We start from the raw sequence: 56,157 nt of genomic DNA, 5'->3' as shown, positions 1-56,157 counted from the left end.
GCGGCATCGGCCTCACCATGTGCTGGAAGTGTTCGCTGAGGCGCACCGCGGCTTCGGTCGACACGATGGCGCGGCCGTGGCTGCCCAGTTCGGACAGGCGGGCGGCGATGTTCACCGATTCGCCGTAGATGTCGTCGCCGGTTTCGATGACCGGCCCGAAGTGGAAGCCGGTGCGCACGCCGAGCGAAAAGTGCGTGGCCAGCGGCAGGCCGCTGATGTCGCGGTGGATGGCCAGCGCGGTGTCGGCGGCGTGGTCGCAGGCGCGGAAGGTGGCGAGCAGGCCGTCGCCGGTCATCTTGATCACGCGGCCCGAACTGCCGATGACCGAGTCGCGCATCGTGCGCAGACAGCGGTCGATCAGCGCGAAGGCGGCGGTGTCGCCCATGCGCTCATAGAGCTGCGTGCTGCCCACCAGGTCGGCGAACAGCACGGCGCATTCCTTCGATACGGGTGGTACGCGGGACATGGTTCCTTCAAGCGAAGAATCGACTGCGCACGTCGTCGGGCAGACTGACGCCGGTGGTGTGCGCGCGGGCGAGCAACTCCCAATAGTAGCGATAGGAGGCGCGGTCGTGCAGCGTGTCGTGGTGCCGGGTCGGGCCCCAGCTCGCGTCCTGCGCACCGCAGAGGATGGCGATGGCGTCCTCGACCTCGCTGAAGTCGGGCCGCATTTCTTCGACGATGGGCAGGATCTGGTTCGGATGGATGCTCCACATGCGCATGAAGCCGAACTGGCGGCGCGCCAGGCGGGCGTCGTTGCGGATGAAGTCGATGTCGCGGATTTCGGTGGTGACGTTGTGCGTCGGCACCACGCCGCAGCCGTGCGCCGCGGCGGCGATCTCGCACTTGGTGCGCACGATGATGGGGTGTTCGAACTGGGTCGGGCTCTTCATCGCGTCGCCCGGCAGTGCCCCGTGGTGGGCGCTGACGAAGTCCATCAGGCCGAGATCTATCGACTCCACGCGCTCCATCGCGGCGATGTTCCACACCTCGCGCAGCGCGCCATGGCTTTCGATCAGCACGTGCACCGGAATGCTGCGCTTCAGGCCGGCCATCGTTTCGCAGGTGCGCAGCCAGTCGAGCTGCACGCGCACGTCGTCGGCCGAGCGCGCCTTGGGCAGCGTGATGAAGGCGAGCTTGTCGCCGGCTTCGCCGACGATCAAGTCCATGTCGGCCTTCCAGTGGGCGTGCGTCACGTCGTGGATGCGCACGCCGACACGGTTGTAGCGGTTGTCCTCACCGGCGATCACGGACGCGCACAGCTTGCGGTGCTCGACCTCGTTGCCGGCGGCCGCGCCGTCCTCGCAGTCGCAGGTGACGTCGAAGATCGGACCCAGTTCGGCCTGCAGCGCGAGCGCCTTGCGCATCAGCTTTTCCGAGCCGGCGTAGTGGTCGACGGCGGGCAGGATGGGGAAGGGCTTGTCGCCCTTGTACAGCACCTCGCGCGGATGGACGGCAGCATTCATGCGGACAACTCCGGCATAAAAAAAGCGGCCACGTTACCGGGCCGCTTCTTTCGATTCAAGCCTGTACGCCCCCGGATCGACCCGGCAGAGCGGGGTGATCCGGAACGGGCGCACATGACCGGCAGATCAGAGCAGGTCGGCGACGCCGGCGCGCTCCTCTTCCAGTTCGGCCAGCGTCTTGGCGACGTAAGGCTTGGAGAACTCGTCGATCTCCAGACCCTTGACGATGGTGTATTCGCCGTTGGCGCAGATGCAGGGGAAGCCGAACACCAGGCCTTCCGGGATGCCGTAGGAACCGTCGGACGGCACGCCCATGGTGACCCAGTCACCGTTCGAGCCGAGGTGCCAGTCGCGCATGTGGTCGATCGCGGCGTTGGCGGCCGAGGCGGCCGACGACAGGCCACGGGCCTCGATGATGGCGGCGCCACGCTTGCCGACGGTCGGCAGGAAGGTCTTTGCATTCCATTCCTGATCGTTCACCAGCTGGGCGACGCTGTCGCCGTTCGAGGTGGCGAAGCGGTAGTCGGCGTACATCGTCGGGCTGTGGTTGCCCCACACGGTCATCGTCTTGAACGACGACACCGGGCGGCCGATCTTGGCCGACAGCTGCGACAGCGCGCGGTTGTGGTCCAGACGCAGCATGGCGGTGAAGTTCTTCGCCGGCACGCGGCCACCGGCCTTGGCGGCCGTCTTCATCGCGATGTAGGCGTTGGTGTTGCAGGGGTTGCCGACCACAAGGATCTTGCAGTTCGGCGAGGCGTTCTGGCCGATGGCCGCGCCCTGCACGGTGAAGATCTTGGCGTTTTCGGTCAGCAGGTCCTTGCGCTCCATGCCGGGGCCGCGCGGGCGGGCGCCGACCAGCAGCGCGAAGTCGGCGTCCTTGAACGCGACGTTCGGGTCGTCGGTGGCGATCATGCCGGCGAGCAGCGGGAAGGCGCAGTCGTCCAGTTCCATCATCACACCGGTCAGCGCCTTCTGGGCCTGCGGCAGGTCGAGCAGTTGAAGAATGACCGGCTGGTCCTTGCCGAGCATTTCACCGCTGGCGATACGGAACAGCAGGGCGTAGCCGATTTGACCGGCAGCGCCGGTCACCGCGACGCGAAGAGGCGTCTTTGACATGGTGGTCTCCTGTCTGAGGATGGGACGGGGCGTTATCAGTGCGTTGTGCGCGGGCCGAATTATGGTCGACCCGCGGCGGTTTTGACACACAGCACAAAAATCGGCGTTCGCAACCGGGGCTGGCCGGCCGGAAAGTGCGTTTTTGCACGGCATCAATTTATATCATATATAAGACATCAGACACGATGTAGACGTGACAGGATTTCTGTGCTGAAATTGTTGCATGGCACAGGAATCCCCCACCTTCAGCCCGCTGTATCGGCAGATACGCGGCTTGCTCACGCAGGCATTGCAGAGTGGCGAATGGCGTCCGGGTGAGGCGATCCCGAGCGAAACCGAACTCGCCCAGCGCTTCAACGTGAGTCAGGGGACGGTGCGCAAGGCCATCGACGAGATGGCGGCGGACAACCTGCTGGTACGCAAACAGGGTAAGGGCACCTTTGTTGCGACGCATCACGATCCCCGCGCATTCTTCCGTTTTCTCCGTCTCGCGCCAATCAACGGCACGATAGAAACCTCGCAGAGCGTGCCGCTCGAATGCTGGCGCGCGCGCGCCGGCCAGGAAGTCGCCCGCACGCTGGACGTCGAGGTCGGCTCGCAGATCATCATCGTGCGCCGCCTTCTGAAGTTCGCCGGCAAGCCGGTGGTGATCGACGAAATCTACCTGCGCGGCGACCTCTTTCCCGGGCTCAATCTCGACGTGCTCAAGGAGCAGCAGGGTTCGCTCTATTCCTTCTTCGAAACCCGTTTCGGCGTGCGCATGGTGCGCGCCGAAGAGCGTCTGCGCGCGGTCGCGGCCGACCGCCAGAGCGCGGATTACCTCGAAGTGCAGGAAGGCAGCCCTTTGCTGTCGGTCGAGCGCGTTGCCTATACCTATGACGACAAGCCGGTCGAGTGGCGCCGCGGACTGTGTTCGACGGCGGACCACTATTACCTGAACAACCTGAATTGACGGAGCCGGCGACGACCGGCATGTGACACGACTTTTTCCAGGAGAGCGAGCCAGATGGCCAATACAGCCAGCAAGACCAGACCGAAGCACCTCCAGCTGACGGCGATACGCCTGCCGTTGCCGGGCATCGTGTCCATCCTTCACCGCATCAGCGGTGCCGGCCTTTTCCTCTGTCTGCCGCTGCTGCTGTGGCTGTTCGACGCCAGCCTGGGTTCGCCGGACACCTTCGAATCGTTCAGCGCGGTGGTCGGTCATCCGCTGGCCAAGCTGCTGCTGCTCGGCCTGATGTGGGCCTACCTGCATCACTTCTGTGCCGGCGTCCGCTTCCTGCTGCTCGACATGCACAAGGGCCTCGAACTCGCCACCGCGCGCAAGAGTTCGGTCGCCGTGCTGGTGGTCAGCCTGACGCTTACCGTGATCCTGGGGGTGAAACTGTGGTGAATCGTGTCGTTGTCGGTGCCCACTACGGGCTGAAGGACTGGCTGGGTCAGCGCATCACGGCCGTCGTGATGGCGGTCTACACGCTCATCTTCGCGGTCGGCGTGCTGTCGATGGGCGAACTGAACTATGAGAACTGGCACGGTCTGTTCGCTGGTGGGTTCATGCGCTTCGCGACCTTCCTGTTCTTCGCGTCGCTGATGTACCACGCCTGGGTTGGCGTGCGCGACATCTACATGGACTACATCAAGCCCACCGGCGTGCGCGTCGTGCTGCACGCGGTGACCTTGCTTGCCCTGATCGGTTATCTGGGCTGGGCAGCCCAAGTTCTCTGGAGACTGTAAGTGAGCGTACCTGTCCGCAAGTTTGATGCAGTCATCGTCGGCGCCGGTGGCGCCGGTCTGCGCGCCGCCATCCAGCTGTCAGAAGCCGGCCTGCGCACCGCCGTGATTTCCAAGGTGTTCCCGACCCGTTCGCACACCGTTGCGGCGCAGGGCGGCGTGGCCGCCTCGCTCGGCAACTCGGAAGAGGATCACTGGCACTGGCACATGTACGACACGGTCAAGGGTTCCGACTGGCTCGGCGACCAGGACGCGATCGAATTCATGTGCCGCAAGGCCAATGAGGTGGTGATCGAGCTCGAACACTACGGCATGCCCTTCGACCGCCTCGACAGCGGCAAGATCTATCAGCGCCCGTTCGGCGGCCACATGTCGAACTTCGGCGAGAAGCCGGTCCGTCGCTCCTGTGCTGCCGCCGACCGCACAGGTCACGCGATGCTGCACGCGATGTACCAGCGCAACGTCAAGGCCAACACCCAGTTCTTCATCGAATGGATGGCGCTGGACCTGATCCGCGACGAAGAGGGCGACGTGGTCGGCGTGACCGCGATGGAAATGGAAACGGGCGAAGTGTTCGTGTTCCACGCCAAGGCCGTGCTGTTCGCAACCGGCGGCGCCGGCCGCATCTATTACAGCTCGACCAACGCCTTCATCAACACCGGTGACGGTGTGGGCATGGCGGCGCGTGCCGGCATCCCGCTCGAGGACATGGAGTTCTGGCAGTTCCACCCGACCGGCGTGGCCGGTGCCGGCGTGCTGATCACCGAAGGCGTGCGCGGCGAAGGCGGCATCCTGCGCAACGCCTCGGGCGAGCGTTTCATGGAACGCTATGCGCCGAACGCCAAGGACCTGGCGTCGCGTGACGTGGTGTCGCGTGCCATGGTGACCGAAATCAACGAAGGTCGCGGCTGCGGTCCGAACAAGGACCACGTGATGCTGGACATCACCCACCTCGACCCGGCCACCATCATGAAGCGCCTGCCGGGCATCCGCGAGATCGGCATCCAGTTCGCCGGTGTCGACGCGATCAAGGAACCGCTGCCGGTGGTGCCGACCTGCCATTACCAGATGGGCGGCATCCCGACCAATTACAACGGTGAAGTCGTGGTGCCAAAGGACGGCAACCCGAGCGTGCCGGTGAAAGGCTTCTACGCCGCCGGCGAATGTGCCTGTGCTTCGGTGCACGGCGCCAACCGCCTGGGCACCAACTCGCTGCTCGACCTGCTGGTGTTCGGCAAGTCGGCCGGCGAGTCGATGGTCGAGTACATCAAGGCCCAGCCGGCCGCACACAAGCCGCTGCCGGCCAACGCTGCCGACTACTCGCTGTCGCGCATCAACCGTCTGGACAACCAGAAGGATGGTGCGGCGGTTGGTGCAACCCGTCTGGCCATGCAGCGCACGATGCAGGCGCACTGCGGCGTGTTCCGCTTCAAGGACATGCTGGCCGAAGGCGTGACCAAGATTCTCGACATCGAGAAGGTGGCTGCCACGACCGAAATCAAGGACAAGTCCAAGGTGTTCAACACCGCCCGCCTGGAGGCGCTGGAACTGGACAACCTGATCGAGGTGGCCAAGGCGACCATCGTGTCGGCCAACGCGCGCACCGAATCGCGTGGCGCCCACGTGCGCGACGACGCGACCGACACCCCGGAACGTCCGGACGGCCGCGACGACGTGAACTGGCTCAAGCACACGCTGTGGCACCGCGAGGGCAACAAGCTCGAGTACAAGCCGGTGAACATGAAGCCGCTCACGGTTGACACCATCGCGCTGAAGAAGCGCGCCTACTGAGGATCACAGCATGACTGCCCGTACTGTCGAATTCAGTATCTACCGCTTCGACCCGGACCGCGACGAAAAGCCCTACATGCAGTCGATTTCCATCGATCTCGACGGCACCGAACGCAAGCTGCTCGACGCGCTGGTCAAGCTGAAGGACAAGGACGACTCGCTGTCCTTCCGCCGCTCCTGCCGCGAAGGCGTGTGCGGTTCGGACGCGATGAACATCAATGGCAAGAACGGTCTGGCCTGTCTGACCGACATGAAGGACCTGCAGTCGCCGGTGGTGCTGCGTCCGCTGCCCGGCCTGCCGGTCGTGCGCGACCTCATCGTCGACATGACCCAGTTCTTCAAGCAGTACCACTCGATCAAGCCTTACCTGATCAACGAGGAACATCCGCCCGAGCGCGAGCGCCTGCAGTCGCCGGAAGACCGCGAGGAACTGAACGGCCTGTACGAGTGCATTCTCTGTGCCTGCTGCTCGACCTCCTGCCCGTCGTTCTGGTGGAACCCGGACAAGTTCGTCGGCCCGGCTGGTCTGCTGGCCGCCTACCGTTTCATCGCCGATACGCGCGACCAGGCCACCAGCGAACGTCTGGACAACCTGGAAGACCCGTATCGCCTGTTCCGCTGCCACACCATCATGAACTGCGTCGATGTGTGCCCGAAGGGTCTTAACCCGACGCGCGCCATCGGCAAGATCAAGGACATGATGGTCCGCAGGGCAGTCTGATCATGGACGACGCGGCCAACGACCAGCAGGTCAATATGGGACGTCTGCGCTGGCATTGCCGGCGCGGGCTGCTCGAGCTCGATCTGGTCCTGCAGCGCGTCGTCGAGGGAGGGTTGCTGGAGGAGTTGAGTGAACAACAGAGGGCAGAGCTGTTCGAACTGCTCCATTACGACGACATCACCTTGTTGGCGATTGTCAGCGGGCGCGAAGAATGTGAGGAGCCGCGCCTGAAGGGGATGGTCGATCTGCTGCGCGCAGTCTGACGCGCACTGGTTTCGGCCCGGGCATTTTTGAGGAAGTGAAGAGGTTAGACATGTCAAATCAACGCACCGCAACGCTGACCATTGATGGGCAGACCACCGAGTTCCCGATCATGGGTGGCACGGTCGGCCCCGAAGTGGTTGATATCCGTTCCATGTATGGCAAGACCGGCATGTTCACGTATGACACCGGTTACCTCTCCACCGCCAGCTGCAAGTCGTCGATCACCTACATCGATGGCGACAAGGGCGAGCTGTGGTATCGCGGTTACCCGATCGAGCAACTCGCCGAGCACTGCGACTTCCTCGATGTGTGCTACCTGCTGAAGAACAGCGAACTGCCGACCGCAGCCGAAAAGACCGAGTACGTCAGCCAGATCAAGCGCCACACGCTGGTGCACGAGCAGCTGGCCCGCTTCTACGCAGGTTTCCGTCGCGACGCTCACCCGATGGCCATCATGGCCGGCGTGGTTGGCGCGCTGTCCGCCTTCTATCATGACGGCATGGACATTTCGGACCAGGCTCATCGCGACATCTCGATCAATCGCCTGATCGCCAAGATGCCGACCATCACGGCCATGGCCTACAAGTACTCGGTCGGCCAGCCCTTCATGTACCCGCGCAACGACCTCAGCTATGCCGGCAACTTCATGTACATGATGTTCGGCACGCCGTGCGAGGAATACAAGCCGAATCCGGTGCTGGAAAAGGCGCTCGACCGCATCCTGACGCTGCACGCCGACCACGAGCAGAACGCCTCGACCTCGACCGTGCGTCTGGCCGGTTCGTCGGGCGCCAACCCGTACGCCGTCATCGCCGCCGGCATCGCCTGCCTGTGGGGCCCGGCGCACGGCGGCGCGAACGAAGCCTGCCTGCAGATGCTGGAAGAGATCGGTGACGTGTCGCGCGTGCCCGAGTACATCAAGCGCGCCAAGGACAAGAACGACAGCTTCAAGCTGATGGGCTTCGGTCACCGCGTCTACAAGAACTTCGATCCGCGCGCCAAGCTGATGCGTCAGACCTGCTACGAAGTGCTGACCGAACTGGGCCTGGAAAACGACCGCCTGTTCAAGCTGGCGATGGAACTGGAGCGCATCGCGCTGGAAGACGAGTACTTCATCGAGAAGAAGCTCTACCCCAACGTCGACTTCTACTCCGGCATCGTGCAGAAGGCGCTCGGCATCCCGACCTCGATGTTCACCTGCATTTTCGCACTGGCGCGTACCATCGGCTGGATCACGCAGTGGAACGAAATGATCACCGATTCCGAGTACAAGATCGGCCGTCCGCGCCAGCTCTACATCGGCCCGAACCGCCGTGACGTGAAGCCCGTCGAACAGCGCTGATTCACCGCAGCAGAGAGCCCCGCGGCCTGGCGGACGCCGCGGGGTAAATAATCAATACCGCATGCAGCAGGCCTTCTCGAATTTCCGCGAGACGGAAGGGGGCGCGGCACGACTGGCGCCACGTTCCCCGACCGCGCGGAAAGACGCGACAACAAACCCGGGCATCCCCGGGCGGAGGAGCGAGTCATGATGCACATGTTGAGCCATTCCTACCTCTTCGGGGGCAATGCGCCCTTCGTCGAGGAACTGTACGAGTCCTACCTCGCCAACCCCGGTTCAGTGCCGGACGCCTGGCGTACCTATTTCGAATCCCTCCAGCATCTGCCCGGCGCTGCCAGTGACGTGGCGCACGCCCCGGTCGTCGCTTCGTTCGCCGAACTGGCCAAGCGCGGCCCGGTCCGCATCGCGGCCGCCAGCGGCGACGACAAGCGTCAGGTCGGCGTGCTGCAGATGATCAATGCCTACCGCTTCCTCGGTAACCGCTGGGCCCAGCTCGATCCGCTCAAGCGCGCCGAGCGCCCGGATATTTCCGAACTCGAGCCCTCGCACTACGGCTTCACCGAAGCCGACCTGAACGACAGCTTCAGCACCGGTTCCTTCCGCTTCCCGCCCGAAGATCGCGCCAGCCTGCGCGAAATCCTCGAAGCGGTCCGCCAGGTGTATTGCGGCAGCATCGGCGCCGAATACATGTACATGGCCGACATCGCCCAGAAGCGCTGGATCCAGTCGCGTCTGGAGCCGATGCGCGGCAACTACGGCTACAGCGCCGACGACCGCAAGCGCTTCCTCGAGCGCACCACCGCGGCAGAAACGCTGGAGCGTTACCTGCATACCAAATACGTCGGCCAGAAGCGCTTCTCGCTCGAAGGCGGCGAATCGACCATCGTCGCGATGGACGAACTGGTGCGCGTGGCCGCCGGCCAGGGCGCACAGGAAATCGTCATCGGCATGGCCCACCGCGGCCGCCTCAACGTGCTCGTGAACACGCTGGGCAAGGCGCCGTCGATGCTGTTCTCCGAATTCGAAGGCAAGGCGGCGTCCGACCTGTCGGCCGGTGACGTGAAGTACCACATGGGCTTCTCGTCCGACGTCAGCACCTCGGCCGGCCCGGTGCACCTGACGCTGGCCTTCAATCCGTCGCACCTGGAAATCGTTAACCCGGTGGTGGTCGGTTCGGTGTACGCGCGCCAGCGCCGCCGCGGCGACAAGACCGGCACCCAGGTCATACCGGTCATCCTGCATGGCGACGCCGCCGTCGCCGGTCAGGGCGTGAACCAGGAAATGCTGAACTTCTCGCAGACGCGCGGTTACGGCGTCGGCGGCACCGTTCACATCATCGTGAACAACCAGATCGGTTTCACCACCTCCGATCCGCGCGACTACCGCTCTTCGCTTTATTGCACCGACATCTTCAAGATGGTCGAGGCGCCGATCTTCCACGTGAATGGCGACGACCCGGAGGCCGTGGCTTTCGTCACCAAGATGGCGATGGAATTCCGCGCCGAGTTCAAGAAGGACGTGGTGATCGACATCATCTGCTACCGCAAGCTCGGTCACAACGAGCAGGACGAGCCGATGGTGACGCAGCCGCTGATGTACAAGAAGATCGCCGCGCACCCGGGCACGCGCAAGCTGTACGCTGACCGCCTGATCTCGGCTGGCATCATCGACGAGGCCGCACCCGAGCGGATGATCGCCGACTACCGCGCCGCGCTGGACGAAGGTCGTCTGGCCAGCAACCCGGTGCTCACCAACCACCAGCGGCGCTTCGCGGTGGACTGGACGCCCTTCCTGAAGCAGCCCTATACCGATGAGTGCGACACCCGCGTGCCGCGCGAGGAACTGGCGCGTCTGGGCGAACGGCTCACGACGCTGCCGGAGGGTTTCTCGCTGCACTCGCGCGTGCAGAAGATCATCGACGACCGGCGCGGCATGGCTGCCGGCACGCAGCCGGTCGACTGGGGCATGGGTGAGAACCTGGCCTACGCGACGCTGCTGGTCGAAGGTTACGGTGTGCGCGTGTCCGGCGAAGACTGCGGCCGCGGCACCTTCTTCCACCGTCACGCGGTGCTGCACGACCAGAAGCGCGAGAAGTGGGACAGCGGCAATTACATGCCGCTTCAGCACCTGCAGGAAAACCAGGCGCCGTGCGTCGTGATCGACTCGGTGCTGTCGGAAGAAGCCGTGCTGGCCTTCGAATACGGCTACGCGACCACCGAACCGAACGAACTGGTGGTGTGGGAGGCGCAGTTCGGCGATTTCGCCAATGGCGCCCAGGTCGTGTTCGACCAGTTCATCGCCTCCGGTGAAGCCAAATGGGGTCGCCTGTGCGGCCTCACCATGATGCTGCCGCATGGCTACGAAGGGCAGGGCCCGGAGCACTCGTCGGCGCGCATCGAGCGCTACATGCAGCTGTCGGCCGAGAACAACTGGCAGGTCACCATTCCGACCACGCCGGCGCAGGTGTTCCACCTGCTGCGTCGTCAGATGCTGCGCAAGGTGCGCAAGCCGCTGGTCATCATCACGCCGAAGTCGCTGCTGCGTCACAAGGACGCCGTGTCTTCGCTGGATGAACTGGCCGACGGACGCTTCCAGCCCGTGATCCCGGAAGTCGACGCGCTGCAGGAGAAGGACGTCGAGCGCGTCATCCTGTGCAGCGGCAAGATCTATTACGAGCTGCTGGCTCATCGCCGCGCCCAGGAGATCAAGAACGTCGCCATCCTCCGTCTGGAGCAGGCCTATCCCTTCCCCGGTGCGGAGCTTTCGGCGCAGCTGGTGCGCTACCCGAATGCCAAGGGCGTGACCTGGGTACAGGAAGAGCCGCGCAACCAGGGCATGTGGTACTGGCTGATTTCCCGCGCCTTCCTCGGCAAGGCACTGGGCGATCTGAAACTGGAACTGGTGTCGCGTCCGGCATCGGCGTCGCCCGCGGTGGGCTACGCCGCCAAGCATCTGGCGCAACAGAAGGCGGTCATCGAAGCAGCGTTCGAAGGAGTGGGGCGCTGAGGCGCCTCCGACAGGGAGAAAGAATCAAATGCTTATCGAAGTGAAGGTTCCCCAGCTGTCCGAATCGGTGGCCGAAGCCACGCTCGTGCGCTGGCACAAGAAGGTCGGCGAGGCGGTGTCGCGCGATGAAAACCTGATCGACATCGAGACCGACAAGGTCGTGCTCGAAACCCCGGCGCCGGATGCCGGCGTACTGGTGGCGATCATCAAGCAGGACGGTGCTTCGGTCACCAGCGGCGAGCTGATCGCCCAGATCGACACCGACGCCAAGGCATCCGCAGCCGTTCCGGCGGCAGCGCCCGCTGCCGCACCGGCCGCCGCGCCGGCAGCCGTTGCCGCCGCCAGCACGTCGGCGGCCGCGTCCGGCCCGGCCAGCCCGGCGGCGCGCAAGATCATGGACGAACGCGGCCTGTCGGCCGGCGACGTGCAGGGCACCGGCCGTGGTGGCCGCATCACCAAGCCGGATGCCGCGGGCGCACCGCAACCCGCTGCACCGGCCCCGGCAGTGCCGTCTGCCGCTGTCGCGCGTCCGGCACCGACCGCCGCCCAGTCGGCAGCCGCAGCGCCTGCGCTGCCGCAGCCGCCGGTGCCGGTCCGTCTCGAAGAACTGCTGGCCGACCGTCCGCAGCAGCGCGTGCCGATGTCGCGTTTGCGTGCCCGCGTCGCCGAACGTCTGCTGCAGTCGCAGGCGCAGAACGCCATCCTGACCACGTTCAACGAAGTGAACATGGGTCCGCTGATGGAACTGCGCAAGAAGTACGCCGAGAAGTTCGAGAAGACGCACGGCGTCAAGCTCGGCTTCATGTCCTTCTTCGTCAAGGCGGCCCTGCAGGCGCTGCGCAAGTTCCCGGTGCTGAACGCCTCGGTCGATGGCAATGACATCGTCTATCACGGCTTCTTCGACATCGGCATCGCCGTGGGCAGCCCGCGCGGTCTGGTCGTGCCCATCCTGCGTGACGCCGACCAGATGAGCTTTGCCGACATCGAGCAGAAGATCGCCGAGTTCGGCCAGAAGGCCAAGGACGGCAAGCTGTCGATCGAGGAACTGACCGGCGGCACGTTCTCGATCTCCAACGGCGGCGTGTTCGGCTCGATGCTGTCGACGCCCATCATCAACCCGCCGCAGTCGGCGATTCTGGGCATCCACGCCACCAAGGACCGTCCGGTGGTCGAGAACGGCCAGATCGTGATCCGCCCGATCAACTACCTGGCGATGTCCTACGACCACCGCATCATCGATGGCCGCGAAGCGGTGCTCGGCCTGGTCACCATGAAGGAGGCGCTGGAAGACCCGGCCCGCCTGCTGTTCGACGTATAAACCCTCTCATTGCATGTTGACGTCTGCGCGCCGCCCGGAGAGAGGGCCGGGTGGCGCGCCGGACCAAGACTGCTTCTTTTTCCGGAGCAATTAAGATGTCCAAGGAATTTGATGTTGTTGTGATCGGTGCCGGCCCCGGCGGCTATGTCGCCGCCATCCGCGCCGCCCAGCTGGGCCTGAGCGCGGCCTGCATCGAGTACAACAGCTACGCCGACCCGAAGGGCGAAGTGCGCCTCGGCGGCACCTGCCTGAACGTGGGCTGCATCCCGTCGAAGGCGCTGCTGCAGTCGTCCGAACTGTTCGAGCAGGCCAACCACAGCTTCGTCATGCACGGCATTTCGGTCGAGTCGCCGAAGATGGACGTGTCGGTGATGATGAAGCGCAAGGACAACATCGTCGGCCAGCTCACCACCGGCATCCGCGGTCTGTTCAAGAAGAACAACGTGACGCTGCTGTCCGGCCTGGGCAGCTTCGCCGGCCGCGAGAACGAGAAGTGGAAGGTTGCGGTCACCCGCAACGGTGCCACCGAACACGTGCTGGCCAAGCACGTCATCGTCGCCACCGGTTCGCGTGCCCGTCACCTGCCGGGCATCGAGGTCGACAACAAGGTGATCTGCGACAACGAGGGCGCGCTCGCCTTCGACGGCGCGCCGAAGAAGCTCGGCGTGATCGGCGCCGGCGTGATCGGCCTGGAACTGGGCAGCGTGTGGAAGCGCCTCGGCGCCGACGTGACCATCCTCGAAGCGGCGCCGGAATTCCTGTCGGCCGCCGATGCGGCGATCACCAAGGAAGCCTGGAAAACCTTCACCGCCAAGCAGAAGCTGGGCATCAAGCTCGGTGCGAAGATCGGCAAGGTCGAACGTACCGATGCCGGTGTGCGCGTCGAGTACGAGCATAAGGACGAGCAGCACGTGCTCGAATGCGAGCGCCTCATCGTGTCGGTCGGTCGCATTCCGAACACCGACGGTCTGGGTGGCGAATCGGTCGGCCTGAAGATCAGCGAGCGCGGTTTCATCGAGGTGGACGCACAGGGCCGCACCAATCTGGCCAACGTATGGGCGGTCGGCGACGTCGTGCCGGGCCCGATGCTGGCGCACAAGGGCATGGAAGAGGGCGTCATGGTGGCCGAATGCATCGCCGGCCAGCACGGACACGTCAATCATGACACCGTGCCCTGGGTCATCTACACCCATCCGGAAATCGCCTGGGTCGGCAAGACCGAAGCCCAGCTCAAGGCCGAAGGCATCGAGTACAAGGCCGGCCAGATCCCGTTCGCAGCCAACGGCCGCGCGCTGGGCCAGGGCGACACCACCGGTTTCGTGCGCATGTATGCCTGCGCCAAGACCGACCGCATCCTGGGCGTGCACGTGATCGGCAACAACGCGTCGGAGCTGATCGCCGAGGCGGTGGTGGCGATGGAATTCGGTGCCTGCTCGGAAGACATCGCGCGCATCTGCCACGCACATCCGACGCTGTCGGAAGTGATGCACGAAGCCGCGCTGGCCTGCGACAAGCGTCCGCTGCACTTCTGATCCGGGACCCGCGCACCATGCCTCCGCACAAGATACTGAACGTTCCCGAGCGGGGCATGCTGGATACCTTCGAGGCCCAGCTGAAGGTGCGCGGTTATACCGCTGACGCGTCGCAGCGCGCTGCCGCCGAGCGGCTGCAGAAGCTGTACGGCGAGCTGCTCGATTTCAAGGCAGCCCGCCGCACCCAGCTGCGCAAGCTGCTGTCGCGCGCGCAGCCGCCGCGCGGCGTCTGGTTCTGGGGCGGCGTGGGGCGCGGCAAGAGCTTCCTGATGGACTGCTTCTACGACGCCGTGCCCTACCGTCGCAAGAAGCGCGTGCATTTCCACGCCTTCATGCAACAGATCCACGAAGCGCTGAAAAAGCACAAGAACGAAGCCGATCCACTGGCGCAGGTTGCCGACGAGATCGCGCGGGCGACCCGCCTGCTGTGCTTCGACGAATTCCATGTATCCGACATCGCCGACGCGATGATCCTCGGCCGTCTGGTCGATGCGCTGTTCGAGCGCGGCGTCGTGTTCGTCGCCACCTCCAACTATCCGCCGGACGGGCTCTACCCGAACGGCCTGCAACGGCAGAACTTCCTGCCCACCATCGAACTGCTGAAGAAGCGGCTCGAAGTGTTCGAACTCGACGCCGGCATTGACTACCGCCTGCGCTCGCTCGAACGGATGGACATTTTCATGGTGCCGGGCGGCCAGGACGCCGACGCCAAGCTGGCCGACGACTTCCGCCAGATCTGCGGCGAACCGTGCCCACCGGGCCCGCTGGAAATCCTCGGTCGCACGCTGAAGACGCGCGACCGCTCGCTCGGCGCGGCCTGGTTCGACTTCGACGAAATCTGCGGTGGTCCGCGCTCGCAGAACGACTATCTCGAACTGGCGCGCCGCTATCACTCCATCCTGATTTCCAACGTGCCGAAGATGGGGCGCGACCAGGCCAACGAAGCGCGCCGCTTCACCTGGCTGGTGGACGTGCTGTACGACTTCCGCGTCAAGCTCATCCTGTCGGCCGAAGTCGAGGCGCAAGATCTGTACACCGACGGCCCGCACGCCAACGAGTTCACCCGCACGGTGAGCCGTCTGATCGAAATGCGCACGCGCGAGTACCTGGCGTCGGCACACCGCGTCGATTTCGCCGGCAGCATGTCCCACGTCGCCGCCTGATCGGGCGCCGTCTCCCGCACACACGTTGCAGTCGGGGTCAGAAGACCCCTCCCACAGAGCCGCGGCCCAGGCTCAGGCTGCAGGTCTGGCCAGCCCTTGTGGGAGCGGTCTTCTGACCGCGACAGGGCCTGCGATCAAATACCGTCCCTCGCCAGAGCGCGGCGGTCGCGCTCGGGAGACTGCTCCCACCTCAGCGCGCCGCGACCCCCGTGTCCTCATGACCGGACCTTTCCCCGCCGTCGGACGTCTACACTCGCGTAAAGCTCACTTGCCGCAGGTGCCCGATGCCCATTTCCGCCATGTTCCGTCCGCTGTGCCGACGACTGCTTCTGCTTTGCCTGCTATGGCCGCTTGCTGCGGCAGCCCAGGTCAAGCTCGACATCATTCCGCTGAAGCACCGCACGCCTGACCAGGTGCTGCCCGCGCTGCGCCCGCTGGTCGGCGACGATGCCGCGCTGTCGGGTGCCAACAACCGCATCTTCATCCGCGCCGATGCGTCCACCCGCGCGGCGGTGAAGCAGGCTATCGACGCACTCGATACGCCGCTGCGCAGCCTGATGATTTCGGTGCGCCAGGACAACGATGACTCGATCGGACGCGACGGCGTGGCCGTGTCAGGCGACATCCGTGCCGGCAACGCGGGCGTCCGCGTACCGGATGGCGGCCGCGAAGGTGCGGTGATCGAGGGCCGGAGCGGTGACAGCCGTGTTCAGACGCGGGTGTGGTCTACCCGCGGCGACGCGGCTGACCGTCTGTCGCAGCGCGTGCAGGTGGTCGAGGGCGGTGCCGCCTTCATACAGGCGGGCAGTTCGACGCCCATTCCTTTCACGCAGATGGTGGTCGGGCCGCGCGGTGCGGTGGTGAGTCAGGGCACGCAGTACCGCGACATTTCGAGCGGCTTCTACGCGATGCCGCGCGTCAACGGCGACCAGGTGACACTGGACATTTCGCCGCAGAAGGAATCGCTGTCCGACACCCAGTACGGCGAGGTGCGCTCGGCGCGGCTGGTCAGCACGCTGCGCGGCCGGCTGGGCGAATGGATGGAACTGGGCAGTTCCGGCCACGACGAACAGGTAAGCGAGCGCGGCGTCACGCGCTACGGCACGCGCGACGCGCAGTCGCAGCGGCGAGTGTGGGTGAAGGTCGATGTCGTGCAGTGACCTTCATGAATTTCCCTAGCCGCGCTTCAATCCGGCGGCGACGCGGGCGACGGGGCGGGTGGTGATACTGGAAGTGCGTTGGATGACGACGCACATTCTTAAACCGACTGTCAGGAGAAAACCATGAGCTGGGAAACCCCGAAGGCAACCGACCTGCGTTTTGGCTTTGAAATCACGATGTACGTCGCCAACCGCTAAGGTTGCGATCGCCCGGCAGGTTCGCCCTGCCGGGCATCCCGTCTTTCCGGCCCCGCTGCGGCGCGGGCCCTGAATCATCCGGCGTCCAGCCAGGACGTCGGCACAAGAAATCAGGCCCTCGATGGCCAGTGGAGGAGAAGCATGCGACTGCACGTACTCGGTTCCGGCGCGGGCGGCGGTTTCCCGCAATGGAATTGCAACTGTCCCAATTGCGACGGTCTGCGCCGCGGCACCATCAAGGCGCGCGCACGCACGCAATCGTCGATCACGGTCAGTGGCGACAACGAGAACTGGGTGCTGTTCAACGCTTCGCCGGACATCCTGGCCCAGTTCCAGCAGTTCCCCGATCTGCAGCCGGCGCGCGCGCTGCGCGATACCGCAGTCAAGGCCATCGTGCTGATCGATGGCCAGATCGACCACACGACCGGCCTCTACATGCTGCGCGAGCATCGCCAGCCGCACCAGATCTGGTCCACCGCACCGGTGCGCCAGGACCTGACCGAAGGCAATCCGCTGTTCAGGCTGCTCGGCCATTACTGCGGTATCGAGTGGAACGAACTGCCGATCGATGGCGCCGAATTCACGATACCCGGCGCGCCCGGCCTGAAGTTCCACTCGCACGCGCTGCGCAGCAACGCACCCCCTTACTCGCCGCGCCGTGACAAGCCGGTGCCCGGCGACAACGTCGGCGTCACCATCGAGGACGTGAAGAGCGGCAAGAAGATCTATTACGCCCCCGGTCTGGTCGAGATCGAACCGCAGGTGTGGGCGGCCATGCAGGCGGCCGACGTGGTGCTGGTCGATGGCACCTGCTGGAGCGACGACGAAATGATCGCGCTCGGCGCGTCGAAGAAGCGCTCGCGCGACATGGGCCATCTGGCGCAGAGTGGCGAGGGCGGCATGATCGAGTGGCTGGACAAGCTGCCGACGACGACGCGCAAGATCCTCATCCACATCAACAACACCAACCCGATCCTGAACGAGGAAAGCCCGCAACGCCGCGAGCTGGACGCGCACGGCATCGAAGTTTCGTACGACGGAATGGACATCACGCTATGAGCACGCAACAGCCCTGGAACCACGAAGAATTCGAAGCCAAGCTGCGCGACAAGGGCGCCGCCTATCACATCTTCCATCCGTTCAACGTGATGCTCAATTCCGGCAAGGCGACGCCGGAACAGATCCGCGGATGGGTGGCGAACCGCTTCTACTACCAGATCGCGATTCCGGTGAAGGACGCGGCCATCCTGTCGAACACGCCGGACCGCGAAATCCGTCGCCAGTGGATACAGCGCATCCTCGATCACGACGGCTACGAAATCACCGGGCCGGACGGCTCGGTGGTGCGCGACGAGGGCGGCATCGAGGCGTGGATCAAGCTGGGCATCGCCACCGGCCTGACGCGTGAGGAAATCGTCGATCTGCGTCACGTCGTGCCCGGCGTCCGTTTCGCGGTCGATGCCTACATCAATTTCGCCCGTCAGCGCCCCTGGCAGGAAGCGGTGTGCTCGTCGCTGACCGAACTGTTCGCGCCGAAGATCCACAAGGAGCGCCTCGCCAACTGGCCGGAGCACTATCCGTGGATCGAGTCGACCGGCCTGCAGTACTTCCGCAACCGCGTGTCGCAGGCGCGCCGCGACGTGGAGCAGGGGCTGGCGGTGACGCTGAACTACTTCAATACGCGTGAAATGCAGGAACGCGCGCTGAACATCCTGCAGTTCAAGCTCGACGTGCTGTGGGCGATGAACGACGCGATGGCCAATGCCTACGGCGTGAACAAGTGAGTGCCGCGATGACCGTCACGACCGCATCGGTGCCGAAGATCGGCCGCCACTTCCGCATCCAGTGGGAAGAGGCGCAGAAGGCCTACGTGCTGCTGTACCCGGAAGGCATGGTGAAGCTGAACCAGAGCGCCGGCGAAATCCTGAAGCGCTGTTCCGGCGAGGCCAGCGTGGCCGACATCACCGCCGATCTGGAACAGACCTTCAATGCGCAGGGCCTGCAGCAGGACGTGATCAATTTCGTCGAACTGGCGCTGCAACAGAAGTGGGTGGAAACGACATGACCGATCTCGCCGAAGCGAAAGCCGCTCAGGACGCGAGCACGATAGGGCCGCCGCTGTGGCTGCTGGCCGAGGTGACCTATCGCTGCCCGCTGCACTGTGTGTACTGCTACAACCCGGTCGACTTCGCCAAACATGAAGACGAACTGACGACCGAGGAGTGGTTCAAGGTGCTGCGCGAAGCGCGCGCGCTCGGTTCGGTGCAGTGCGGTTTTTCCGGCGGCGAGCCCATGCTGCGTGACGACCTCGAACTGCTGGTCGCCGAGGCGCACCGGCTGGGCTACTACACCAACCTGCTCACCTCGGGCGTCGGCCTCAACGAGAAGCGCATCGACGCGCTGAAGGAAGCCGGGCTGGACCACATCCAGCTGTCCTTCCAGGACTCGACGCGCGAAATGAACGACTTCCTGTCGTCCACCCGCACCTTCGACCTGAAGCGCCGCGCCGCGGACCTGATCAAGTCGCGTGGCTACCCGATGGTGATGAACTGCACCATCCACCGCCACAATATCGACCACATCGAAGCCATCCTGCAGCTCGCGGACGACATCGACGCCGAGTACGTCGAACTGGCCAACACGCAGTACTACGGCTGGGCGCAAGTGAACCGCGACCAGCTGCTGCCGTCGCGCGAACAGCTGGAGCGCGCCGAGCGCATCACCAACGAATGGCGCGAAAAGCACGGCAACAAGATGAAGCTGTTCTTCGTCGTGCCCGACTACTACGAGAAGCGGCCGAAGAAGTGCATGAACGGCTGGGGCAACATCTTCCTGACCATCACGCCGGACGGCAAGGCGCTGCCCTGTCACACCGCGCGCATGCTGCCTGGGCTGGAATTTCCGGATGTGCGCACCAGCAGCGTGCGCGAGATCTGGTACGAATCGGAAGGCTTCAACCGCTACCGCGGCACCGGCTGGATGAAGGAGCCCTGTTCCAGCTGTCCGGAGAAGGAAAAGGACTACGGCGGTTGCCGCTGCCAGGCCTACATGATCGCCAACGACCCGGCTGCCGCCGACCCGGTGTGCGACAAGTCGCCCTTCCACCAGAAGATCGTCGCCGCGGTGGAGCAGGCGCAGATTCCGGGCAACCCGCAGCAGGTGAAGCCGCTGATCTACCGCGGCCCGAAGGAATCGCTGCAGCTCGATCGTCCGTTCTGATCCCGCGTCGACGCAGGTCGCCGCTGTGGGCGCATCCATCCGGATGCGCCCTTTTTCATTCCGGCGCTCGGGCGACGTCCCGTTAGTCGCGGGGCAGGCGGTAGGGCTGGAAGCGGAAGGGTGCGGGCGCCGCGCTGTCCACATCCACCCGCGTCCAGCCCAGCCACGGCGAGCCGTGCGATTCAAGCCGTGTCACGTGCTCGAAGCGCTCGCCGGTGGCCGGATCGACCAAGGGTTTATCGACCCGGTGGGTATGCGTGTCGCCGTGTATCAGCAGCAGCGGTCGCCGGTCGTGTTTCGCCCAGGCCACCAGCCGGTCGAGGAACCACGCATGGCGCACTGACGCCCCGCCGCGCGCGTGCGCAACGAAACCCGGATGGGCATGAAAGGCGATCACCGTCGCGCGAACGGTCTGCGGATCGGCCAGCGCCGCGGCCTCGTCCAGCCAGTGGAGCACGTTGCGGCGCAATTCCCGCGCGGCGGCGTTGTCGGGCAGGGGGCTGCCCGGCAGGTTCACCCCGATGAACAGTACGCCATGACTTAGCCAGCGGGTGTTCTCCGGCGCTGCAGCCTGTCGATGCAGCGGAAACGCGGCGGGCGCGGTGAAGAAGCGTTTGCGCAGCGCCTCGAGTCGCTCGAACGGATCATGGCCGCCGGCCGACGCGCGGGTGCAGTCCAGCCAGTCGTTGTCGCCGGGCAGCAGCACCACTGGGTGGCGCGAACCCGCCAGAAGAGCATGCCGGTCTGCGTAGAGCGCGTCGTCGCAGGGCTGGTTACCGCTTTTCAGGTCACCGATGTGCAGGGAGAAGGCGAGCGGCTGACCGGCCTGCTCGGCCAGCAGGTCGGCCGCCAGCTCGCGCTCGACCCGGCTGTAGGGCATGTCGCCCCAGACGGCGAAGGACAGCCGGTCGTCCGCCTGCGCACCAAGCGTCACCGCTGCGAGCAGCAGCAGAGAACGCTTCAACGGCTTCAGCCGCCTGAACACGCGCTGCACGGCGGTGCGGATGCGCCGGGCGACATGACCGGTCTTGCCACACCCTCCGGGCAAACAGTGACGATCTTCCTCGGTGTAGGGAAAAAAAGCGGGTCGGAACATCAAGGCGCCGGGCGAAACCGCCGTAAGTGACAAAGATGCCGTGCTGAGCGGCAATGCCCACCATACGTCACTTCGGCACGATGCAGAACTTCTTCACCTCCGGCACCGACGACGCTGCGCTGATCCTGCCGATGACGCACGATCCGGCGCTGGTCGCGCTGTCGTTGCTGGTGGCCGTCTTCACCTCGCTGGTCGCGCTGTACACGGTCGGCCAGTCGGAACAGACGCCGCATCAACGCATGGCGTGGCTGATCAAGCTCGGCTGCAGCCTGGCGCTGGGCGGCGGCGTGTGGGCCATGCATTTCATCGCGATGCTGGCGCTGGACCTGTGCGTGACCGTGCGCTACGACCCGTGGATCACGCTCGCTTCCATGCTGCCCAGCCTGCTCGCCGCGCTGGCAACCATACAGCTGATGACGCGCCCCTCGCTGACGCCGCGCGAACTGCTGGCGGGTGGCGTGCTGATGGGCGGCGGCATCGGCCTGATGCACTACACCGGAATGCAGGCCATGCACATGGAGGCCCAGCTGCGCTACGACCCCTTCATGTTCGGCGTGTCGATCGCGGTGGCTGTGGTGCTGGCGACGCTGGCGCTGTGGGTGAAGTTCTTCGTGCCCATTTCCGATCGCCGGCTTCGCCTGGCGGTGAGCGGAACGGTGATGGGGCTGGCGATCGCGGGCATGCACTACGCAGGCATGGCGGCAGCGCGATTCACGGGCGTCGCCGAAAGCGCGCCGCACGTCGATACCCTGGTGCTCAGCGTGCTCGTCCTGATCGGCACCGTGGGCCTGACCGGCTTCGCCCTCGGCACCAGCGCGCTGCTGCGCTACCGGCAACTGGTCGATCAGCTCAGCGCCGGCGAGGCGCGCATGCGTGCACTGCTCGCGACGCCGGTCGATGGCGTCGTCACGTTTGACGCGGAAGGCATCGTGCAGACGATGAACCCGACCGCGGAACAGATGTTCGGCTGGCGCGAGGCGGAAATGCGCGGACGCGATTTCCGTCTGCTGCTCGCGCCCGACGAGGGCGAAACCTACGCCGCCTATCTGGCCGAGTTCAGGCGCACGCGCGTGCCGTCGCTGGCCGGGCGCAGGCGAGAAATCGTTGGCCGTCGGCGCGATGGCAGCGAACTGCCCATGCATGTGTCGATCGGTCACGCCAGCCTGCGCGAGGGCGACGTGTTCGTCTGCTACATCGCCGACATTTCCAGCTTCAAGGAAATGGCCCGCGCGGTGCGTGAAAGCGAGGCGCAGCTGCGCTCACTGATCGGCAACATTCCGGGTGTGGCCTACCGCTGCCTGATGGATGCGCACTGGACCATGCTGTTCATGAGCGACGCGACGCTGACGCTGACCGGTTACCCGAGTTCCGATTTCGTCGGCGAGAACGCGGTGCGCACCTTCAACGACATCACGCACCCGGACGACGTCGCACACACCTGGAAGGTGGTCGAGGCATCGATCCGCGATCACCGGCCCTTCGTCGTCGAGTACCGCATCACCCACGCCGATGGCTCCGTCCGCTGGATGTGGGAGCACGGCTCGGCGGTACGCAACGAGGACGGCGACATCAAGTGGATAGACGGCGTCATCCTCGACATCACCGAGCGACGCGAGATCGAGCAGGAGCTGCGCGCGGCGAAGGAGCGCGCCGAGCAGGCAGCGGCCTCGAAATCGGCCTTCCTCGCCAACATGAGTCACGAGATACGCACGCCGATGAATGCCATCATCGGCTTCACCGACGTGCTGCTCGGCCGCGAACTGCCGCCCGAGCACCGGCGTCCGCTGGAGATCGTCGGCAATTCCGCGCGTTCGCTGCTGCGCCTGCTGAACGACATCCTCGATACCGCCCGGCTCGAACGCGGTGCGGTCGAACTCGAAGAGCTCGATTTCGACCTGCCCGAGCTGCTGAGCCAGCTGGTGATGACGCTCAATGTGCAGGCCGCCGACAAGGGACTGACGCTGCGCGTGGACATTGGCAGCGGGGTCGGTCGCTACTACCGCGGCGACTCGCTGCGCATCCGCCAGGTACTGACCAATCTGATCGGCAACGCGGTCAAGTTCACCGAGCGCGGCGAAGTCGTGGTGACTGTGCGGGTGCAGGCGGATGGCGTGCATTTCGCGGTCAGCGATACCGGCATCGGCATTGCGCCGGAGCGCCTCGATGCCATCTTCGAACCCTTCACCCAGGCCGACGCGTCGATGAGCCGCCGTTTTGGCGGTACCGGTCTCGGTACGTCGATCTGCAGACAGCTGGTCGAACTGATGGGCGGCCGGATCGGTGCCCGCAGTACGCCGGGGGCCGGCAGCACTTTCCATTTCACGCTGCCCCTGCGGCCCGGCCGCGCGCCCGTCGCAGCGCAGGCGTCACCGACGGCGCTGCCGCCGATGCGGGTGCTCGTCGTCGATGACGTCGAGCAGAACGTCGAACTGCTGGCTTCCCTGCTGACGCGAGACGGACACGAGGTGGCGTCGTGCACCGAGGCGACCGAATCGGTGGTTCGGGCAAGCGCCCAACGCTTCGACCTTATCCTGATGGATCTTCACATGCCCGGCGTGAGCGGGCTCGACGCCACGCGGGCCATCCGCGCCGCCGAACTGCGTGCCGGCCGGCCGCCGGTACCGGTGATCGCGCTGACCGCCAGCGTGCTCGACGAAGACCGCGAGGCCGCGCGCAGAGCGGGCATGAACGGATTCGCCACCAAGCCCATTGACCTTGAGGCGCTGTACGCCGAGACCGCGCGCGTGCTCGGCCTGCGAACGGCCGTCACTGAGGACCGCGCCGACGTGCGCACCGAAGACCCGGTGATCGACATGAAGCGCGCACTCGCACTGTGGCGCACCCACGAGCGTGTCGAGCGGGGCATGCAGCGGCTGCTCGACGAGAACGCCGGGCTGACTCAGGAGCTTGATCGTCTCGCCGCGCTGCCGGCGCGCGACGGGCTGCGTGCGCTGACGCACCGCGTGCGCGGGGTGGCGGCCAATCTGGGGGCCGTGCAACTGGCCGCCACGCTGGGCGGCCTGGAGGACGCTGCAACGACCGAACAGCCGTTGGCACTGAGTGCGCGTATCGCCGACGTCGGGGCCGCGCTGTCGGCCTTGGGCAGCGAGGTTGCCGGCTGGCGCGTCGTGGCCGAGCGACCGGTGGCGAAGGGTGCGGAGGCGGGCTGCGATGTACAGGCCGTCCTCACTCATGCCGACACTCTGCTGAAGGCGCTGGAGCGGGGCGAATTCGATGATCTCACGCTGGCGCGGCTGCTCGCTTCGGTCGGCAACCATCCTGCGCGCGCGCAGCTTGGTCCGCTCGCCGAGGCAGTCGAGAATTTCGACGGGCTGCTTGCGATGAAACATTTGCGCACCCTGATCGCCACGATGCAGACGACCGACGCGGCGCAACTGCACGAGACGGAGGCCTGAATGGACAGGCTCGAAGAACTGATGAGCGAAGTGCCCATCGACGCAGCTGATGTGCGCAAGACCGTGCTGTGCGTCGACGACGAGCCGTCCAATCTGCAGGTGCTCAAACAGATACTGCAAGCAGAGTACCGTCTGCTGTTCGCGCGCGACGGTCGGCGGGCGATCGAACTGGCACGGGCCGAGCAACCCGATCTCATCCTGCTCGACGTGATGATGCCTGACATGGATGGCCACGAGGTCTGCCGCACCTTCAAGGCCGACGAGCGGCTGGCACGCGTGCCGGTCATCTTCGTCACCGCGCTGAGCGATGTCGAGGACGAGGCGCGCGGCCTGGAGCTGGGCGCCGTCGATTACATCTGCAAGCCGGTCAGTCCGGCCATCGTGCGTGCGCGCGTACGCACCCATCTGTCGCTGGTCAGCGTGAGCGAACTGATCGAGACACGCCTGCAGGTCATCCAGCGTCTCGGACTGGCCGCCGAATACAAGGACAACGAGACCGGTCTGCACGTCATCAGGATGAGTCACTACGCATGCATCCTCGCGCGTGCCGCCGGCTGGAGCGAGCAGCGTGCGCAGGAACTGCTGCATGCGGCACCGATGCATGACATCGGCAAGATCGGCATTCCCGACCACATCCTGCGCAAGCCCGGAAAGTTCGACGACGCCGAGTGGGAAGTCATGAAAAGCCACGTCGATATCGGCGTGCGCATCATCGGCGAGCACGACAGCGGCCTGCTTGCCGTTGCCCGGCGCATCGTCAGCGGGCACCACGAAAAATGGGACGGTTCGGGCTATCCGCACGGCTTGCGCGAAACCGCGATCCCGATCGAGGCGCGCATCGTCGCGATCGCTGACGTGTTCGATGCGCTGACCTCGGAGCGGCCCTACAAGAAGGCGTGGTCGGTCGAGGACGCGTGTGCGCTGCTGGTCGAACAGAAAGGGCGCCACTTCGAGCCGCGGCTGGTCGACCTCTTCCTCGACTGCCTGCCCCAGGTGCTGGAAATCAAGCAGCGCTGGGCGGAGCGTGCGCCAGACGCGCCCTGAGCGCGTTCAGCGCCTGAATCGCCGCTTCACGTCGAGTACGCAGCCGGATCTGTCCTTGTTGCCGAGTGTGCTGCAGGCCGCCAGTTCCGCCTCGTAGGCGGCCGCCTCTTCGGGCTGCAGAGGCGTCATCGCTTCGCCGGGAAACAGCTTGCGCGCCTGGTCCAGCGTCGTCTCGTACTGCATTCTGCTGCGCGCCAGACAGTCGTCCCTGAGTTCGGCCGCGACGCGCTCGCACTCGTGGTCCGTACGCGAGCGCTCGATGTCGGCACGCCGCAGCGCGTCCGCGTACCCTCGGCGATCGCCGGCCTGCGTACCGGCGGAGAAGCCGGCGAGCAGCGCGCACAGCAGGAGCGGCAGAGCAGGGAAGCGGCGGGTCACGAGCGTCGTCCGTAATGAGTATCCGGATGACCGATTCTAGTGATCCCGCCCGCGCTTACCGTGGCGGAATGCTCTCTGCCGGTGTCTGATTTGTGTCCATGCGTTAAGTCGCGGTACAGGCGGCGCTGCGGATCATCTAGCTGCGAAGCATCACGTCGCCGAACAGACGCACCTGATCGCCCACCCGCAGATTGCCCAGACTCGGCCGCACGACGGTGCGCAGCTCACCGCTCTCCAGCATGATGCTGATGCTGTATCGCCCGGGCGGCGCGATGCCATCCTGCTTCGGTGCATCGAGCGGGCGCGGTTCCAGCGGCTGTTCGACCAGGGGCCACAGCATGTCGATACGGACGATCTCGCCATATGGGCTTTCGACGCCGTAGGACCATGGCGTGGCCGCCGCGATCATCGCCGCCTCGGCGGTACGGCTGTCGGCGATCGCAGCGATGTCGGGCTGACGCGCGCACGCCCCGAGCAGCAGCCCGGACAGCACGGCGAGGGTGATCGGCGCGGCGTGCATGGCGCTGTGCGTCTTACTTGCGCGCTTCGTCCAGCGCGTCCTTGGCCTTGTCGCCCGCGTTCTCGATCTTGTCGCCAGCCTTCTCGACCGCGTTGTCGACGGCCTTGCCAGCACGTTCGGCCGGTCCTTCCTGCTCGCAGGCGGCCAGCGTGAAGGCAAAGGCGGCGACGAGCGTGGCAGCTACGGTGCGATGGATGTTCATGTCGGGCTCCCTGGTGTGATGGTCGGCGCACGTGCGCCGCCTCAGCATCTTCTGCATCCGGCGTTGAAAGTTCCGTCGGTGCGCCGCGCTGCAGCGTGTCGGGGCTGTCCTACACGCGGTCCGCGGGCGGCGGCGCGAACAGCGCCTGACCCATCCGTATGCGCTCGCCGGTGCGAACCTGCGGTGCCAGCGCTGCCTGGGCGGGCAGCAGCACGATGATGGTCGAGCCGTGCTCGAACCAGCCCATCTCCTCACCCCGGCGAACGGACGAATCGCAGCTCAGACGGTGCGGCCCGGCGTAGCCCGCATGCAGCGTCAGGTCGACGCAGTGCAGACGCAGGCTGGCGACCAGGATGGCAGCCACCGGCACCAGCACCAGCGGCGTGCCGTTGTACATCCGCGCCGTCAGCACGGCGCGTTCGTTGCGGCAGTAGAGCCGCTCGACACGGTCCAGCGCCGGCGGATTCACGTTCCAGGTGTCGCCCGGAAAGTAGCGCACCTGCTCGACGCGGCAGTCCGCCGGCGCGTGGAAGCGGTGGTACATCGACGCCGTGATGCGCAGCGTCACGTAGTGCCCGTCGCGCAGCTGCGCTGCCAGCGTCTCGTCGCCCAGCAGTTCGCCCAGCGTGTAGCGCATGCCCTTGGCCTGCAGCAGCGTGTCGCCGTCGATGCGACCGAGGGCGCCGACGATGGCGTCGCAGGGGCTCACCAGTACTTCGGGCCGCGGGTCGAGAGGCCGGGCGCCGTCGCGCAGTTCGCGGATGAAGGCGTCGTGCAGGCTGGAGAAGTGCGTCTTCTTCGCCTCCGACAGATCGACATCGCCGAAGGCCTTCCACAGTGCAATCGACACGTGGCGCACCCACGGATGGTCGATCTTGCTGAACCCGCCGAAGAGGCGGGTGAGTGCCGCGCGCGGGACGCGATTGGTGAGCGCGAAATTCAGCGCGTCGTTGGCCAGCAGACGCTGGAACAGGGCGCGTGCAGTCACGGTTGCGTAACCTCGCGCTGATACATGTGCAACATATGAACGAGTCCCTTCCTCTGTATGTAGCCGGCGCCGCGGCGCTGGCAGCGCTGTTGCCGCGGCTGCACCGCCGGCTCCAGCTTTCGCGGGCCAAGCACCGCTCGCTCGCCGGCCATTCGAAAATGTCGCGGCGGGTGGCGAAGCTGCTGCCCTTCTATGAATTCGACGAAACGGGCTTCTACGTCGCCGACGGCGCGCCGGACGACGTCGCCGCCCGTCGTCGCAACGGTTTTGAGGCACTGTCCGCGCTGTACGCGCAGCGTTTCGCGCGTACCCGCGCGCTGACCGACGACACGCAGTCCATGGTGTCGGACATGCAGTTCACCGGCAGCTACCGCGTGCCCTTCCAGTTCAGCCGCCATGTGCGCAGCCATCTGAAGGCCGGTTCCTTCGTGCAGTCGTCGGCCGGCGTCACGCTGACCGACCTCGACGGCAACGTGTTCTACGACCTCGCCGGCTCCTATGGCGTGAACGTATTCGGTTACGATCTCTACAAGGGCTGCATGGCGCGTGGCGCGGCGGCGGTCGAGGCGCTCGGTCCGGTGCTCGGCGCCTACCATCCGCTGCTCGCCGACAACGTGAAGCGGCTGTGCGCGATCTCCGGCATGGAAGAGGTGTCCTTTCACATGTCCGGCACCGAGGCGGTGATGCAGGCGGTGCGGCTGGCGCGCTATCACACCGGCCGCAGCCATCTGGTGCGCTTCTGCGGCGCCTACCACGGCTGGTGGGGCGACGTGCAGCCGGGCGTCGGCAATCCGACCGCGGCCGAGCACACCTATACGTTGAAGGACATGCACGCCGACACCTTGCGCGTGCTGCGCACCCGGCGCGACATCGCCTGCGTGCTGGTCAATCCGCTGCAGGCGCTGCACCCGAATGCCGGCGCGCCCGGCGACTCGTCGCTGGTCGATGGCGGTCGCCGCGCCGGCTATGACCGCGCGGCCTATACCGCCTGGCTGCAGCAGTTGCGCGAGGTGTGCACCGCGCGCGGCATCGTGCTCATCTTCGACGAGGTGTTCCTCGGCTTCCGGCTGGCAAAGGGCGGCGCGCAGGACTATTTCGGCGTGCGCGCCGATCTGGTCACCTACGGCAAGACGCTGGGTGGCGGCTATCCGGTCGGCGTCGTCTGCGGCCCGCACCGCTTGATGAAGCGCTACCGCGACGACCGGCCGGCCGACATCTGCTTCGCCCGCGGCACCTTCAATTCGCATCCGCACGTGATGGCGGCGATGAACGAATTCCTGAAGCTCCTCGACACGCCGCAGATCGAGGCGATCTACCGCGACGCCGACGCCGTGTGGGACGCGCGCGCCGAGCGCCTGAACGAGCGCCTGCGCACCGACGGCCTGCCGGTGCGCGTCGCCCACATGCAGTCGATCTGGACCGTCACCTACACCGTACCGTCGCGCTACAACTGGATGCTGCAGTACTACCTGCGCGCCGAAGGTCTGGCATTGAGCTGGGTCGGTACCGGCCGCTTCATCTTCAGCCTGAATTACGGCGAGGCCGAGTTCGATGCGGTGTGCGAGCGCTTCGTCGCGGCGGCGGCGAAGATGGAAGCCGACGGCTGGTGGTGGACGCCGCCCGGCGCCAGCAACAAGGGCATACGCCGGCGCATCCTGCGTGAAATGCTGACACGGAAGCGCTGAGCCGCCCGCGGACCGGCGTGCGCCCGGTCCGCTGCGCCCATCGGGCACGCACGCGATCCGGACCACGCAGATGAAAACGGGGAAGGGCGATGCCCTTCCCCGTTTGCCGTCGAGCCGAAAGTCTGCGCGCAACTCAGGCCTTCGCTGCGTGCTGCGCGTGCATCGGATCGATCAGTTCGCCGCGCAGCAGCGCCAGCGGCGCGCGGTGATAGAGCTTCACGTCGTGGAAGGGATCGGTGGCGATCTTGGTCGCCCACACCAGGCCGGTCTGCACGCCCTGCAGGTGGAACAGGTGCAGCGTGCGGAAGATGAGGCCGCCGATGCCGATGGCGATCCAGGTGACCGACATGTTGTACAGGAAGCCGCGCGCGTCGGTATGCGCCTCGAACAGGCCGAACAGCGTCGGGTCGATGTAGAGCGCCAGCGGCGACGCCGCCCAGATCGCCATCAGCACCACCTTGCGGCGCAGGTTGTAGCCGACCTTGATGTCTTCCTTGTGCTCGTGCGTCGCCTGATTGATGTGGTCGTAGCCCTTGGGCTCGAAAAAGAAGTGGCCGGCCTGGCGCGACACCATGGCCACGCCCCAGCTCAGCAGTGCGGCGATCACCGGATCGACGAAAAGCATCACATAGGCGCACAGGAAGCTCAGCGCGCTGAGCAGGTGCAGCGCCTGGTTGATGCGGCTGTGGTGGTAGTAGCGGTGATCGTCCCAGCGCTGGGTGCGCAGTTCTTCGAAAAAGGAATGCATGTAAGTCCTCCTGTGAGTGTGGCAAGACTAGGAAGACAGGGTTACGGCCGGAATGCAGTTCGTCTAAGAATTGGTGACAGATCCGCATCGCAATCCGACTTCGCCGCGCGTAGCGAAAGCTTCACCGAAGCTTCACGAAAGCTGGCGGCCTCGCTGCCGATAGGCACTCGGGTCCATGAATACAACAGACAGACATGCACACCTCTTCCGACAAGCTGAACCAGACCGCGCTGCGCGCATTGATCGATGGCCGCGCGCTGGGCATGGTGTTCCAGCCCATCGTCCGCCTCGATGACGCGGCCGTCGTGGCGCACGAAGCGCTGGTGCGCGGCCCCGAGGGCGGTGCGCTGCACCTGCCGGCGGTGCTGTTCGCCACTGCGCGTTCCATCGGCCTCGAAGCCGAACTCGAAATCGCCTGCGTCGAGGCGGCGGTGCGCCAGTTCGATCCGGCGACGCCGGGCCAGCTCTATGTCAATTGCAGCGCCGGCACCATCCGTCATCTCGGCTCGGAGGGTTGCGTCGGCCTGCTGTCGCTGCTGGCCGGGCACGCGCTGTCACCGGCACGCCTGGTGCTGGAACTGACCGAACACGAACGGGTGACCGACGTCGATTCGCTGCGCGTCAGCCAGGCGCGGCTGTCGGCGCTGGGCATCGTCGTCGCACTCGACGACTTCGGCGACGGGCGCTCCAGCCTGCGTCTGTGGGCCGAACTGGCGCCGCCGCGGGTGAAGCTCGACCGCTACTTCACGCACGGCATCCACACCGACAGCCGACGCGTCGAGGCGGTGCGTGCCGCGGTACAGCTGGCGCGCTCCTTCGGCGCCGAACTGGTGGCTGAGGGCATCGAGCACGAGGCCGAACTGGCGGTGCTGCGCGACCTCGGTGTGCATTTCGGCCAGGGCTATCTGCTCGGGCGGCCGCAGGGCCAGACGGTCAGTCACATGCAGCCGGCGGTGATCGCGCTGATGCAGTCGCGGCAGATCGCCGTACTGCCGGACACGCCGCATCGCGACATGAGCACCGGCACGGTGAGCCGGCTGGCGATCTCGGCGCCTGCGGTCGAGCCGGACACGCCCAACCTGTCGGTGGTGCAGGTGTTTGCCGATCACCCGGAGCTGCTGGCGCTGCCGGTGCTGGAGCAGGGCATTCCGGTCGGGCTGATCAACCGGCGCAGCTTCATGGACCTGTACACCCAGCCGTATCACAAGGAGGTGTACGGCAAGAGGCCGTGTGCGCTGTTCATGAATCCGAACCCGCTGCGCGTCGAGCGCAGCACGCCGCTGGAATCGATGAGCACCGTGCTGGCGGGCGAGGATCAGCGCTATCTGTACGATGGTTTCGTCGTCACCGAACACGGCCGCTACGTCGGCGTGGCGACCGGAGAGAGCCTGGTGCGCGCGGTGACCGAAATGCGCATCGAAGCGGCGCGGCACGCCAATCCGCTCACCTTCCTGCCGGGCAATATTCCGATCACCGAACACCTGCAGCGGCTGATGGCGGGGCGGGCCAGCTATGCGGCGTCCTACTTCGACCTGAACAACTTCAAGCCCTTCAACGACCTCTACGGCTATTACCGGGGCGACGAAATGATCAAGCTGGCGGCGCGCAGCATCCAGCAGGAGGCGGACCCGCTGCGCGACTTCGTCGGCCACGTCGGCGGCGACGACTTCATCGTGCTGTTTCAGAGCGAGGACTGGCAGGCGCGCTGCGAGCGCATCATCGCCCGCTTCAATGCCGAGGCACGCGGCCTGTTCAATGCGGAAGAGCTGGCCAGCGGTCACATGGAGGGCGAGGACCGCAAGGGCAACCGCACGCGCTTTCCGCTCACCACGCTGTGTGCCGGCGTGGTGCTGGGGCAGGGCGGCGGCTTCCGTACCGCCGAGGAGGTCGCTTCGGCCGCGGCCAGCGCCAAACGGCAGGCCAAGGCCAGCGGCGGCGGCCTGCACGTGCAGACCGCCGGTTGCAGCGCCAACGACGCGGCGCCGGAGGTGCCGGCGCTCGACGTGGCGTGACGCCGTCAGGCGCTCAGAACAGCTCGTCCTTGCGCAGGTAACGCCACTTGCCGACCGGCAGGTCGGCCAGCGGAACGCGGCCGATGCGCACGCGTTTGAGCGCGACGACTTCGAGGCCGACCAGTTCGCACATGCGGCGGATCTGGCGCTTCTTGCCCTCGCGCAGCACGAAGCGCATCTGCTCCTCGTTCTGCCAGCTCACCTTGGCCGGCTTCAGCGCTTCGCCGTCCAGCTCCAGCCCGTGGTTCAGCAGCTTCAGCGATTCCTCGGGAAAGTCCTCGGACAGCGCGCCGTGACCGAAGGGCTTCGTCGCCCTGACGCGGACGAGGTATTCCTTCTCGATGGTCGAGTCCTCCCCGATCAGCTGGCGGGCGACGCGGCCGTCCTGGGTCAGCACCAGCAGGCCGTGCGAATCGATGTCGAGACGACCGGCCGGGGCCAGGCCGCGCAGGTGGTTGCGGTTGAATTTCAGACCCGAGCGGTCGCCGGCCCACTGGTTCTCCGGCAGGAAAAGCACGCTGGCCGGTTCGTGGCCGTCTTCGGCCTGACCGCTGACGTAGCCGACCGGCTTGTGCATCAGCACGGTCACGCGCAGCGCCTGGTCGGCGCGCGCCTGCTTGTGCACCTCGACCTTCTGGTGCGGCAGCACGCGCTGGCCCAGCAGCGCCACTTCGCCATCGACGGTGACCCAGCCGCGGGCGATCCAGTCGTCCGCCTCGCGACGCGATGCGGCACCGCGGTCGGCCAGCCAGCGCGACACGCGGATGCCGTCCTTCGCCTCGTCGCCGTCGTCGCCTTGTTCGGCCTTCACACGCCCCAGCTTGTCGGTATCGCGCTCATCCCAGGCCTTGGCCGGACGCACCGGCGCCGCTTTCGGCGGGCGCGGCTTGAAATCGCTGCCTGCGCGGGCAGGGCGGCTGTCGCCCTCGCTGCGACGCGGCGGGCGTTCGCCTGCATTCCCACCCGACTCGCTGCGGGTCGGGCGTTTGCGGTTCTCCCAGGGCTTGCGCTCGCCGGATTCGGCGCGCGGCGGGCGGGCGTCGCGATCCGGACGCGGTGCCCATTCACGCTTTTCGCCAGCCGGGCGCGGCGGACGGTCACCGAAGTCCTTGCGCGGCGGGCGTTCGCCAAAATTGCCGCCCGACTCGCTGCGGGCCGGGCGCTCGCGGTTTTCCCACGGCTTGCGCTCGCCAGATTCGGCGCGCGGCGGGCGGGCATCGCGATCCGGACGCGGCGCCCATTCGCGCTTTTCGCCGGCCGGGCGCGGCGGCCGATCACCGAATTCCTTGCGCGGCGGACGCTCACCGGAATTCCCGCCTGACTCGCTGCGGGCCGGGCGCTCGCGGTTCTCCCACGGCTTGCGCTCACCGGATTCGGCGCGCGGCGGGCGGGCGTCGCGATCCGGACGCGGCGTCCATTCGCGCTTCTCGCCAGCCGGGCGCGGCGGACGGTCACCGTATTCCTTGCGCGGCGGGCGCTCGCCAAAATTGCCGCCCGACTCGCTGCGGGCGGGGCGCTCGCGGTTTTCCCAGGGCTTGCGCTCGCCGGATTCGGCGCGCGGCGGACGGGCGTCGCGGTCAGGGCGGGGCGTCCATTCGCGCTTTTCGCCGGACGGGCGCGGCGGGCGGTCACCGAATTCCTTGCGCGGCGGACGGTCGCCATCCGGACGCGCTGAACGCGGCTTGCGCGCCGGAACGTCCTTGGCGGCGGGTTTGGCGTAGGACTTGGCGGCCGGCGCGACCTGCGTCGTGTTGCGGCTCAGCGTGCGCGACTTGGCCGTGCTGTTGCGCACCGGCTTGCGGGCCGGATCACGGTCGGTCGGCGTGTTGTCGTCGGATTTGCGCGGCAAACCCAGTTTGGTGCGGGTGGTCATCGGCATGAAAACATTCTGTGGACCCGACAGCATAGCGGGGTCTTGAAATGCCGGGGGGAAGTCTCCATATCCCGCCGTTGTCATTCCACCCTACGTCTACTGATTCGGAGTTGTCATGTCGGACACCGCAACCGCCCAGACCATGAATTTCCAGGCCGAGGTGAAGCAGCTGCTGCACCTGATGATCCACTCGCTATACAGCAACCGCGACATCTTCCTGCGCGAACTGGTGAGCAACGCCTCGGACGCCTGCGACAAGCTGCGCTTCGAAGCCATCGCCAACCCGGCGCTGTTCGAATCCGATGCCGACCTGAAGATCCGCGTCGCCTACGACAAGGCGGCGCGCACCATCACCATCACCGACAACGGCATCGGCATGTCGCGCGACGATGCGATTTCGCATCTGGGCACCATCGCCCGCAGCGGTACCAAGGAGTTCTTCTCCAGCCTGACCGGCGACCAGAAGAAGGACGCCAATCTGATCGGCCAGTTCGGCGTCGGTTTCTACTCGGCCTTCATCGTCGCCGACACCGTCACCGTGAACACCCGTCGCGCCGGTCTGCCCGCCGAACAGGGCGTGCGCTGGTCCTGCTCGATGACCGGCGATACCGCCGGCGAGTATTCGGTGGAATCCATCACCAAGGCCGACCGCGGCACCGAGATCGTGCTGCATCTGCGCGAGGACCAGGACGAACTGCTGTCCGGCTTCAAGCTGCGCTCCATCATCCGCGAATACTCCGACCACATCCTGCAGCCGGTGGTGATGAAGAAAGAGGAGTGGAAGGATGGTGAGCAGGTGATGACCGACGAGGACGAAACGGTCAATCAGGCCAGCGCGCTGTGGACCCGCTCGAAGTCGGACATCAGCGACGAGCAGTACGTCGAGTTCTACAAGCACGTCGCCCACGACTTCAGCGATCCGCTGGCATGGACCCATACCCGCGTCGAGGGCCGTCACGAGTACACGCAGCTGCTCTACATTCCGTCGCGCGCGCCGTTCGACATGTGGGACCGCAACGCCAGCCACGGCCTGAAGCTCTACGTGCGCCGCGTGTTCATCATGGACGACGCCGAGAAGCTGCTGCCGGCCTATCTGCGCTTCGTGCGCGGCGTGGTCGATTCGGCCGACCTGCCGCTCAACGTGTCGCGCGAAATCCTGCAGGAAAGCCGCGACATCGACACCATCCGCTCCGGCTGCACGAAGAAGATCCTGTCGGTGCTGGAAGAACTCGCCGAAAACCAGAAGGACAAGTACGCCACCTTCTGGAAGGAATTCGGCCGCGTGCTGAAGGAAGGCGTGGGCGAGGACCAGGCCAACCGCGAAAAGGTGGCCGGCCTGCTGCGCTTCGCCTCGACCCATCTCGACACCGAGGAACAGTCGGTGTCCTTCGCCGACTACATCGGCCGCATGAAGGAAGGTCAGGACAAGATCTATTACGTCACCGCCGAAACCTTCAAGGCGGCGAAGAACAGTCCGCACCTCGAAGTGTTCCGCAAGAAGGGTATCGAGGTGCTGCTGCTGTCCGACCGCATCGACGAGTGGGTGGTCGGCAACATGAACGACTTCGATGGCAAGCAGCTGGTGTCGGTCGCCAAGGGCGGCCTCGACCTCGGCGCGCTGGCTGACGAGGAAGAAAAGAAGGCGCTGGAGCGCGACGAAGGCGAATTCAAGCCGCTGGTCGACAAGCTGCAGGCCAGTCTGGTCGAGCGGGTGAAGGAGGTGCGCATCACGCACCGTCTGACCGAGTCGCCGGCCTGCCTGGTGTCGGACGAATTCGACATCGGCGGCAACCTGGCCCGCATCCTGAAGTCGGCCGGGCAGGAAGCGCCGCTGGCCAAGCCCATTCTCGAGATCAATCCGCAGCACCCGGTGGTGCAACGGCTGCGCGGCGAGGAAGCGCACTTCGACGACTGGGCCGGCGTGCTGTTCGACCAGGCCCTGCTGGCCGAAGGCGGGGCGCTCGAAGATCCGGCCAGTTTCGTGCGGCGGATGAACCAGCTCATGCTGGCGATGAGCGGCAGCGCAGCGGCCGGCTGATCCACTCCGGGGCCGGCGCGCTCGCGCCGGCCTTCTTCAGCTCACGCCCATCATCTGCGCGAAGCTGTGCGGCGAGGCCTGCTGTGCCCGCAGCAGCGCCTCGAACTCCGCAGCCGGCAGCGGTTTCGCGAACAGGTAACCCTGCGCGTAATCGCAGCCCAGCGCGTCCAGAATGTCGCGCTGCGTCACCGTCTCTACGCCTTCCGCCACCACCTTGATGCCCAGCTTGTGCGCCAGCAGCACGATGGCCTCGGGCAGGGCGGTACCGGAGGGATCGACCGTCATGTTGCGGACGAAGGACTGGTCGATCTTCAGGTAGTCCATGTCGAACTTGCTCAGATAGGACAGCGCCGAGTAGCCGGTGCCGAAGTCGTCGATCGAAATCTGCATGCCCGCCTCGCGGAATGTCTGCAGTTGTCGTGAAACGCTGCTGCTGGCGTCGAGCAGCAGGCTTTCGGTGATTTCTATCACCACGCTGTCGCCCGGCAGGCCGAGTGCTTGCATGTGGGCGATCCAGCTGGCGTGGCACTCGCTGCGCGCGAACTGGGCCGGTGACATGTTCACGCCCATCTGCAGCTCCTGGACGTAGTGCTCACGCCAGTGCAGCAACTGGCGTGTCGCGTCGCGGAACACGTGGTCGCCGATCGGCACGATGAGGCCGGTTTCCTCGGCGAGCGGAATGAAATCGGCCGGGCTGACCAGACCGCGCTCCGGGTGCATCCAGCGCAGCAGCGCCTCGGTCTTGTGGATGCGACCGGTGGCGAGGCTGATGATGGGCTGGTAATGCAGCACGAACTGGTCGTTGTCGACCGCGGTGCGCAGATCCTGCACCAGTTGCTGGCGCCGGAGGGCGGCCTCCTGCATCGAACTGACGAAGTGGTTGAAGCGGTCGCGCCCGGCATCCTTGGCGCCGTACATCGCCTGGTCGGCGTTGCGGATCAGGCTGTCGGCGTCGGTGCCGTCCTGCGGATAGACGGTGATGCCGATGCTGGCCGACAGATGAGCGTGGGCATGACCGAGTTCGAACGGCGCCTGCAGCGCCCGCAGCACCTCGCCAGCGATGCGTTCGGTTCCGGCGGGGTCGTCCTGTTCCGACAGGATGACGGTGAACTCGTCGCCGCCCAGTCGCGCCACCGTGTCGGATTCGCGCACGCAGGCGCGGATGCGACGCGCAGCCTCGATCAGCACCTGGTCACCGGTCTGGTGGCCAAATGCGTCGTTCACGTCCTTGAAGCGATCGAGGTCGATGAACATCAGCACCATCGGACGGCCGCTGCGATGCGACGTGCGCAGCGCCTGCTCCAGCCGGTCGCGGAACATGCGGCGGTTCGGCAGCTGGGTCAGCACGTCGTAGTTCGCCTGCGTCCAGATCAGTTCCTCGGTGCGCTTCTGTTCCGTGATGTCGCGGATGAAGGCGCTGAATTCGTAGGTGCCACGATGCATGTTCGCGGAAATGGTCAGTTCGATCGGCAGATCGTGTCCTTGACGATGACGGCCGCTGATCTTGATCCGCTTGTTCAGCACCGGGCCGACGCCGGACGTGATGAAGTGCTTCAGGCCGCGCACGTGGGCGTCGCGATGTTCCGGGGGAATGATCACGTCGTGCATAGGCCGGCCCATCACGTCCGCGCGCGACCAGCCGAATATCCGCTCAGCCTGCAGATTCCAGCCAGTGATCAGGCCATCGGCGTTCATCTGTACCACAGCGTCGAGAGCCGATTCGATGATGGCGCGCATGCGCGCCTCGTCTTCCTCGCGCGCCGCCATCAGACCGGTCAGCCCGTCCGCCATCTCGTTGAAGCTGGCGGCCACCTGCGCCAGCTCGTCCTGGCTGTCCGGGCGGATGCGTACCTTCAGATCACCGCCCGCCAGAGCGTGTGCCGAGGCGGCAAGTTCGGCCACCGTGCGGGTAATGGCGAAATAGCCGCCGATGATGCAGTAGGCGGCGCCGCCGAGCAGCAGCAGGGCGACGCCGAGGGTGGTTTTGAGCGCATGGTCGAGCCGGTCGATGCGCTGGCGGATCAGCGCCTCGGCGGTCGGCAGCAGCGACTGTTCGATCTGCTGATAGATGCGGTCGATGGCCGCCGTCGTGCCGTCAAAGAACAGCTGCGGAGACAACAGGGTGTGTGCGGACGACGCCAGCAACTGCGTCTCGACCTGACGCACGATGTTGCCCAGCGAGTCGGCAATGTCCGCCGCTGATCTCGACACCGTTTCCTGCAACGAGGGGTTGTAGCGGCCGGTCTTTTCGATGTTGTAACTGGCGCTCTTGCGCGCCGCATCGAGTTCGGCGACCAGCGCCGACATCTCGATCACCTGCTGCGTCGTCGCCGATCCGGCCGAAAGGATGACGGTGCCGAAGGCACGTACCCTGCCGAGTCGTTCTATCGTCGCCGGCAGCTTGCTCACGCTGCTGTCGATCAGGTAGTAGGACGCCGGTTCCGGGTCCAGCGTGAGCAGGTAGCGGTCAGCAACGTCGGCTTCGAAGTTGAGCATCTGCTCGATCAGCCGCGTGTGCACCTCGAAGCTGATTTCCGGAGACCAGCCCGGCCCCTGCATGCGCAGGCGTTCCCAGTCGGTGCGCATCTCGAAGAAGTCGCGGCTGGTGGTCAGATCGCGCGGGAGTGCCTGCACCAGCGCTTCGAAGGCGGCGGTGACCTCTGCTTCGCGCGCTTCGCGCTCGGGTCGCATCGTTGCGACGCCGCCCAGTTCGCCGGCAACCAGGCCGCGATGCTTCTGCAGCGACTGCACGACGTGCGTCAGCGTACGGATGCGCGCGATGCCTTCAAGCTCGTACCGGGCCGCGCGGATGTCCGAGCTCAGACTGGTGTAGAGGTTGTAGACGACGACCGCGAAGGCGAACAGCACCATGGAGCCCAGCACCGCGAACTTGCGGGGGTAGTCCAGCCGGTTCATCAGTCGGATGGCGGGACTGAACAGTGTGCGGATGCCGCTTGCCATTTGTCTCGGATGCCTGCCTTGCTGCGTACTTGGAGTCGGATTTGCCGACGGGTGCAGGCGACGCCGTCCGCGGGGTGCCCGAGGTGATCAGGTCTTGAAGGCCTGCACGGCGGCTTGCAGCGTCTGTGCCGCGCTGGCCACTTCATTGCCCTGCCGGGCGGTTTCCTGCGCACCGTGCGCGCTCTCTTCCGACAGCGCGAACAAGACGTCGTTATTGCGCACGATCTCGCTCACCGCAGCGTTCTGCACGCTGAGGCTGCTGCTGATCGTGGTCGACTTGCCTGACAGTTCGAGCAGGCGCTGCAGGATGTCGTCGAACTCGCTGACCGCAGCCGCCGTGTTCTGCGTGGCGCCATTCACTTCCTCGCTCGAACTGCGGACCAGCGCGATCGTCTGTTCGGCGTCGTCGCGGATGCGCACCACCAGTTGGCTGATGTCGTTTGCCGACGCCTGGCTGCGCTGCGCGAGCTTGCGCACCTCGTCGGCCACCACGGCAAAGCCACGACCCTGTTCGCCGGCACGGGCGGCCTCGATGGCGGCGTTCAGCGCCAGCAGGTTGGTCTGATCGGACAGTTCCTTGATCAGTTCATTGATGCGGTTGATCGCACGCGAGTCCTCGACCAACTGCTCGATCACGGTGAGCGAGCTGGCCATCTTGTCGGAGGCGGCATGTACGCTGGTCAGCGATGCCTGCAGCGTGGTCTTGCCCGCCTGCGATGCTTCGCCGGCGCTGCGCGCCAGTTCGCTCGCCTCGTGCGACAGCGACTCGACCTCGCGGATGTTGCCGCTCATCTGTTCGATCGCGCTGCCGACGGCGCGGATCGAATCGAGCTGACGCGTTCCGTTCTCGCGCGCGGCACCGGAGAAGGTGGACAGGTCCACCGCGGCACTGGTCAGCGTGCCCGACAGTCCTTGCACGCGCTCGACCAGCTGCTTTACGGCCTTGCGGGCCGCGTTGTACTCGTAGCACAGCCAGGCGAAATCGTCCTTGCCGTCGAGGCTCAGCTTGCAGTCCAGGTGGCCCTTGGCCAGCGCGTTGAGGCCGCCGACGATCACTTCGGCGCGCTGGCCGTAGAAGCGGCCGATCAGGGTGCCGGTGAGGGCGCCGCCGAGCAGCAGAGCCAGCGAAGCACTGATCTGCACGGGCCAGTTCTCCCAGCCGGAGGCGACGTTCAGCACGGCGCAGCAGACCAGCGCCGACGAGGCGCCGAACAGTGCAAAGGCCTTGCGCACACTCAGATTCTTCAACATGGCTCCTCCGGCGGGCGTATGTGTTGTGTGTTGCCCGGGTGCTGCGGCTACCCGTCCTGCAGGGTAACGGGTGCATTTCCCAGTTTCTTGAGCCGGCACGGCCGCGTTGCGGGACGAAAAAAAGTCCGCGGGCGGCAGGCGCCGCGCGCGGACAACCGGGATCGCACCGGAGGAGTGTCAGTCGTTGCTGCTGCCCATGAAGCCGAACAGCTGGAGCAGCGAGGTAAAGAGGTTGAAGATGGACACGAACAGGCCGGTGGTGGCCATCACGTAGTTCGTCTCACCTCCGCGCACGATGCGCTGCGTTTCGAAGGCGATCATGCCGGCCATCAGCAGCACCACGGCCGCGGACACGGTCAGCGACAGCGCCGGGATCTGGAAGAACATGGCACCCAGACCCGCCAGGATCGCCACCACCATGCCGATGAACAGGAAGCTGCCCATGCCCGACAGGTCACGCTTCGTCACCGTCGCCCAGCCGGACATCGCGAGGAAGACACCGGCGGTGGCGCCGAGCGCCAGCGTGATGGTCTGGTTGCCGCCGGGCAGGCTCATCACCGCGTTCAGCAGCGGGCCGATGGTGTAGCCCATGAAGCCGGTCAGCGCGAAGGTGAGCAGCACGCCTGCGCCGCTGTCGCGGAACTTGTTGACCGCGAACAGCAGGCCGAAGTAGCCGGCCAGCGTCAGCAGGATGCCGGGCGCCGGCCAGCGCGCTGCCATGGCGACGTAGGCGATCAGGGCACTGAACGCCAGATTCATGCCGAGCAACATATAGGTGTTGCGCAGCACCTTGCGGCCGGCACCGTCGATAACGACTGCATCGGCGACCTCGGCGCGCAGGCCGAGCGGGGTGGTACGGGGATATCGATGTTCCATGTCTGTATTACTCCATTCGTTGAAAGCGTTGAGACGGATGCGCCCGATCGCGCGGGCTCATTCGGTCTGGAAATTCAGTGTCCGGGCGGATGAGTGCTGCCGGGCGCGGCGTACCGTGCGCACCAGGCGCTGTGCAGCGCGGGCGAAGGCGGCATCGAGCGCACCGCGCCAGTCGCGCGAGCGGGCGCTGACCACCACCGGTTCGCTGCCGATCATCTGCAGTTCGACGCGTACCTCCTTGTCGACGCCACCACGCGGACCATTGGTGTCGTCGAGCCTCACCTTCGCTCTCGGCACGCGCCAGGCGAGTCGCCGCAGCACGAAGCGCAGCCGGTTCTCGGCCACGCTGCGCAGGGCACTGACTTCCGGATTCCGTGATTCGACGATGACTTCCATGGCGGACCTCCTGTGTGGGATGGAGCCGCCACCTTACGCGCGCATGCGTTTCCTAAAAATGGATGTTTGTAGTAGTTTTACTTCGTTAATTACGAAGTTTCAGGCGACCATGCTCAACTACCGCCACCTCTATTACTTCTGGGTTGCCACCAAGGAAGGCGGCATCGCCCGCGCTGCCGAGCGGCTGGACATGGCGGTGCAGACGGTGAGCACGCAGATCCGCGAACTCGAGCGCGCGCTCGGTCATGCGCTGTTCAAGCCGTCGGGCCGCACAGTCGAGCTGACACCGGCAGGCAGCGCGGCGCTGCGTCTGGCGGAACAGATCTTCCAGCTCGGCGAGCAACTGCCGCTGGCCGTGCGCGAAGCGGCCCAGGCGCAGGGCGTGCGGCTGTCGGTAGGCATTTCGGACGGCCTGCCGAAACCGGCTGCGCGCCATTTGCTGGCACCTGCCACCGATACGCCGGGTCTGCACCTGATCTGCGTCGAGGGCAATTTCGACGAGTTGCTCGCCGATCTGGCCCTGCACAAGCTCGACGTGGTTCTGGCCGACCGACCGGCGCCGGTCAATCCGAATCTGCGGGTGTACAGCCACGCGGTCGGTGACGCCGCGCTCGCCTGGTACGCGCCGGCCGCGCTTGCGGCACAGGCCGGAGAAGGCTTTCCGGCCTGTCTTGACCGCATGCCGCTGCTGTTGCCGACGCGCCACTCGGCCGTGCGCGCGCGCATCGACGACTGGTTCGAACGCAAGGGGCTGCATCCGCATGTCGCTGGCGAATTCGAGGACAGTGCGCTGCTCGCCACCTTCGGTGAAAGCGGCCTCGGGGCCTTTCCGGCGACCGAGTGGTCACACGAGGAATTCACGCACCACCGCCAGTTGCAGCTGCTCGGCCGCTGTACCGAAGTGGTCGAACACTTTTACGCGATCTCGGCCGAGCGACGTGTCCAGCATCCGCTGGTGCAGAAGCTGCTCGCCGGCCATTGACGAGCCGGTGCGCCGGGTCAGTGCGTCGTGACGGCGACCGCCTCGGGTGCAGACACGCCGACAATCCAGCCCTCGACCGGATCGATGTGCAGCGGCAGGCCGTAACCGGCGTCGCGTCGCATCCATGCCCACGCGGCTTGGACCAGACAGAGCACGCAGTCCAGTGTGTCGCCGGTACCGTCGGTGGTCATCGTTTCGAGCAGGGCGGTGTCCTCACAGCGCATCGGCACGCCCAGAGGATGCTGGCCTCGCAACAGCGCTTCGGCCAGCAGCATCCGGTTCGCCAAGCGCTCGCGTGTCTGGCCGGCCGGGCTTTCGCTCTTGTAGGAGCCGGCGACGATGCTGCGCGCCAGCCAGCCGGGGTAGGCCTCGAGTGCGATGCGGCTGGCGTCCCCACCGTGCATGCCCGGGATGTGAACACCTGCCGCGAGCAGGCGCCGTGCTCCTTCCTGGAACATCCAGCCGACAGGGGGATTCACGAATTTGAGGGGGCTGTGCGAGCCGGCGGGGCGGTCGGTCACGCGGTGCGGATACTTCTGGCCCGCCGGCCGTTGCGCGCGCTCGGTGTCCGCGATGTTCTTGAATTCGCTGCGCGAGAGCGCCGAGATGGCCTGCACCATGCCGGCCCAGTCGGTCGGCCAGCCATGCTCCAGCACCGATTCGCGCGGCAGTCCGAACGGAAAGTCGAAGGCGCCGAGCCAGGGGCCCGGTCGATTCAGGAACGCCTCGAATCCGTCCCAGGACGGAAAGCGTTCGATGCCCTCCAGAATCAGCCCGCGATCCTGCGACACCGTGCCGCGAGCGACGGTGATCGGCTTGCGGGCCGAGGGCGACGACGTGAAATCGATGCCGTACAGCGTGCTCATGGGCGCAGCATACGCCCGAAGGGTGAGATTCTGACTATCGACGGTCAGCGCCCATGCTGCGCCGCAGCGCGATCACCCCCAGGCCCGCGGCCAGCAGCAAGGCGGCTGACGGCTCCGGCACGGTGCTCGCGATCGACAGCGGAGGTACGCCAGCGCCGCTCGAACTCGGGCCGATGGCGACCGAAGCGTCGCCATCGCGCCCCAGCTGGAGAGAGCCTCCCTGGTCGGAGGGCCCCGGGTTAGGCAGGCCGCCGCCGCCGGACAGCGTCAGCGTTGCGCCACCGGTGCCATTCACAGGCAGGGTGGGCAGCGGACCGTTTCCGGTCAATGACAATGGGCGGGCAGGTGACACGGGTTGCGGTGTCGCGGCGATGGTGTCGAGGGCGCCGCCTGACCGCAGTGTCGAATCGGAGTCGATGTCGATCTGCCGCGCGACGAGCACGAGTTCGGGGGCTTCCAGGGTAGAGCGCAGCAGCGTCAGGCTGCCGGATGCTTCGAGCACGAGTTTGATCGGGTCCGTGACCACCGCGTCGCTGAGGGAGAAGTTGCCGGCGCACGACAGGTGACCATAGGTGTCGGACGAGATGCTCAGCTCGCCGCTGCAGGACACGTTTCCCGCGATGGATGTGGCGTGTGCGACTGGGCTGAGAAGAACTGTGCCAATCAGCAAAGCAGCGGCGAACGGCGTGCGCATCGGATGAGTTCCTCGGGACGTCTGTCGGCAGGCGAGGTTGTGTGTGCCGTCATCTTTACGCATATGTCCTGTCGCCCGCCATCGTCCGAAGGGTCGATCGCGCCGATCGGGTGACGTGCTTTCTTGTTCTTGTGCTGCCGTTGAGCCACGCAGCCGGACGGGACTGCGTGGCTCACGTGATGCCGATCAGCCGCGGCGGCGGGCGGCGAAGCCGATCAGGCCGAGACCCGCCAGCAACATGGCGTAGGTTTCGGGTTCCGGCACGGCGGCGGCGAAGGCGGTGACGCCCGGGCTGGCCACGGCGCCGCTGAGCGAAACGTAGGAACCTTCGGCGTCGCCGACCGACGACAGCACCCACAGCGTTGCGTCGTTCGCGCCGAGCGCGGCTTCCGACGAGGCGCGGCCACTGGCGCCCTGGGTGCGCGGGCCACCGGCGGCGCTGTTGTCGCCGTAGGTCAGGCGGTCGACCAGCGAGCCCGAGGCGTCGAACAGATTCAGTTCGTCGGCGCGGCCGATGTTGTTGGTGTAGCCGCCCAGCACCTTGACGCTGGCGCCGAGGTTCCAGTCGAGACGGAAGGTGTCGGCGTCGATTTCGGTGATGACCACCGATTCGCCGGCACCGACCAGGCCGAAGCCGCTCAGGTCGAACACGCCCGGCAGACGGCTGTCGTCGTCATAGCTCCAGCCGGTGAAGTCGATGGCGCTGCCGCCGAGGTTGGTGAATTCGATGAATTCGCCGCTGCCACCCGAGTACATCCACTCGGTGATGCGGACTTCGGCGTGTGCCAGTTGCGGGGCCAGACCTGCGGCGAAAAGCAGTGCGATGAGCTTGTTCATGACGTGTTGTCTCCGGTGTGATTGAGAGGGATCAGAAGGACATGCGACGACGCGCGATCGCGCCGATCAGACCGAGGCCGGCCAGCATCAGCGCGGCCATTTCGGGTTCGGGCACCGGTGCGGTGGGTGCCAGCACATACATGCGGGGCGTTTCGCCGACGATGTAGATGACGCCATTGCCGTCGATGGTGACGCCCTCGGCATCACTGGCGATGGCCGAGAAATCGAAGCTGCTCAGGATCTGTCCGCTGCGACTCACTTCCATCAGGCGCGGCGTTTCCTGGCTGAACACCAGCAGGTTGTCCTGGTCGGCCGTGCCGTGCAGCGACTGCACCGTGCTCAGTACCTGCACGCCCGACAGGTCGAGCGTGCCGAAGATCTGCGCGAACGGATTGGCCGGCGGCACCAGTTCGGTGACCGACGCGCTGCCATTGGCGAAGTCGAGGGCCGCGTCATACACCGCCTGCGGCACCTTCTCCTTCACCAGTACAAAGCGGCCGCTCAGCGGATCGTACGAAATGTCCTCGAGGCCGACGTTGCCGACCGTCGGCCCGACCGACACCGCCGGCAGGTTGTTGCGGCCAACCGCGCCGCCTGCCTGATAGGTGAACAGCGAAACGTCCTGCAGACGTTCCTCGACGATGGCGAACTGGCCGTTGCCAACATAGGTGAGGCCTTCGGTGTCGTCGAAGCCGAACAGGTTCATCGAACCGATCAGCTGGCCCTGCTTGTTCACCTCGACCACGTAGTCGCCCTCGTCGCCGACCACGAACAGCGTGTCGCTGTCCCAGTTCCAGGTGACGGCCGACGCTTCGGACGCGCGTGCGGCGGGCAGATCGTAGGTGGCGACCAGCGTGTAGTTCGTGAGATCGAGACTGGCGATCTGTGCCTGCACCGGGGCGGCGAAAGCGAGGGCCAGCGCTGCTGCGCCAAATGTGAATTTCATGTTGCGGCTCCGTGAAGGTCGTTTCAGCCGCAACCATGCGCGGCACGCGTTGCGCGCGCATGACGAGCGATAGTCCGTCCGGACTACGCACACCGAATGCTGCCGAACGGGGTGTCGTCCTCCGGGAGACGCCGGCCGCGTGGTGGAACCGGCCCGGCTCGTCGGCGAGCGATGGTATCTTTGGGCCATGAGTGCACCGCCCGACGACACCTTCCTGCGCGAGCACAGCGCATTGCTGGCCGACAGCTTCCACCGCGTGACCGGCCAGCTGCTGCCGTCTGATCCGCACACGCTGTATCACGCGCCGTTCGCGCTGGTGTCGCACGGCACGGAGGCCGACCCGGTGTTCAACTACGCCAATGCGTTCGCGCAGCAACTGTTCGGCTACGACTGGGCCACCTTCGTCACGCTGCCTTCGCGTCTGTCGGCGCGCGCGCCAGAGCGCGACGAACGGGCCCGCCTGCTCGATCTGGTGACACGGCAGGGCTATATCGCCGACTACTGCGGCATCCGCGTGCGCAGCGACGGCACGCTGTTCCGCATCAGCCGCGCGACGGTGTGGAACGTGATCGACGCCGACGGCGTGCTGCGCGGTCAGGCGGCGATGTTTTCCGATATCGAGGAATTGCAATGAGCAGCACGCACCCGCTGATCGAGGCGCTGGACGCGCGTGTCGAGCGCTGGACCCAGACCCGGCGCGACCTGCACGCCCATCCGGAACTGGCGTTCGAGGAAAATCGCACCGCCGACGTGGTCGCCCGCACCTTGCGCGCGGCCGGCATCGAAGTGCATGAAGGCATCGGTCGTACCGGGGTGGTCGGTGTGCTGCGCAACGGCTCGGGCCGCGGCGCAATCGGCCTGCGTGCCGACATGGATGCGCTGCCGATGACCGAGCAGAACACTTTCGCTCATCGCTCGACGCATCCGGGGCGCATGCACGGCTGTGGCCATGACGGGCATACGGCGATGCTGCTGGCGGCGGCGGAATATCTGGCCGAGACGCGCGGATTCGACGGCACCGTGTACTTCATCTTCCAGCCGGCGGAGGAGGGCATGGGCGGCGCGCCGGCGATGATCGCCGACGGCTTGTTCGAACGCTTTCCGATGCAGGCGGTGTTCGGCCTGCACAACTGGCCCGGCCTGCCGGTCGGCCAGATGGCGGTGCATACCGGGCCGGCGATGGCCTGCAGCGATTCGATCGACATCACGATAGACGGGCGCGGCGCACACGCCGCGATGCCGCATCTGGGCGCCGACCCGGTGCTCGCCGGCGCGGCCATCGTGCAGTCGCTGCAGTCCATCGTGTCGCGCAATGTACCGCCGGTCGAATGCGGCGTGGTCAGCATTACCCAGTTCAACGCTGGCGAGGCCTACAACGTGATTCCGCAGTCGGCGACGCTGCGCGGTACGGCGCGCGCCTTCACGCCGGAAGTGCGTGACCAGCTGGAAGCCGGCATCGCGCGCGTGGTGCAGGGCGTAGCCTCCGCCCACGGCGTCACCGCATCGGCGACCTACCGTCGGGGTTACCCGCCGACCATCAACAGCGAAAGCGAAGCCGCCTTCTGCGCGACGGTCGCGCGCGAAGTGTTCGGCGACGGCAGTGTGCACACGAACTACCCGCCCAGCATGGGCGCCGAGGATTTCGCCTACATGCTGCAGGCGAAGCCCGGCTGCTACGTCTGGCTGGGTAACGGCGGCGGGCCGGAGGCGGCGTCCGACCCGGCGCACGCCGAAGGCGGCGGCTGCATGCTGCACAACCCGCGCTACGACTTCAACGACCGCATCATCCCGCTCGGTGTTGCTTACTGGACGCGGCTGGTCGAGCGCTGGCTGGAAGGCTGACGCCGGGGCAGTCTTCTGAGCGCGACCGCCGGCCACCGGCTTCGCTTCAGGTTGTCATCGCGAGCAAGCTCGCTCCCACAGAAAGCCAGCTCCGATGACGGACTGGCGCTGCTCCTGTGGGAGCGACCCCTGGTCGCGATACTGCGATTGCGGGCCGCCGGCCTCGATTCAGGTTGCAGCCGCGAGCTCGCTCCTGTGAAACGCTGGCGCGACCTGCCGATCACGCACTGCGCAAACCAAGCCAGCGCGCAACCAGTATGGCGCTGACCGGCATCAGCACGGCGATCCCGACCACGGTCAGCAGCAGCGGTGTCAGGTCGCTGTAGTTGGCGGCGGTCATCACGGCGCCCGTGGCCGGGTCCTTCACTTCGCGCGACAGCACGTAGATCTGGTTCAGATATTTGGTGCCGAGCTGGCTGGCCGACAGCGCCAGATTGGTGAAGGAGGCCATCACCGCGAAGAAGGTCGCCTTCAAGTGGGCCGGCGCCGAATTGGCGATCCAGGCCAGCATCGGAATCATCGAAATCTGCCCCAGCGGTGATTCCAGTGCGGTGTCGATCACCGCGATGAAGCGGGCGTCGACCACGCCGCCGGTCACGCGGGCGGTCCATTCGTGCAGGCCCATGCTCATGCCCAGCGTCGGCATCGACAGGACGAAGCCCGCCGCGGTGAGCCAGCCAACCACATAGGTGATCGAGCGCTCGGCCATGAAGCGGCGGAACATGAACATGCCGATCAGCGTCAGCGTCGAGCCGATCAGCGACAGCACCGAAAAGAAGGCCTGGTCGAAACCGAGCACGTCTATCGTCCACCACGACACGCCGGGGCCGGTGCCGGGCGTGGCGCGGAACATGAAGATGACCAGCGCCGTGCCGATCAGCGTGTTGCGCGCGCTGGCGTCCAGCTCGCGGGTGAGCCGGGTCATCAGGAAGGCGATGATGGTGAAGGAGCCGAGGAAGATGATTTCCTGGTTCCACTTCAGGTCGGACAGACCCATGCCCAGCGTGAACACGACGAACACCAGACTGCCGCCGAGAATCCACCAGTTGGGGTCGGTGTGGCTGTCGGGATCGCGCAGCAGTGCAGCGGCTTCGGCTCGTGACAGCCCGCGCGCCATGTGGGCCGCGATGGCGCCGCGCTTGAGCCAGGCGGCGAAAGCGACGCCAGCGACCGAAATGGCGGGAATGGTCAGTGCCATCAGGTAGACGTCGCGGTAGATCAGTACCTTCTGCGCCTCAGGCAGCATCTCGGTGCCGGCGAACACATAAAGATTGATCAGCGCCACCAGCACGCTGCCGCCGATGATGGCCACACGGCCCAGCGTCTGCATCGTGGTGTGCATCAGCTTGAGCCTGGCCGGCGGCACCGGCGCGCCGTTCTCGTCGATGTGCGGTACGGCTTCCACCGTCATCGCATCGGCCACCGCGTCCTGCAGCACGTAGCCGATCGGACTCAGCAGCGCGCTGATGACGAACCAGGTATTGACCGGCAGCACCGCCGCCATCGCCTCGCGCTCGGCGATCAGGCCGGCCATGATGAGCAGGCTGGCGGCGATCAGGCCGGCGCCGAGATAGATGAGCAGGCTCTTGAAGCGCCACAGCAGGTCGACCAGGTGACCCATCGGCATCTTCAGCGCCCAAGGAATACCGACCCAGAAGCCCAGCATGGCCAGGAATTCGGCCGACAGCCCCAGGTAGTCCTTGACGAAGAAGGTGCCGACGATGCCGGTCAGGCCCTGGATGCCGGCGGCCATGTAGACCATCAACGGCGGCAGGTAGGAAAGGCGCATTTCGCGCCCGAGGGACAGGATGTTCAGATCGATCCAGCGCAGCAGTCGGGATGTCATGGTCTGTTCTTGTTGTGGCGATCGCGCCTGTGACCGGCAAGGATAGGGGGAATTCCGTGTGCCGTGGCGAAAGCGCCAGCGGAAAGCCGGTATGCTTGCGCGCTGACTGCCCACCTACGCCAGGAGCCCATAAGTGCGTCTTTTCGGCCGCGACGACGACCGCGCAGCGCTGCAGCCGCTGCGCCAGATCAAGCTCTTCGCGTCGCTGACCGCACGCGAACTGAAGGTGGTGCAGGCCCTGCGGCACGAGCGCCATTATCTGGCCGGCGAAATCGTGTTCGATGAGGGCGACGAAGGACAGGCGATCTATGCCGTGGTCGAGGGCGAGGTCGAAATCCTGCGTGCCGACGGCAGCCGCCAGCAGCGGCTGGCGCTGCTCGGCAGCGGCGAGGTGTTCGGTGAACTGGCGCTGCTCGATCAGGCGCCGCGGGCGGCACAGGCGAAGGCGCACAGCGACTGCCGGCTCGTGGTGTTCTTCCGCGCCGATTTCATGAGCCTGCTGGAAACCCATCCCAAGATCGCTTCCAAGATCGCGCTGGCGCTGGCCAGGCATCTCGGCGGCCGGCTGCGCCAGGCCAATGCCGGCGCCCGTCAGGAAGGCCATCTGTGAGGCGGCTGCAGCCCTCGGGCGCCGGACCCGTGGCGTGGTGCGGCATCCTGCTGGCCACCACGCTGGCGCTCTATCTTTTCCAGCATGTGCTGTGGCTGGTGCTGCCCTTCCTGTTCGGGCTGATCGCCTACTACTTCCTCTACCCGCCGATGCAGCGCCTGATGTTTGCCGGCTTTTCGCAGGCGGCGGCGGCCAATATCACGGTCGGCGTGTTTGCGCTGCTGCTGCTCGTCTGCTTCGTGCTCGTGCTGCCCTGGTTCGCCGCGCACGCGGTCAGTGTGCAGGACACCGGCCAGCGCTACCTGCAGGGCGGACTGGCCCTGCTCGACGACACGCTGCGAGCGCTCGAAGCCCGTTCGCGCTTCATGCGCGACGCGCACGTGGCCGATGCGGTGTCCTCGCACATCGCCGCGGCGGGTGAGGGCTTCGCACAGGAGCGTCTGCCGGCGCTGATGCTGGGCATCGCCGCCTGGCTACCGTCCTTCCTGCTGGCGCCCTTCCTCGCCTACTTCTTCCTGCGCGACGGCCGGCGCTTCCAGCGCTTCCTCGCGCGCGCGGTGCCGAACGCCTTCTTCGAGCGCACGCTGCACCTGCTGTATGAGGTCGACCGCACCACGCGCGCCTACTTTCAGGGGCTGATCAAGCTCACCGTGCTCGACGCCGCCTGTCTGGCCGCCGGCCTGTGGCTGATCGGGCTGTCGTCGCCACTGATGCTGGGGCTGATCACCGCCGTGCTGGCCTGGGTGCCTTACGTCGGCTCAATACTGGGTTGTGCGGTGGTGGTGATGGTGGCGGCGACCGACTTTCCGGGTTCGCCGTCGGTCGCGTACGCGGCGGTCGGGCTGTTCGTCTGTGTCCGTCTGCTCGACGATTTCGTGTTCATGCCGCTCACCATCGGGCGCAGCCTGAAAATGCATCCGCTGGTGACGGTACTGATGATTTTCGTCGGCGGCGCGGTGGCCGGCGTCGCCGGTCTGCTGCTGGTGCTGCCGGTGCTGGGCGTCGTGATGGTGATCGGCGAAACGGTGAGCATCGTTGCGTCCGATCCCCGACTGCACGCCCGGCACGCCCACGCGCGCCGGTTGCGCCTGCAGTCGGTCACGCGCGACCTGGGCTGACGATCTCAGCCCTCGCGATTGCGCATGTGGTCGGCGAGGTCCTCGATTGCACTCAGCAACTGGGCGTTGGCTTCGTCCGGCGGCAGCACTTCGTCCATCGCCATGCGCATGCACATGAGCCACTGGTCGCGCTCGGCCTCGCCGATCGTGAAGGGCAGGTGACGGGCGCGCAGGCGCGGATGGCCGTAGGCCTGTACGAACAGCTGCGGACCGCCGAGCCAGCCCGACAGATACATGAACAGTTTCTGGTTGGAGCCCGACAGGTCGGCCGGATGCAGCTTGCGGATGCCGTAGGCTTCCGGCAGCGTGTCCATCAGTTCGTAGAAGCGGTCGACGAGACGACGGATGGTCGGCTCGCCGCCGATGTGTTCGTAGAAGGTGGTGGCAGTCTGGGTCATGGCGTGGCGTTTCTGCGTCGAGGCGTGATTTTATCGCGTTGCGGGACAGCTACATCGCGTGGACGGCGGTCGTTTTTCGCAGGGACGTCATCGCTGCCGGCATAGAATCGCGGCGCTGCGCGTCGCTTACCTGAACCGAGCCGAACCGAGGATTGCCATGAAGACCCTGCTTTTCTACGACAACGTGGTCGTGCTGAACCGCGACACCCACCGCGACCTGCGCCTGAAGCCCCAGGACAATCTGAAGTTCGCGGCGGAAACCAATTGCGTGCCGCTGGCCCTGGTTGAGTTCGGCGACGTCGCCCGCGAGTACCCCATCGTGTTCGCCCGCCTGCCCGGCGGTCTGGTGCCGGTGGCGCTGCTTGGCCTGCGTGACGCCGAAAACCTCTACGTCACGCCGGAAGGCAAATGGGACGCACGCTACGTACCGGCCTTCGTCCGCCGCTATCCCTTCGTCGCGGTGCAGGACAACAACGCGCCGGACAAGCTTCTGGTTTGCATGGATGACAAGTTCCCCGGCTTCAATACGGAAGAAGGCGAACGCCTGTTCGACGAGAACGGCGCCGAAACCGAATTCCTGAAGAATGCGCTCGCCTTCGTGCAGGGCTATCAGAACGAAGCGCAGCGTACCGCCGAGTTCTGTCGCGAGGTCGAGCAGCTCGGTCTGCTCAACGAGATGAGTGCGATGGCCGAACTCAACGACGGTCGCAAGTTCCGCCTCGATGGCCTGTGGGTGATCGACGAAGCCAAGCTGCAGGCGCTGTCGGCTGCAGCAGCCGTCGATCTGTTCCGCCGCGGCTGGATGGGTCTGGTCTATGCGCAACTGCTGTCGCTCGGCCACCTGCGTATCCTGCTCGACCGCACCGCGACGCGCGGTGCAGCCGACGCGCCGGCGACCGCCGAGGCGGCAGAAGCGACCAAGCACTAACTCTTCGCGCTTGCCGCGTTTGCCGTCACCGGCAGGGTCAGGCGGGCGATCAGCCCGCCGCCCTCGCGCGGCAGCAGGTCGAAGCGCCCGCCGTGCGCGCGCATCGTGCGCTCGACGATGGCCAGCCCCAAGCCCGCGCCACTCTGGCCGGTACGCGCGTTGTCGAGGCGGGTGAACGGGCGCTTGAGCCGCTCGACCTGTTCCGGTGGAATGCCGGGGCCGCGGTCGCTCACGTCCATCTTCACTTCGTTGCCCTCAAGACTGCAGGTCAGTTCTATCGGCTGATCTTCGCCGGCGTGGCGCAGCGCGTTGTCGATCAGGTTGTTCAGGCAGCGGCGAATAGCCAGCGGGCGGAAGCGCATCGCCGGCAGCGGATCGATGCGGCCGGTGCTGACCGGCTTGTCGTGGCGCGCGTAGGCCTGAGCCGCCTCCAGCACGAGACTGGCCAGATCGCCATCGATCGGCTCCTCGCCGGTCGTGATGCGCGCGAAATCGAGGAACTGGCCGATGATCTTGTCCATGTCGTCGATGTCGGCACTCATGTCGCGCACCGTTTCGGGGTCCAGCCCGGCCAGTTCCATGTCGAGCCGCAGTCGGGTCAGCGGCGTGCGCAGGTCGTGCGAGATGCCGGCCAGGATCAGCGCGCGCTCGTCCTCGTTGCGGGCGATGTCGTCCGCCATCTGGTTGAAGGCGTGTGCCACTTCGGCCAGCTCCTCGGCGCCACACTCGGCCAGCGGGGCAGGGCGCTCGCCCCGACCTATCGCGCGGGCGGCGCGTTTCATCGCGGCCAGCGGCCGCGTCACCCGCTGCACGATCAGATAGGCGCCGCCCAGTGCGAGCAGCAGTGCCGCCGTGCCCCAGCCGATCACCTCCAGTGCCAGCGGGCGTTCGATACGGTTGCGCGGCAGCATGAGCCAGTAGTCGTCCACGCCTTCTTCGTCGGCAATGCTGAAGCTGACGAACAGACCGCTCTGCAGGCCCTTGGTGACGACAATGCGCGTGCGCGGGTCGAGCCGCTTGCGCAATTCCTGTTCGATGGCGAGCAGCGTGCTGTCGCCCTTGACCGGCTGGAAGCCTGGAATGTCGCCGTCGGGATAGATGCGCAGGCCCTCGCGCATCGACAATTCGGTGAGCAGTTCGAGCCTTCGCTGCGGATCTGCGCTGACCAGCGAGGCGCGGGTCAGGTTGATCACGCTGATGACGATCTGCGCTGCCTGTTGGGCGCGCGGCCCCTGTTCAAGCCAGCTGTAGATGCCGGACCAGGCGAGTACCGACGCGGTGAGCAGGCCGGCCAGCAGCAGGAAGGTGCGCGCAAGCAGCGAACGCGGCAGCAGCGTGAAGCGGCGCAAGGGACGACTCAGATTCTGTCCGGTCCAGCGCGTCAGGCTGCCGCGCCGACGTGCCTGCTTCACCACTTCGGCGCGTGCCCGGAGAGGGCCTCAGCCATGGCGGGTGCCGTCAGGCACGAACACGTAACCGAAGCCCCAGACCGTCTGCAGATACCGCGGCTTGGCCGGATCGTCCTCGACCAGCTTGCGCAGACGCGACATCTGCACGTCGATCGAGCGGTCGAAGGCATCGTATTCGCGACCACGCGCCAGTTCCATCAGCTTGTCGCGCGACAGCGGCACGCGCGGCGATTCGAGCAGCACGCGCAGCAGCGAGAACTCGCCGGTGGTCAGCACCTGCTCCTGTCCGTTGCGGGTGAGCGTACGTGCGGCCAGATTGACCTCGACCTGGCCGAAGCGCACCACGCGTTCGTCGAGCGTCGGCGCGCCCGGCGGCGGTTTTGGCGCCTGTCGGCGCAGCACCGCGTTGATGCGGGCAACCAGTTCGCGCGGATTGAAGGGCTTCGGCAGGTAGTCATCGGCGCCCATTTCAAGGCCGACGATGCGATCGACCTCGTCACCCTTGGCGGTCAGCATGACCACCGGAATCGTGTTGTCCTGAGCGCGGAGCCGTCGGCAGATGGCCAAGCCGTCCTCGCCCGGCAGCATCAGGTCGAGCACCATCAGGTCGTACAGTTCGCGGGCCAGCGCGCGGTCCATCTGCGTGCTGTCGGCCACTGCCTTGACCGTGAAACCCTGTTCGCCGAGGTAGCGTTCGAGCAGCGCGCGCAGGCGGGCGTCGTCATCGACGACAAGTATCTTGCGTTTTTTTTCTTCCATGGACCGATGCTACCCGACCGCCTTGGCGCAATTCAATTGCGCCGTGAGCGGATGTAACGCATCCAGAGGGTAGTTACCCGCGCTTACAAAGCGCCACCCCCGCCACACACAAGGCTTACAGCCGCTGCACAGCATGGAGCCCAAGGTAATCGACGCAGGGCATCAGGGGGACGACAAGGTGAGCAAACGCAGACTGATGAGCATGGCAGTGCTTTGCGCTGCCCCGACCTTCGTCATGGCAGCGGTTCTGCCCGCTGCAGACGCGCCATCGGAAGGGGGGCGGCCGGCCGTTCAGGCCAATGCACCCGCAATCGACAGACCGGAGACGGCTGGCGACAGTGTTGCGGATTCGCACCTGCTGCTGCAGTACGCGCTACACCGCTCCAGTCGCTACCTCTACAATCCGGGCGACGGTGCGCAGCTGGCTGGCGCGGCCGGCCTCCTGGAGACTGTTGAACACTAGCGATTTGAGGAGCGTAATCGGATGAAGTGTGCTGACCTTGCCGGCTCGCGACTGTACGGCATCCTTGCCGGGTCCTGTGTGGGTGCGGTGTTGTTCGCATCGGCGCCGGCATTGGCAGGCCCCGGTGAAGCGGGCGGGCGTCGGGATTTCGTCGAGCCGCAGCGCTTCGAGCGCGTGATTCCGGCCGGGGCGACGCTGCAACCGATGCGCCGTTTCGACGAGGAAGCCGGCCCGGTCAGGCGACTCGACTTCGGTGACCAGCGCGGAAACCGGATGACGCCTGAAGAACGTCGCCAGTTGCGGCGCGACATCCGCGATGCGGCCCGCGAGCTTTACCGCGACGCACCTCGGCCCTGACCGGCTTAGGCCTTCCGCTTCGCTTTTGCCAATTTCGCCCGTTGTCCGCTACAGCAGTTTTCGGCCCACACCTCCTCTTCGTGGGTTGCCGCGCAGCGGCATTGCGACCTGCCCCCAGGGGCAGGTCTTTTGTTTTCGGGAGCCTGAATGGACCGTAGGCATTTTTTGCTGACCGCCGGAAGCGCCTCGCTGGCGCTGGCCAGCGAGCTTCGCGCAAGCGAACCGGCGCCCGCTCCACGACTTCTGTTCCTGATCGACCTGGTCGGCGGCAACGACGCGCTGAATACGCTGGCACCGCACACCGACCCGGCCTACTACCGCGCCCGTCCGACCATTGCACTCGACCGGCGCATGGTCCTGCCGATCGCACCGGATCAGGCCCTGCATCCGTCACTGCGTCCGTTGATGCCGCTGTGGGATGCCGGCGAGCTCGCGCTGGTGCAGAGTGTGGGCTGTACCGGCGGCAGCGTGTCGCACCATCGTGCGACCGAAATTCTCGATAGCGCTCTGCTCGAAGACGCGCCACTGCAGACGGGCTGGCTGGCACGCTGCCTGTCGCTGCACGACGGCGTCCGCCACGCGGCGACG

At 66.0% G+C, this 56,157-nt stretch carries 53 protein-coding genes (2 of these 53 cut by a window edge); 31 read left to right on the top strand and 22 right to left on the bottom strand.

The window, feature by feature from the left end:
• From METFAM1_RS0104355 to METFAM1_RS0104345, 3 genes are all read right to left on the bottom strand, one after another.
• Positions 1 to 466, bottom strand: partial view of an adenylate/guanylate cyclase domain-containing protein gene (locus METFAM1_RS0104355; protein ID WP_024300455.1) — the 5' portion only. The gene continues 428 nt to the left of window position 1, outside the view; the window shows 466 of its 894 coding nt (coding positions 1-466); it begins with the start codon at positions 464 to 466; its stop codon lies off the left edge, out of view.
• A gap of 7 nt (positions 467 to 473) precedes the next feature.
• Positions 474 to 1,466: an HpcH/HpaI aldolase/citrate lyase family protein gene (locus tag METFAM1_RS0104350; RefSeq protein ID WP_019918359.1), complete on the bottom strand. Its 993-nt coding sequence runs from the start codon at positions 1,464 to 1,466 to the stop codon at positions 474 to 476.
• Between the two features lie 126 nt (positions 1,467 to 1,592).
• The gene (locus tag METFAM1_RS0104345; protein ID WP_024300454.1) at positions 1,593 to 2,585 is read right to left on the bottom strand and encodes a malate dehydrogenase; all 993 of its coding nucleotides are present in this window, start codon (positions 2,583 to 2,585) and stop codon (positions 1,593 to 1,595) included.
• A 223-nt stretch (positions 2,586 to 2,808) separates the two neighbouring features.
• Between METFAM1_RS0104345 and METFAM1_RS0104340 the strand changes: the two genes are divergently transcribed.
• The 17 genes from METFAM1_RS0104340 (at position 2,809) to pqqE (ending at position 20,030) form a co-directional block, all read left to right on the top strand.
• Complete coding sequence (locus METFAM1_RS0104340) at positions 2,809 to 3,537, top strand: GntR family transcriptional regulator (RefSeq protein ID WP_019918357.1); 729 nt, start codon at positions 2,809 to 2,811, stop codon at positions 3,535 to 3,537.
• Between the two features lie 54 nt (positions 3,538 to 3,591).
• Positions 3,592 to 3,978, top strand: a complete 387-nt coding sequence (sdhC, locus tag METFAM1_RS0104335) for a succinate dehydrogenase, cytochrome b556 subunit (RefSeq protein ID WP_019918356.1) — start codon at positions 3,592 to 3,594, stop codon at positions 3,976 to 3,978.
• Positions 3,972 to 4,319, top strand: a complete 348-nt coding sequence (gene sdhD / locus METFAM1_RS0104330) for a succinate dehydrogenase, hydrophobic membrane anchor protein (RefSeq protein ID WP_019918355.1) — start codon at positions 3,972 to 3,974, stop codon at positions 4,317 to 4,319. The genes sdhC and sdhD overlap by 7 nt, the downstream gene beginning before the upstream one ends.
• Positions 4,320 to 6,107 (top strand): succinate dehydrogenase flavoprotein subunit, encoded by a 1,788-nt coding sequence (gene sdhA / locus METFAM1_RS0104325; RefSeq protein WP_019918354.1) that lies wholly within the window; start codon positions 4,320 to 4,322, stop codon positions 6,105 to 6,107.
• Positions 6,108 to 6,117: 10 nt separating this feature from the next.
• Positions 6,118 to 6,828 carry a succinate dehydrogenase iron-sulfur subunit gene (locus METFAM1_RS0104320; protein ID WP_019918353.1) on the top strand — a complete coding sequence of 237 codons (711 nt, stop codon included), beginning with the start codon at positions 6,118 to 6,120 and terminating at the stop codon, positions 6,826 to 6,828.
• Between the two features lie 2 nt (positions 6,829 to 6,830).
• Positions 6,831 to 7,091 (top strand): FAD assembly factor SdhE, encoded by a 261-nt coding sequence (locus METFAM1_RS0104315; protein ID WP_019918352.1) that lies wholly within the window; start codon positions 6,831 to 6,833, stop codon positions 7,089 to 7,091.
• A gap of 50 nt (positions 7,092 to 7,141) precedes the next feature.
• Complete coding sequence (gene gltA, locus METFAM1_RS0104310; protein WP_019918350.1) at positions 7,142 to 8,434, top strand: citrate synthase; 1,293 nt, start codon at positions 7,142 to 7,144, stop codon at positions 8,432 to 8,434.
• 186 nt (positions 8,435 to 8,620) lie between these two features.
• On the top strand, positions 8,621 to 11,440 hold the full coding sequence (locus tag METFAM1_RS0104305) for a 2-oxoglutarate dehydrogenase E1 component (protein WP_019918349.1): 2,820 nt from the start codon (positions 8,621 to 8,623) through the stop codon (positions 11,438 to 11,440).
• A gap of 28 nt (positions 11,441 to 11,468) precedes the next feature.
• Positions 11,469 to 12,758 (top strand): 2-oxoglutarate dehydrogenase complex dihydrolipoyllysine-residue succinyltransferase, encoded by a 1,290-nt coding sequence (gene odhB, locus METFAM1_RS0104300; RefSeq protein WP_019918348.1) that lies wholly within the window; start codon positions 11,469 to 11,471, stop codon positions 12,756 to 12,758.
• A gap of 95 nt (positions 12,759 to 12,853) precedes the next feature.
• Entirely contained in the window at positions 12,854 to 14,290 is a 1,437-nt protein-coding gene (lpdA, locus tag METFAM1_RS0104295) for a dihydrolipoyl dehydrogenase (RefSeq protein WP_019918347.1), read from the top strand.
• Positions 14,291 to 14,307: 17 nt separating this feature from the next.
• Positions 14,308 to 15,453 (top strand): cell division protein ZapE, encoded by a 1,146-nt coding sequence (zapE, locus tag METFAM1_RS0104290; RefSeq protein ID WP_019918346.1) that lies wholly within the window; start codon positions 14,308 to 14,310, stop codon positions 15,451 to 15,453.
• Positions 15,454 to 15,737: 284 nt separating this feature from the next.
• Entirely contained in the window at positions 15,738 to 16,613 is an 876-nt protein-coding gene (locus METFAM1_RS0104285; protein ID WP_024300453.1) for a hypothetical protein, read from the top strand.
• Between the two features lie 123 nt (positions 16,614 to 16,736).
• Positions 16,737 to 16,811 (top strand): pyrroloquinoline quinone precursor peptide PqqA, encoded by a 75-nt coding sequence (gene pqqA / locus METFAM1_RS20515; protein ID WP_008060142.1) that lies wholly within the window; start codon positions 16,737 to 16,739, stop codon positions 16,809 to 16,811.
• 141 nt (positions 16,812 to 16,952) lie between these two features.
• Positions 16,953 to 17,870 carry a pyrroloquinoline quinone biosynthesis protein PqqB gene (gene pqqB, locus METFAM1_RS0104280; RefSeq protein WP_019918343.1) on the top strand — a complete coding sequence of 306 codons (918 nt, stop codon included), beginning with the start codon at positions 16,953 to 16,955 and terminating at the stop codon, positions 17,868 to 17,870.
• Complete coding sequence (pqqC, locus tag METFAM1_RS0104275) at positions 17,867 to 18,595, top strand: pyrroloquinoline-quinone synthase PqqC (RefSeq protein ID WP_019918342.1); 729 nt, start codon at positions 17,867 to 17,869, stop codon at positions 18,593 to 18,595. The genes pqqB and pqqC overlap by 4 nt, the downstream gene beginning before the upstream one ends.
• An 8-nt stretch (positions 18,596 to 18,603) precedes the next feature.
• The gene (gene pqqD / locus METFAM1_RS0104270) at positions 18,604 to 18,876 is read left to right on the top strand and encodes a pyrroloquinoline quinone biosynthesis peptide chaperone PqqD (RefSeq protein WP_019918341.1); all 273 of its coding nucleotides are present in this window, start codon (positions 18,604 to 18,606) and stop codon (positions 18,874 to 18,876) included.
• Positions 18,873 to 20,030, top strand: a complete 1,158-nt coding sequence (pqqE, locus tag METFAM1_RS0104265; protein ID WP_019918340.1) for a pyrroloquinoline quinone biosynthesis protein PqqE — start codon at positions 18,873 to 18,875, stop codon at positions 20,028 to 20,030. Before pqqD ends, pqqE begins: the two co-directional genes overlap by 4 nt.
• An 82-nt stretch (positions 20,031 to 20,112) precedes the next feature.
• On the opposite strand, the gene METFAM1_RS0104260 is transcribed toward pqqE, so the two are convergent.
• Positions 20,113 to 21,126, bottom strand: a complete 1,014-nt coding sequence (locus tag METFAM1_RS0104260; protein WP_232419649.1) for a hypothetical protein — start codon at positions 21,124 to 21,126, stop codon at positions 20,113 to 20,115.
• A gap of 53 nt (positions 21,127 to 21,179) precedes the next feature.
• On the opposite strand from METFAM1_RS0104260, the gene METFAM1_RS0104255 reads away from it, so the two are divergent.
• Positions 21,180 to 24,542 carry an MHYT domain-containing protein gene (locus tag METFAM1_RS0104255; RefSeq protein ID WP_019918338.1) on the top strand — a complete coding sequence of 1,121 codons (3,363 nt, stop codon included), beginning with the start codon at positions 21,180 to 21,182 and terminating at the stop codon, positions 24,540 to 24,542.
• Positions 24,543 to 25,586 (top strand): response regulator, encoded by a 1,044-nt coding sequence (locus tag METFAM1_RS0104250; RefSeq protein ID WP_019918337.1) that lies wholly within the window; start codon positions 24,543 to 24,545, stop codon positions 25,584 to 25,586.
• A gap of 6 nt (positions 25,587 to 25,592) precedes the next feature.
• On the opposite strand, the gene METFAM1_RS0104245 is transcribed toward METFAM1_RS0104250, so the two are convergent.
• The 4 genes from METFAM1_RS0104245 to asd all read right to left on the bottom strand — a co-directional run bounded on the left by METFAM1_RS0104245 (position 25,593) and on the right by asd (position 27,674).
• Complete coding sequence (locus tag METFAM1_RS0104245; RefSeq protein ID WP_019918336.1) at positions 25,593 to 25,964, bottom strand: hypothetical protein; 372 nt, start codon at positions 25,962 to 25,964, stop codon at positions 25,593 to 25,595.
• 136 nt (positions 25,965 to 26,100) lie between these two features.
• Positions 26,101 to 26,484: a hypothetical protein gene (locus tag METFAM1_RS0104240; RefSeq protein WP_019918335.1), complete on the bottom strand. Its 384-nt coding sequence runs from the start codon at positions 26,482 to 26,484 to the stop codon at positions 26,101 to 26,103.
• Positions 26,485 to 26,497: 13 nt separating this feature from the next.
• On the bottom strand, positions 26,498 to 26,686 hold the full coding sequence (locus METFAM1_RS0104235; protein WP_024300451.1) for a hypothetical protein: 189 nt from the start codon (positions 26,684 to 26,686) through the stop codon (positions 26,498 to 26,500).
• Between the two features lie 109 nt (positions 26,687 to 26,795).
• A complete protein-coding gene (asd, locus tag METFAM1_RS0104230) occupies positions 26,796 to 27,674 on the bottom strand; it encodes an archaetidylserine decarboxylase (protein ID WP_019918333.1) in 879 nt (292 codons plus the stop codon).
• Positions 27,675 to 27,709: 35 nt separating this feature from the next.
• On the opposite strand from asd, the gene METFAM1_RS0104225 reads away from it, so the two are divergent.
• On the top strand, positions 27,710 to 29,359 hold the full coding sequence (locus tag METFAM1_RS0104225) for an aminotransferase class III-fold pyridoxal phosphate-dependent enzyme (protein WP_024300450.1): 1,650 nt from the start codon (positions 27,710 to 27,712) through the stop codon (positions 29,357 to 29,359).
• 133 nt (positions 29,360 to 29,492) lie between these two features.
• On the opposite strand, the gene METFAM1_RS0104220 is transcribed toward METFAM1_RS0104225, so the two are convergent.
• Entirely contained in the window at positions 29,493 to 30,107 is a 615-nt protein-coding gene (locus METFAM1_RS0104220) for a hypothetical protein (protein ID WP_019918330.1), read from the bottom strand.
• Positions 30,108 to 30,301: 194 nt separating this feature from the next.
• Between METFAM1_RS0104220 and METFAM1_RS0104215 the strand changes: the two genes are divergently transcribed.
• Entirely contained in the window at positions 30,302 to 32,119 is a 1,818-nt protein-coding gene (locus METFAM1_RS0104215; protein ID WP_019918329.1) for an EAL domain-containing protein, read from the top strand.
• A gap of 13 nt (positions 32,120 to 32,132) precedes the next feature.
• Here METFAM1_RS0104215 and METFAM1_RS21155 read toward each other — a convergent pair whose 3' ends face one another.
• A complete protein-coding gene (locus METFAM1_RS21155; protein ID WP_232419648.1) occupies positions 32,133 to 33,998 on the bottom strand; it encodes a pseudouridine synthase in 1,866 nt (621 codons plus the stop codon).
• A gap of 109 nt (positions 33,999 to 34,107) precedes the next feature.
• Between METFAM1_RS21155 and htpG the strand changes: the two genes are divergently transcribed.
• Positions 34,108 to 36,030 carry a molecular chaperone HtpG gene (htpG, locus tag METFAM1_RS0104205; RefSeq protein ID WP_019918326.1) on the top strand — a complete coding sequence of 641 codons (1,923 nt, stop codon included), beginning with the start codon at positions 34,108 to 34,110 and terminating at the stop codon, positions 36,028 to 36,030.
• A gap of 36 nt (positions 36,031 to 36,066) precedes the next feature.
• Here the strand turns inward: htpG and METFAM1_RS0104200 are convergent, their stop codons facing one another.
• The 4 genes from METFAM1_RS0104200 to METFAM1_RS0104185 all read right to left on the bottom strand — a co-directional run bounded on the left by METFAM1_RS0104200 (position 36,067) and on the right by METFAM1_RS0104185 (position 41,514).
• The gene (locus tag METFAM1_RS0104200) at positions 36,067 to 38,991 is read right to left on the bottom strand and encodes an EAL domain-containing protein (protein ID WP_019918325.1); all 2,925 of its coding nucleotides are present in this window, start codon (positions 38,989 to 38,991) and stop codon (positions 36,067 to 36,069) included.
• Positions 38,992 to 39,078: 87 nt separating this feature from the next.
• Positions 39,079 to 40,242 (bottom strand): methyl-accepting chemotaxis protein, encoded by a 1,164-nt coding sequence (locus tag METFAM1_RS0104195; RefSeq protein WP_019918324.1) that lies wholly within the window; start codon positions 40,240 to 40,242, stop codon positions 39,079 to 39,081.
• Between the two features lie 177 nt (positions 40,243 to 40,419).
• Positions 40,420 to 41,118, bottom strand: a complete 699-nt coding sequence (locus METFAM1_RS0104190; protein ID WP_019918323.1) for a Bax inhibitor-1/YccA family protein — start codon at positions 41,116 to 41,118, stop codon at positions 40,420 to 40,422.
• Positions 41,119 to 41,175: 57 nt separating this feature from the next.
• Positions 41,176 to 41,514: an HPF/RaiA family ribosome-associated protein gene (locus METFAM1_RS0104185; RefSeq protein WP_019918322.1), complete on the bottom strand. Its 339-nt coding sequence runs from the start codon at positions 41,512 to 41,514 to the stop codon at positions 41,176 to 41,178.
• Positions 41,515 to 41,623: 109 nt separating this feature from the next.
• Here METFAM1_RS0104185 and METFAM1_RS0104180 point away from each other — a divergent pair, with 109 nt between their 5' ends.
• The gene (locus tag METFAM1_RS0104180) at positions 41,624 to 42,496 is read left to right on the top strand and encodes a LysR family transcriptional regulator (protein ID WP_019918321.1); all 873 of its coding nucleotides are present in this window, start codon (positions 41,624 to 41,626) and stop codon (positions 42,494 to 42,496) included.
• A 17-nt stretch (positions 42,497 to 42,513) separates the two neighbouring features.
• On the opposite strand, the gene METFAM1_RS0104175 is transcribed toward METFAM1_RS0104180, so the two are convergent.
• The 4 genes from METFAM1_RS0104175 to METFAM1_RS0104160 all read right to left on the bottom strand — a co-directional run bounded on the left by METFAM1_RS0104175 (position 42,514) and on the right by METFAM1_RS0104160 (position 45,839).
• A complete protein-coding gene (locus METFAM1_RS0104175) occupies positions 42,514 to 43,362 on the bottom strand; it encodes a hypothetical protein (RefSeq protein ID WP_019918320.1) in 849 nt (282 codons plus the stop codon).
• 34 nt (positions 43,363 to 43,396) lie between these two features.
• Positions 43,397 to 44,056, bottom strand: coding sequence for a PEP-CTERM sorting domain-containing protein (locus METFAM1_RS0104170; RefSeq protein ID WP_081627191.1), 660 nt, complete (start codon positions 44,054 to 44,056; stop codon positions 43,397 to 43,399).
• 186 nt (positions 44,057 to 44,242) lie between these two features.
• Positions 44,243 to 44,893, bottom strand: coding sequence for an FxDxF family PEP-CTERM protein (locus METFAM1_RS0104165; protein ID WP_019918317.1), 651 nt, complete (start codon positions 44,891 to 44,893; stop codon positions 44,243 to 44,245).
• A gap of 31 nt (positions 44,894 to 44,924) precedes the next feature.
• Positions 44,925 to 45,839, bottom strand: a complete 915-nt coding sequence (locus METFAM1_RS0104160; protein WP_019918316.1) for an SdiA-regulated domain-containing protein — start codon at positions 45,837 to 45,839, stop codon at positions 44,925 to 44,927.
• Between the two features lie 187 nt (positions 45,840 to 46,026).
• Between METFAM1_RS0104160 and METFAM1_RS0104155 the strand changes: the two genes are divergently transcribed.
• Both METFAM1_RS0104155 and METFAM1_RS0104150 read left to right on the top strand, forming a co-directional pair.
• Positions 46,027 to 46,473: an MEKHLA domain-containing protein gene (locus METFAM1_RS0104155; protein ID WP_019918315.1), complete on the top strand. Its 447-nt coding sequence runs from the start codon at positions 46,027 to 46,029 to the stop codon at positions 46,471 to 46,473.
• Positions 46,470 to 47,681, top strand: coding sequence for a M20 aminoacylase family protein (locus METFAM1_RS0104150; protein ID WP_019918314.1), 1,212 nt, complete (start codon positions 46,470 to 46,472; stop codon positions 47,679 to 47,681). The genes METFAM1_RS0104155 and METFAM1_RS0104150 overlap by 4 nt, the downstream gene beginning before the upstream one ends.
• A 220-nt stretch (positions 47,682 to 47,901) precedes the next feature.
• Here METFAM1_RS0104150 and METFAM1_RS0104145 read toward each other — a convergent pair whose 3' ends face one another.
• A complete protein-coding gene (locus tag METFAM1_RS0104145; protein WP_019918313.1) occupies positions 47,902 to 49,527 on the bottom strand; it encodes an MFS transporter in 1,626 nt (541 codons plus the stop codon).
• 133 nt (positions 49,528 to 49,660) lie between these two features.
• Between METFAM1_RS0104145 and METFAM1_RS0104140 the strand changes: the two genes are divergently transcribed.
• Together METFAM1_RS0104140 and METFAM1_RS0104135 are read left to right on the top strand one after the other, a co-directional pair.
• Complete coding sequence (locus tag METFAM1_RS0104140) at positions 49,661 to 50,137, top strand: cyclic nucleotide-binding domain-containing protein (RefSeq protein ID WP_019918312.1); 477 nt, start codon at positions 49,661 to 49,663, stop codon at positions 50,135 to 50,137.
• Positions 50,134 to 51,255, top strand: a complete 1,122-nt coding sequence (locus METFAM1_RS0104135; protein WP_024300449.1) for an AI-2E family transporter — start codon at positions 50,134 to 50,136, stop codon at positions 51,253 to 51,255. The genes METFAM1_RS0104140 and METFAM1_RS0104135 overlap by 4 nt, the downstream gene beginning before the upstream one ends.
• A gap of 5 nt (positions 51,256 to 51,260) precedes the next feature.
• On the opposite strand, the gene METFAM1_RS0104130 is transcribed toward METFAM1_RS0104135, so the two are convergent.
• Complete coding sequence (locus tag METFAM1_RS0104130) at positions 51,261 to 51,653, bottom strand: group II truncated hemoglobin (protein WP_019918310.1); 393 nt, start codon at positions 51,651 to 51,653, stop codon at positions 51,261 to 51,263.
• Positions 51,654 to 51,810: 157 nt separating this feature from the next.
• On the opposite strand from METFAM1_RS0104130, the gene METFAM1_RS0104125 reads away from it, so the two are divergent.
• Positions 51,811 to 52,581, top strand: a complete 771-nt coding sequence (locus tag METFAM1_RS0104125; RefSeq protein WP_019918309.1) for a SapC family protein — start codon at positions 51,811 to 51,813, stop codon at positions 52,579 to 52,581.
• Here METFAM1_RS0104125 and METFAM1_RS0104120 read toward each other — a convergent pair.
• Positions 52,578 to 53,993: an ATP-binding protein gene (locus METFAM1_RS0104120; protein WP_232419647.1), complete on the bottom strand. Its 1,416-nt coding sequence runs from the start codon at positions 53,991 to 53,993 to the stop codon at positions 52,578 to 52,580. The two genes, METFAM1_RS0104125 and METFAM1_RS0104120, sit on opposite strands and share 4 nt — an antisense overlap.
• A gap of 27 nt (positions 53,994 to 54,020) precedes the next feature.
• On the bottom strand, positions 54,021 to 54,749 hold the full coding sequence (ompR, locus tag METFAM1_RS0104115; RefSeq protein ID WP_019918306.1) for an osmolarity response regulator transcription factor OmpR: 729 nt from the start codon (positions 54,747 to 54,749) through the stop codon (positions 54,021 to 54,023).
• Positions 54,750 to 54,882: 133 nt separating this feature from the next.
• Here ompR and METFAM1_RS0104110 point away from each other — a divergent pair, with 133 nt between their 5' ends.
• The 3 genes from METFAM1_RS0104110 to METFAM1_RS0104100 all read left to right on the top strand — a co-directional run.
• Positions 54,883 to 55,212: a hypothetical protein gene (locus METFAM1_RS0104110; RefSeq protein WP_019918304.1), complete on the top strand. Its 330-nt coding sequence runs from the start codon at positions 54,883 to 54,885 to the stop codon at positions 55,210 to 55,212.
• A gap of 21 nt (positions 55,213 to 55,233) precedes the next feature.
• The gene (locus METFAM1_RS0104105; protein WP_024300448.1) at positions 55,234 to 55,569 is read left to right on the top strand and encodes a hypothetical protein; all 336 of its coding nucleotides are present in this window, start codon (positions 55,234 to 55,236) and stop codon (positions 55,567 to 55,569) included.
• Positions 55,570 to 55,716: 147 nt separating this feature from the next.
• Positions 55,717 to 56,157 carry the 5' portion of a DUF1501 domain-containing protein gene (locus METFAM1_RS0104100; protein WP_024300447.1) on the top strand. Its footprint extends 597 nt past the window's final position, so the window shows 441 of its 1,038 coding nt (coding positions 1-441); the start codon lies at positions 55,717 to 55,719; the stop codon falls past the right edge of the window.

It is taken from the genome of Methyloversatilis discipulorum, from assembly GCF_000527135.1.
Classification (GTDB): Bacteria; Pseudomonadota; Gammaproteobacteria; order Burkholderiales; family Rhodocyclaceae; genus Methyloversatilis; species Methyloversatilis discipulorum.
The sequence above is the reverse complement of the archived record's forward strand: the minus strand, read 5'-3'. Positions and strand labels throughout refer to the sequence as shown.

Coding starts and splice junctions, on each gene's coding strand:
- METFAM1_RS0104350 (WP_019918359.1), bottom strand. CDS start 1,466: ATGAATGCTGCCGTCCATCCGCGCGAGGTGCTGTACAAGGGCGACAAG.
- METFAM1_RS0104345 (WP_024300454.1), bottom strand. CDS start 2,585: ATGTCAAAGACGCCTCTTCGCGTCGCGGTGACCGGCGCTGCCGGTCAA.
- METFAM1_RS0104340 (WP_019918357.1), top strand. CDS start 2,809: ATGGCACAGGAATCCCCCACCTTCAGCCCGCTGTATCGGCAGATACGC.
- sdhC (WP_019918356.1), top strand. CDS start 3,592: ATGGCCAATACAGCCAGCAAGACCAGACCGAAGCACCTCCAGCTGACG.
- METFAM1_RS0104320 (WP_019918353.1), top strand. CDS start 6,118: ATGACTGCCCGTACTGTCGAATTCAGTATCTACCGCTTCGACCCGGAC.
- METFAM1_RS0104315 (WP_019918352.1), top strand. CDS start 6,831: ATGGACGACGCGGCCAACGACCAGCAGGTCAATATGGGACGTCTGCGC.
- gltA (WP_019918350.1), top strand. CDS start 7,142: ATGTCAAATCAACGCACCGCAACGCTGACCATTGATGGGCAGACCACC.
- METFAM1_RS0104305 (WP_019918349.1), top strand. CDS start 8,621: ATGATGCACATGTTGAGCCATTCCTACCTCTTCGGGGGCAATGCGCCC.
- odhB (WP_019918348.1), top strand. CDS start 11,469: ATGCTTATCGAAGTGAAGGTTCCCCAGCTGTCCGAATCGGTGGCCGAA.
- lpdA (WP_019918347.1), top strand. CDS start 12,854: ATGTCCAAGGAATTTGATGTTGTTGTGATCGGTGCCGGCCCCGGCGGC.
- zapE (WP_019918346.1), top strand. CDS start 14,308: ATGCCTCCGCACAAGATACTGAACGTTCCCGAGCGGGGCATGCTGGAT.
- METFAM1_RS0104285 (WP_024300453.1), top strand. CDS start 15,738: ATGCCCATTTCCGCCATGTTCCGTCCGCTGTGCCGACGACTGCTTCTG.
- pqqB (WP_019918343.1), top strand. CDS start 16,953: ATGCGACTGCACGTACTCGGTTCCGGCGCGGGCGGCGGTTTCCCGCAA.
- pqqC (WP_019918342.1), top strand. CDS start 17,867: ATGAGCACGCAACAGCCCTGGAACCACGAAGAATTCGAAGCCAAGCTG.
- pqqD (WP_019918341.1), top strand. CDS start 18,604: ATGACCGTCACGACCGCATCGGTGCCGAAGATCGGCCGCCACTTCCGC.
- pqqE (WP_019918340.1), top strand. CDS start 18,873: ATGACCGATCTCGCCGAAGCGAAAGCCGCTCAGGACGCGAGCACGATA.
- METFAM1_RS0104260 (WP_232419649.1), bottom strand. CDS start 21,126: ATGTTCCGACCCGCTTTTTTTCCCTACACCGAGGAAGATCGTCACTGT.
- METFAM1_RS0104255 (WP_019918338.1), top strand. CDS start 21,180: ATGCCCACCATACGTCACTTCGGCACGATGCAGAACTTCTTCACCTCC.
- METFAM1_RS0104250 (WP_019918337.1), top strand. CDS start 24,543: ATGGACAGGCTCGAAGAACTGATGAGCGAAGTGCCCATCGACGCAGCT.
- METFAM1_RS0104240 (WP_019918335.1), bottom strand. CDS start 26,484: ATGCACGCCGCGCCGATCACCCTCGCCGTGCTGTCCGGGCTGCTGCTC.
- METFAM1_RS0104235 (WP_024300451.1), bottom strand. CDS start 26,686: ATGAACATCCATCGCACCGTAGCTGCCACGCTCGTCGCCGCCTTTGCC.
- METFAM1_RS0104225 (WP_024300450.1), top strand. CDS start 27,710: ATGAACGAGTCCCTTCCTCTGTATGTAGCCGGCGCCGCGGCGCTGGCA.
- METFAM1_RS0104220 (WP_019918330.1), bottom strand. CDS start 30,107: ATGCATTCCTTTTTCGAAGAACTGCGCACCCAGCGCTGGGACGATCAC.
- METFAM1_RS0104215 (WP_019918329.1), top strand. CDS start 30,302: ATGCACACCTCTTCCGACAAGCTGAACCAGACCGCGCTGCGCGCATTG.
- METFAM1_RS21155 (WP_232419648.1), bottom strand. CDS start 33,998: ATGCCGATGACCACCCGCACCAAACTGGGTTTGCCGCGCAAATCCGAC.
- htpG (WP_019918326.1), top strand. CDS start 34,108: ATGTCGGACACCGCAACCGCCCAGACCATGAATTTCCAGGCCGAGGTG.
- METFAM1_RS0104200 (WP_019918325.1), bottom strand. CDS start 38,991: ATGGCAAGCGGCATCCGCACACTGTTCAGTCCCGCCATCCGACTGATG.
- METFAM1_RS0104195 (WP_019918324.1), bottom strand. CDS start 40,242: ATGTTGAAGAATCTGAGTGTGCGCAAGGCCTTTGCACTGTTCGGCGCC.
- METFAM1_RS0104190 (WP_019918323.1), bottom strand. CDS start 41,118: ATGGAACATCGATATCCCCGTACCACCCCGCTCGGCCTGCGCGCCGAG.
- METFAM1_RS0104185 (WP_019918322.1), bottom strand. CDS start 41,514: ATGGAAGTCATCGTCGAATCACGGAATCCGGAAGTCAGTGCCCTGCGC.
- METFAM1_RS0104180 (WP_019918321.1), top strand. CDS start 41,624: ATGCTCAACTACCGCCACCTCTATTACTTCTGGGTTGCCACCAAGGAA.
- METFAM1_RS0104175 (WP_019918320.1), bottom strand. CDS start 43,362: ATGAGCACGCTGTACGGCATCGATTTCACGTCGTCGCCCTCGGCCCGC.
- METFAM1_RS0104170 (WP_081627191.1), bottom strand. CDS start 44,056: ATGCGCACGCCGTTCGCCGCTGCTTTGCTGATTGGCACAGTTCTTCTC.
- METFAM1_RS0104165 (WP_019918317.1), bottom strand. CDS start 44,893: ATGAACAAGCTCATCGCACTGCTTTTCGCCGCAGGTCTGGCCCCGCAA.
- METFAM1_RS0104160 (WP_019918316.1), bottom strand. CDS start 45,839: ATGAAATTCACATTTGGCGCAGCAGCGCTGGCCCTCGCTTTCGCCGCC.
- METFAM1_RS0104155 (WP_019918315.1), top strand. CDS start 46,027: ATGAGTGCACCGCCCGACGACACCTTCCTGCGCGAGCACAGCGCATTG.
- METFAM1_RS0104150 (WP_019918314.1), top strand. CDS start 46,470: ATGAGCAGCACGCACCCGCTGATCGAGGCGCTGGACGCGCGTGTCGAG.
- METFAM1_RS0104145 (WP_019918313.1), bottom strand. CDS start 49,527: ATGACATCCCGACTGCTGCGCTGGATCGATCTGAACATCCTGTCCCTC.
- METFAM1_RS0104130 (WP_019918310.1), bottom strand. CDS start 51,653: ATGACCCAGACTGCCACCACCTTCTACGAACACATCGGCGGCGAGCCG.
- METFAM1_RS0104125 (WP_019918309.1), top strand. CDS start 51,811: ATGAAGACCCTGCTTTTCTACGACAACGTGGTCGTGCTGAACCGCGAC.
- ompR (WP_019918306.1), bottom strand. CDS start 54,749: ATGGAAGAAAAAAAACGCAAGATACTTGTCGTCGATGACGACGCCCGC.
- METFAM1_RS0104110 (WP_019918304.1), top strand. CDS start 54,883: ATGGAGCCCAAGGTAATCGACGCAGGGCATCAGGGGGACGACAAGGTG.
- METFAM1_RS0104105 (WP_024300448.1), top strand. CDS start 55,234: ATGAAGTGTGCTGACCTTGCCGGCTCGCGACTGTACGGCATCCTTGCC.